This is a genomic window from Pontibacter actiniarum, from assembly GCF_003585765.1.
Lineage (GTDB): Bacteria > Bacteroidota > Bacteroidia > Cytophagales > Hymenobacteraceae > Pontibacter > Pontibacter actiniarum.
In genome coordinates this window covers 517,688-575,358 of the sequence record NZ_CP021235.1, presented here as the reverse complement: position 1 = coordinate 575,358, position 57,671 = coordinate 517,688, and the positions used below count along the sequence as shown (strand labels likewise).

Here is a 57,671-nt window from a genome sequence, read left to right as displayed (position 1 = left end):
TAATCGGTAAACATACCCCCAACCTGGCTAAATGGGCTGCAACGGCGCAGCAAACAAGTATAAAACCCGTACTTCCGGCTGTTACCTGCACGGCCCAGTCCACGTACCTCACCGGCAAGTGGCCCGAGGAGCACGGCATTGTGGCCAACGGCTGGTACTTTAGAGAGGAGGACGAGATAAAGCTGTGGCGCCAGTCGAACAAGCTGGTGCAGGCGCCGAAGGTGTGGGAACTGGCCAAGGCCGTCGACCCTACTTTTACCGTGGCCAACATGGGCTGGTGGTACAATATGAACACCACCGCCGACTACACCCTGACGCCGCGCCCGCAGTACCTGGCCGACGGCCGGAAGCTCCCTGACTGCTACACCCAACCCGCCGACCTGCGCGATACGCTGCAGGCGCAGCTGGGCACTTTTCCGCTGTTTAACTACTGGGGGCCAAACACCTCCATAAAGTCGAGCAAGTGGATCGCCGACGCGAGTATCATCACAGACAACCTGTACAACCCCACGCTCACGCTGATCTACCTGCCGCACCTGGACTACAACCTGCAGCGCCTCGGCCCGTCTGACCCGCGCATAGCCAAGGACCTGCAGGAGATAGACACCGTAGCCGGCGAGCTGATTTCGTTTTACGAAGCCCGGGGCGCTCAGGTAATGGTGCTGTCGGAGTACGGTATTTCGGATGTGAACCAGCCGGTGCACCTGAACCGTGTGCTGCGCGAGAAAGGCTACCTGAACGTGCGGGTGGAGCGGGGCACCGAGCTGCTGGACATGGCCATGAGCGAAGCCTTCGCCGTGGCCGACCACCAGGTGGCCCATGTTTATGTAAAAGACAAAGCTAAAACGGCAGAGGTGAAACAGCTGCTACAGCAGACAGCGGGTGTGGAAGAGGTGCTGGAGGGCAAGGAGCGGTACAAGTACCGGCTGGCGCACGAACGCTGCGGCGAGCTGGTGGTGGTCGCTAAGCCCCATGCCTGGTTTACCTACTACTTCTGGCTGGACGATAAAAAGGCCCCGGACTACGCCCGCATGGTAGACATTCATAAAAAGCCCGGCTTCGACCCGGTGGAAATGTTTATCGACCCGAAGATAAAATTCCCGATGCCGCTGGTCGCCGGAAAGCTGCTGCGCAAAAAACTGGGCTTCCGCACCGTGCTGGATATTATTCCGCTGGATGCCACCCTGGTAAAGGGCTCCCACGGCCGCGTTCCCGAAGATAAGAACGAATGGCCGCTTCTGCTGACCAAGTATAGGCCCGAGCTGCCGCAGGAGGTGCAGGCAGTGGATGTGTTTGATATTATGCTACAGCACCTGCAGGTACCCAGGCAAGAACCCGAGTTTCTTGCAGAAGTATAACCTTTAAAAGCCACCGGCCCGCTGCACCCTGTTGTAACGGGCCGGTGGCTTTTTTAACCCTAAGCTCCCACAGCGGTATGCTGGCTCCGGGGTGCCAGCATGCTAGGCTCCCCCACCCTTACGATACTGCTCATCCGCATGCTGAGCCCGGAGGAGCCGCGTTGGATGGCCACTTTCGAAACCCTGGAAAAGAGCCTCCTTGCCGATTGGCACATGTACCGGTACGGCACAGACCACGGCGCCACCAAATGGCTTTTGGAGTGTGAGGCGACAGCCAGCCTTACTAAACATAAAACTTCAACTACATCAATATGACTTACAAAGCATCAGACAGGTTGGCAGGAAAAGTGGCCGTGGTCACAGGGGCCAGCTCCGGGATAGGCCAGGGCATTGCCATTGCCATGGGGCAGGCAGGCGCAAAGGTTGTGATCAACTACCACTCCGACGCGGCGGGTGCCCGGCAAACACAGCAACAGATTGAAAAGGCAGGCGGCGAGGCTATCATACGGCAGGCCGATGTGGCCAAACCGGAAGAGGCACAGGAACTGATAGAAGCAGCAAAAGAACAATTTGGCGCAGTAGACATCCTGGTTAATAACGCGGGCGTGCAGCAGGACCAGGCTTTTCTGGAGATGACGCTGGAGGAGTGGAAGAAGGTGATCGACACCAACCTGACCGGGCACTTCCTTTGCGCACAGGCCGCCGCCCGGGAGTTTGCGAAGCGCCAGGTGAAGCAGGAGGAAAAAACCTGCGCCGGCAATATTATTTTCATCAGCTCCGTGCACGACATCATCCCCTGGGCCGGTCGCGCGAACTACACCGCCGCCAAGGGAGGCCTGCAAATGCTCATGAAAACACTGGCGCAGGAGCTGGCCAAGTATAAAATCCGGGTCAACGCGATCTCTCCGGGCGCTATCAAAACCGATATCAACCGCAAAGAGTGGGAAAGTGAGGAAGGCAGGAAAAAGATGCTCGCCCAGATCCCCTACGGCCGCATCGGCGAACCCGAGGACATTGCCAAAGTAGCCCTATGGCTGGCTACCGACGAGGCCGACTACATAACGGGCTCTACCATCTACGTGGACGGGGGCATGACGCTTTTCCCCTCTTTCAGCGAGTAAGGCAGCTTTTACAGGCACAAAGTATAAACTGTGGGCATGGATTCGTAAATTTGGGTTTAAGCCGTTGGCAGCACCACACAGGAAGCACCGCTTACGGCCTCAGCAAACTACACGCGTTCACCATGCCACAGCTTAACTTTAACTGGGTTATACTTTTACCTTTTTTCGCCGGGGCAGCCGTTGCCACCCAAACCGCCATCAACGGGCAGTTAAGGGCTTCGGTCGGCAGCCCCCTTGTAGCAGCCTTTATCTCCTTTAGCATAGGTACCCTTCTGCTGGCGTCCCTTATCCTGATCACCAGGCAAGAGATGCCCTCCCTTAGCCAGGTGTCAGGCGTTGAATGGTACAAGTTCTTGGGAGGCGTGCTCGGTGCCTTCTTTATCATGTCGGTGATTGTTTCGGTGCAGCGCCTGAGCATTGCCAACCTGCTGGCCCTGGTCATTGCCGGCCAGCTCATTATTGCCCTGGTGTATGACCACTTCGGCCTGCTGGGCCTCAAGCAAAGCCCTATTACGCTCACGCGCCTGGCGGGCGCCGTGGCCTTGATTATCGGTGCCTACCTGATCAATAAAAAATAAGCCTGCCCATGCGCAACGGCACAGGCAGGCTCCTCAGGTAATTACAGTTCTTCTATACTTCTGTTTTAATGCTGTTGATAGTACTGCCTGTCGTTGGGCCGTACCAGTATCCAGAGCAGTAAGCCGACCGGCCATGCCAGGAAAGCAACCACCAGGGCGACAAGCCAGCCCGGCTTACCGCGGCGCTCGGCGTCTTTGTACGCCCAAAAGATACTCCACAGGTATACAATAAAGATGATCAGGCTTAGTATGATTCCGAAAATGCCAAATCCTAAAATAAATTCTCCCATAGCTTGATGTCGTTAAGTTCGGTTCAGTCTTTATACTTTGCTTTCCCTTTTATTTAACGAGACCACCCTTTTAAGGTTGATTATCAAAGCATAACACCAAACCGCGTCCACACTTAAGCCGTTTTACCCGGCCTTCCCGTTCGGCAGCTGCGGCGGGTTTATTTGTAGCCCCTGCTGCCTTTGATCATATCCAGCACCAAACCAGACCAGGTGAATCCCTGGGCACCGTGGCCCTGGCCGGTAAAGGGATCATAGTACTCCCGGAAGCCGCTTTGCGAGATCAGCTTTCTAACGCTTGCCAGCAGCTTGTCGGCCTCCTCCGGGTAGCCCTTGTGCAACAGGTAGCGGTGCATAAACCAGTTAAAGACCACCCACGTCGGGCCGCGCCAGATGTAGACGGACTCGCCCGGGTAAAACGCAGGCTCCCTTACGGAGAGCGACGGAATGGGGTAAGGCACGCTGAAGCCGTCTTTGTGCAGCAGGTGGCGCTGCAGCACGGCCTCGCTGATGCGCCTGGGAATGTTGGGCAGCACCACCGGGAAGAAGATAGTAGCCGTGGCAGTGCGCAGCTGCTCCATCCGCTGCCCCGCCAGGTCATAGAAAGCGGCGTCGGCTTCGTTGTACATGTACTTGAGAATGCTCTCGCAGCACTGGTCCGACCGCTTTTTATACTTGCCCGCCTCCGGGTCGCCCACTGCTTCGCACAGTTCTGCCAGCGCCTGCAGGTTCTGGGCATAGATGGTGTTGAAAGCTACGTCCTTCACGATAAAGTTATCCTGCTCGTAGAGGCGCTCCAGATTATAGCCCCGCCGGAAGTTGCCCATCTCCAGCCACATCACCTTCAGGAAAAGCCGCCAGTCGCCCCTGCCCTTCCGAAAGCCCAGCACCGGGTCAAAGCTTGCCTTCCAGTCCATGCCGGATTCGTAGGGCGAGATAATAGACAGCAGCCCCTCCCCCTCAAAGTCGCGGTTGCGGTGGAGCCAGTCGTAGTACGCCTTCAGCTTCGGGAGCACTTCCCGCACGTAGGCGGTGTCGTGGGAGCAGCGGTAGATGCGCTGCACCGCCTCAGCCACCAGCGGCGGCTGCACCAGGGCAGTCATGTGAGGCTGTGTGAGCCGGAGCAGGGATTTTGGCCTCAGCTGGAACACATCCGTAGCCCGTGCCGGGAACGGCCGCTTCCAGTAAATAATATGCCCCACAAACCCGTCAGGCTCCTGCAGCAGAAACAGGCTCCGGATGTGCTTCTTCGCCATGTCGTGGTCGCCCAGGGCCGTAAGTATAAATACATGGAAGCAGGTGTCCCAGAAGTACTGGAAGGGGTATGTGCCGGGCGAAGGCTTCGTGTAGTGAAAGGTGTAGCCCCCGTTGTGCCCCTGTATCATGTTCTCGTACAGCACCTGGCGCACCTGCTGCTCCATCTGCTCATCCGTCAGCAGCCCCTCTCCCACTTTCAATTTACTTGATGTACTCATCCCAGCCTGCATAGCGTTGCGTTTTTGGTCCAAGCGGGAAAGCCAGGGCGGCCACGGCCAGGCCTAGCACCACACCGGTGATGTGCAGAGCCGTGGGGCCGCCGAGGAACCAGGGAGCCACCGCCACTGCCAGCCCCAGCAAAACATTCAGGTAACGCCCGATGCGCATGGGCTCTCCCATGCAAATCACCGACACCACCACCATCAGCGAGCCCGACAGGTGAAACACATCGGCTACCGTGTCTTTGATCGGCACGCCAAACACGCCCGGCGCGAACACCAGCGCAATGCCCAGCAGCGTGGACACCACCAGCGTCCACGGGAAGCTCATGCCCCATATGGAGGCCGCGAACACTTTACCCGGTTGCTCGGGCAGGCGCATCACCTCTGTGGCGTGCTCCTCTTTTTCGCCACCCTCTATGGTGCCGCCCTTCCAGAAAAGCTTCCAGAAGCCTTCGCCTTTGTTCATCTTCTTTTTCATGAACTGTACCATGGCAATTACCTCGTCCACCTCCAGCGGGATCATTGGCAGCATGATAGCGGCAGCCAACAGGCAGAAGGTGCACCATGCCCCCACCACCACCGGTTGCGAGATCACCAGGAAGATGTGCACCAGCCCCAGCGGGATCACCACGATACCGAACACGGCCACCATCCAGGGCATGGTGCGCCAGCGGGCGGGGCTGCCCATCCAACCCATCAGGAACTCAATGGTGTAGGCAATAGCGCCCAGGCCTGCGTCCGAAACCGGCAGCGAGTGCGACATGCTGGAGTTCAGCACCTGCTCACTCTGGCTCCCGAAAAAAGGGTCCCACACCGAGTCAATGTAACCGAGCTGAAAGGCGGCCAGGTAGCGCGACACCACCCAGCCCACGAAGCCAAGCACGATCATAATCCAGCGCTGTGGCCAACTGGAGGGGTTGTAGGACCACCCCGGCGGCACTTTCGGCCCCATTTCCATGTACATGATCATGTTCGGCATGCCCGGAATCAGAATGGTCAGGCCAATTATCAGGGCTCCCACCATGGTATCGTTGAGGTAGGCGACAGCCGTAGGGGCCCAGAAGAGCAGCGGCGCCATGGTAAGCCAGATGCCGACAAAGCAACAGATCCAGAGGCTGACGGGCCGGTTCGGCGTCAGGCCGCGCCAGCCAAAGAAGATCAGCAACGCACCGCTGATGATGTCGCTCCACTTCATGAACGAGATGCGCTGCTGCATCGTGAGCCATACTTCCCGCCCGCCCGAAGGCTGCACCGTGCCAATGCTGTAGTCAAAGCTCAGCGGGGAAATCAGGACCCAGGCGCCTAAAAGCATGATCAGCCAATACACCCAGAGCGTTTGCTGGTGGTGCATGTGCAGCATTTTTTTGCGCATCTCCGGGTCCATTTTCATGTCTTTATGGTCCCCGTTGTCGTTATGGCCCTGCATTTTCTGGTGGTGCTTCCGCATTTGTTTCTCAGCCATAGGCCGGGTAACCCCGCGCATACCCATCCCCCCTTGCTCCTGCCCGTCCTCGCTTTGCATGTTTTGTTTGTCTTTTCCCATAGTTATTTTGCTCGGGTTTTGATTTCGTATTTACACACGTTAAAAGTATACGCACCTGCTCCTGTTGAGATGAACTTGTGCTTAAAAGGTTAAGCAATACTGATTAAACATCAACATCCCAGCCGCTTGCGCGTATCTCTTCAAGATGTATTGCATGATATTTCAACATTAGGAGGAGCAGATACTATGTCTATTAAAAATATAATCAACAAGGTTAAAGACGAGGTTACCAAAGAGGTAAAGGTGTTGCAGGGAGAGGAAACGAAAGACAAGCTTCATACCCACGAGCACGAGTACCCCACCGAGGCGGCCGCTGTGAAAGAGTTTGAAGAAGCGAAGCGGAAGCTGTTCGACGTAAACCTATGGTCACACCTGGAAGGCATCAACTCCACGTTTGAGCTTTACGACCCCTACGGGCACAAGACAGACACCACCCATCCGGAGGTGGGCTATTTTATCAAGATCACGCTACCCGGAGGGCTGGAGAACTGGGTAAAGATCACAGCTATACACGTGGAGGATGCGCTGGCAGAGTTCACCGTACACCCTAGCGAAAAGCCGGAGGAGCGCAACAAGGGAGAAAAGGTTATCGAGCACTTCTTTATTAAAGAGGCTAGCAGCACGTTTCGGGTAGAGCGACGGGGCACAAAGCTGATTGGCTACGAGATCGGCCTGAACGAAGGGATCAACAACCAGGGCGAAGAGGCCGGCGACCGTGCCCTGCTAAACACCCTGACGGCAGAAGGCGGTTGGGCCGGAGTACAGGCCCTGCAGTGGAACAAGCTGGTGTACTACTTTGTACACCCCGAAGAGGCCCGCTCCCTGGACACGAAGTAGCAAAACATACTCTTCATTATTTGTCAGCCGCTGCACGCAGGAAACCACCGCGTGCAGCGGCTGCTTTTTTCTGCGACAGCTAGTGCTGTAGAACAGGCCCTCCCCTTTGGCAGCAGCGGCACCGCCCGGTTTTCCTTTATGGCAGAGGCTGGCGTAGCCTTAAAAATCGACGGGCAGCACGCTAATGGCACCCTCCAGCAGGCATGAAGCCAGGAGCCGGAGCAGCCGTAGAGTCGCAGAGGCAGTGGCTTGCTCCCTTTCTTTTACCCATTCGCAAAACCAGTCGCTACAAACCAGCTTTCCGGGGATGCCGTAAAGACGAGCAAGCCAACTATACCATGAAAGACTACCACTCTATTGAAGATTACGGCCTGATCGGCAACCTGCATACCACGGCGCTTGTCTCCAAAACCGGCTCCATCGACTACCTGCCCTTTACCCGCTGCGACTCCCCCACCGTTTTTGCGGCCATCCTCGACAATGAAAACGGAGGATACTGGCGCATTTCTCCGGAAAACGGCGATGTCCGCTATAAGCAGCAATACCTGCCGGACACAGGCATTTTGCTGACCCGCTTTCTGGCGAAGGATGGGATTGCTGAACTCACTGACTTCATGCCGGTGCGCAAGAGCAAGGAAAGAGGCGCCCTGGTGCGGGAGCTGAAGGTGATCAAAGGCAAGCTCCGCATCAGGATGGACTGCAGGCCCCGCATGAACTATGCCCGGTCTGGCCATACGGTCGAGTGGCAGGATGACGTGGCCATCATCAGCAGCAACGGCGACGACGGTACTTGCTTCCGTTTTATGAGCAGCGTTGCCGTGGAGGAGCAGGACGGCAACCTCAGCGGCTGCTGGGAGCTGAAACAGGGCGACAGGATTTCCTTCGTCATCGAATCCATGCACAACGCCACGGCTTTCGAGCAAAAGGACCTGGACTACTTTACCCAGATCGCCTTTCATGATACGGTTAACTTTTGGCAGACCTGGGTGGAGGAGAGCAATTACGAGGGCAGGTGGCACGAAATGGTGCTGCGCTCCGCCATCACGCTAAAGATGCTCACCTCCTATGAGTTTGGGTCTACCATCGCGGCGGCTACGTTCAGCCTGCCCGAGGCGATAGGCAGCATCCGCAACTGGGACTACCGCTATACCTGGATCCGGGATGCGGCGTTTACCATGTCCTCCTTCCTCCGCCTGGGCTTCCTGAGCGAGGCCGGACAGTTCATCGACTGGCTGATGCGGCGCTGCGAAGAGATACAGGAGGCTTCCGACCTGCAGCTCATGTACGCCGTCGACGGCACTTCCAACCTCACCGAGCAGGTGCTGGATAACCTCAAAGGCTACAAAGGCTCTTCTCCCGTCCGTATCGGGAACAAGGCTTTCAGGCAGTTCCAGCTGGATATTTATGGCGAACTGATTCAAACCATCTACCTCTACGACCGGCACGGCGGACCGGTAACCTTTGAGTCCTGGAAACACGTGCAGAAATTTGTGGACTTTGTGGCCAGCAACTGGCAACGGAAAGACCACGGCATCTGGGAGGTGCGCGGCAACAAGGAAGAGTTCATCCACTCCAAGATCATGTGCTGGGTAGCGTTGGACAGAGGCATTAAGCTGGCGCAGGAGCGCTCCTTTCCGGGCCCGCTGGACGCGTGGCGCGAAGTAAGGGACCGCATCTACCTAGACGTGTATGAGAACTTCTGGAACGAGGAGAAGCAGGCCTTTGTACAATACCGCGGGGCAAACGTGCTGGACGCCTCCGTGCTGATCATGCCGCTGGTGGGCATGTTTAGCCCGGCGGAGCCGCGCTGGCAGTCTACTTTAAAGGCTATCGAAGAAAACCTTACCACCGGCTCACTGGTTTACCGCTACAACCTCAGCAGCAACGTCGATAACCTGCCCGGCGACGAAGGCACCTTCTGCCTTTGCTCTTTCTGGTATATCGAGAGCCTGGCCGTTGCCGGCGACCTGCAGAAGGCCCGGCTATACTTTGAGAAGATGCTGGGCTACTCCAACCACCTGGGCCTCTACTCGGAGCAGGTGGGGTTGCAGGGGCAGCTTCTGGGTAACTTCCCCCAGGCGTTTACCCACCTTGCCCTCATCAGCGCGGCGCTGGAGCTAAACCTAAGCCTGAGTGACCTGCAGTCACGCCAGCCCCGGCGGCCTGCTTAAGCAGGCTTCTGCCTCCGTGGGCGCGCCTGTTTTACGGCTGCCAGCAGGGCTCACCGGGGCTGCTCTCCCGGCTGCCCGGACCCGGCTAATTTTCTCAACAAATTAACAAAGCGATTTATCCACAGAAAAGGCGCACAAGCTGAACCACTTAGGTATTTATCCACGGAATCCACCCATATTTTTGATTTTTTATTCCTAAATCTTCAAATTACCTTCGTAACCCAAAACACGAGTACCATGACGCAGAACGGACAAAACACAGCTCTCCGCAACGACTGGAGTCTGGAGGAAATAGAGGCGATTTACAACAAGCCTGTACTGGAACTGATCGTAGAGGCAGCCAATGTACACAAGCAGTACCAGGCAACCGGCGAAGTGCAGGTATGTACGCTGCTTTCAGTTAAAACAGGAGGCTGCTCTGAAGACTGTGCTTATTGCCCACAAGCTGCCCGCTATCATACGGGCGTGGATGTGCATAAACTAATGAGCCAGGAGCAGGTGATGACGGCTGCACAGCGTGCCAAAGAAGGCGGTTCTACCCGTTTCTGCATGGGCGCAGCCTGGCGCGAAGTTCGCGATAACCGCGACTTCGACAAAGTGCTGGACATGGTGAAAGGTGTAAACGACCTGGGCCTGGAGGTGTGCTGTACGTTGGGTATGGTAAACGAGTACCAGGCTGAGAAGCTGAAAGAGGCCGGTCTGTACGCCTACAACCACAACCTGGACACCTCAGAGGACAACTACGCCAGCATTATTACCACCCGCACCTACGATGATCGCCTTAACACGATCGACAACGTGCGCAAGGCTGGTATTTCTGTTTGCTCCGGCGGTATTATTGGCCTGGGAGAGACAGACCAAGACCGTATTGGCATGCTGCATACGCTATCTACCATGGAGCAGCACCCGGAATCAGTGCCGGTAAACGCCCTGGTACCGGTTAAAGGCACTCCCCTGGAGAACCAGCCGCTGGTATCGGTGTGGGAAATGGTGCGCATGATTGCCACGGCCCGTATCCTGATGCCAAAGTCAATGGTGCGCCTGTCTGCCGGCCGTGAGCGCATGAGCGTAACCGAGCAGGCGCTTTGCTTCCTGGCGGGCGCGAACTCCATCTTCACCGGTGAGAAGCTATTGACGACCCCTAACCCGGATTTCGACGCGGACAAAGCCATGTTCGACCTGCTGGGCCTGAACCCTAGAAAGTCTTTCAAAGAAGAAGCCCAACCGGTGGTTGGCTAGATAGTAGACGCTAGACGTTAGATGCCAGACTTTTATACTTGTACATCTGTGAAGAAGTCTATCACCTAACGTCTTATGTCTAACATCCTAGAAAAGTTGCAGCAGAAGCTGGCGGAGCGTGCGGCACAGGGAAACCTGCGCCAGCTCAAAACCACTTCCGGCCTTACGGATTTCTGCTCTAACGATTACCTCGGCCTTGCTCGCTCTGAAGAATTGCGGGCACTTATCCACAAGGAGGAGGACAAGTATAAACATCTGCCATTGGGGGCTACCGGCTCCCGACTGTTATCAGGCAACCACCCTCTGTTTGAGGAGCTGGAAGGGCTGATTGCGCGCTACCACCATGCGGAGGCGGCGCTGCTGTTTAACTCCGGCTACACGGCCAATGTGGGCCTGCTGTCGGCACTGCCCCAGCGTGGCGATACCGTGTTTTATGACGAAGCCAGCCACGCCTCCATGAAAGACGGCTTGCGCCTGAGCTTTGCCAAAAGCTATGCCTTCCGCCACAACAGTGTGGAGGACCTGCGGCAAAAGCTGAAGCACGCCACGGGCCAGGTATATGTACTGGCAGAGTCGGTGTACTCGATGGACGGAGACCAGGCCCCCTTGCGGGAGCTGGCACAGGTTTGTAACGCGCAACAGGCGGCGCTGATTGTGGATGAGGCACATGCCGTGGGCCTCTACGGAGAGAACGGGGAAGGCCTTGTTTCGGCTTTGGGGCTGGAGCAGGAGGTGTTTGCACGGGTGCTGACCTACGGCAAAGCCATGGGCAGCCATGGAGCCGCAGTGGTGGGCCCGCAGCTGCTCCGCGACTTCCTCATCAACTACAGCCGCGCCTTTATCTATACAACTGGGTTGCCAACGCACGCGCTGGTGGCCCTGAAGTGCGCCTATACCTTACTCCCCGGGCTAACAGCGGCGCGGGAGCGGGCAAAGGAGCGGGCGCACCTATTGTACCGAAAACTGAACAAGCTGAGCGGTATTCGCTGCTCACCGGAAAACAGCGTGATACTGTCTGTTTTTCTGCAACAGCCTCAGCGGCTCAAGGAGCTGGCGGCTGCGCTGCAACAAGAAGGTTTTGACGTGCGCCCCGTGCTTAGCCCCACCGTGCCCCAGGGCACCGAACGGCTGCGCGTGATCGTGCATGCATTTAATACAGAAGAAGAAATTGAGGGCCTCGTGCAGGCCATAGCCAAAGGTACATGAAGCAATATTTTGTAACAGGAATCGGAACGGACGTTGGCAAAACAGTTGCCGCTGCCATACTTACCGAAGCCCTGCAGGCCGACTACTGGAAGCCTGTGCAAGCAGGCGGCCTGGACTTCACCGACACAGACACTGTAAAGAGTCTGGTTTCCAACGAGCGTTCGATCTTTCACCCGGAGGCGTACAGCCTCAAGATGGCAGCCTCCCCGCACAAGGCCGCCGCTGCAGAGGGTGTAGAGATCGACGTGAAAGGCATGCGCCTGCCCGCCACTCAAAACAACCTGGTTGTGGAAGGGGCCGGCGGCCTGATGGTGCCATTAAACAAGCGCTACCTGGTGCTGGACCTGGTACAGCAACTGGGCCTGGAGGTGGTGCTGGTTTCGCGCAACTACCTCGGGAGCATTAACCACACCCTGCTCACAGCGGAGGTGCTGCGCTACCGCAAAATACCGGTGGCCGGCATCATTTTTAACGGAGAGGAGAACGCCACTTCAGAGGATTTCATCGTGAAGTACACTGGGCTGCGTCGCCTGCCCTCTATCCGCCAGGAGGCTGATTTCTGCAAAGACACAGTGGCAGCGTATGCCGAGCAGTTTAAACCATACTTGTAAGACACAAGACGTTAGACGCAAGACACAAGAAAATTTATGTAGTTAATGTCTTAGCGAGAGTAAGGCAACTGTAACAACAATGCCTTTACCATACTTCTTTCTATTTTTAGTCTTGTGTCTTCTGTCCTCTGTCTAAAATCTAATAAAAGAAATGAATTTAGCCGAACGCGACCATAACGTTATCTGGCATCCCTATACACAAATGAAAACCGCCGCGCTTCCTGTTCCGATTGTCCGGGGCGAGGGAGCGCTTCTGTTTTCAGAGGATGGCACCTCCTACGTTGATGCCGTGGCTTCGTGGTGGGTAAACCTGCATGGCCACGCGCACCCCTACATTGCCCAGAAAGTGACAGAGCAGCTAAACACGCTGGAGCACGTTATCTTCGCCGGGTTTACGCACCCTGCCGCCGTCACCTTTGCCGAGCGCCTTTTGCAGATACTGCCACAGGGCCAGAGCCGCATCTTCTACTCCGACAACGGCTCTACAGCGGTGGAAGTGGCGCTGAAAATGGCCATCCAGTACTGGAACAACTTTGGCACCCCTAAGAAGAAGATCATTGCCTTCCGCGACAGCTACCACGGCGATACCTTCGGGGCCATGTCGGTGAGCGCGCGCAGCGCCTTTACTGTTCCTTTCTGGTCGTACTTGTTTGAGGTGCAGTTTATCGATGTGCCTACCCCGGGCAACGAAGAGGAAAGTGTAAAGCAGCTGGAAACTTGCGCGCTGGCAGGCGATGTGGCCGCTTTTATCTACGAGCCGCTGGTTTTGGGCACTGCCGGAATGGTGATGTACACGCCTGAGGTGCTGGACAGGCTCATTGAGATTTGCCGGCAGCACGACATCCTGACCATTGCCGATGAGGTGATGACGGGCTTTGGCCGCACCGGCCGCACCTTCGCCACGGATTACCTGCAGCAGAAACCGGACATGGTCTGTCTGTCGAAAGGCCTGACAGGTGGCACCATGGCCCTGGGGGCAACGTCCTGCAGTGAAAAAGTCTACGAGGCTTTCCTGCACGATGATAAAGGCAAAACCCTTTTCCACGGCCACAGCTACACCGCTAACCCCGTTGCCTGTGCCGCCGGCCTGGCAAGCATGGACCTGCTGCTGCAGGAGGAGACGCAGGAAAGTATAAACCGCATCGTGCAGCGCCACGCCGCCTTCGCTGCAAGTATAAAAAACCTGCCGCAAGTGCTGGAAGTACGGCAACAGGGCACTATCCTGGCTGTAGAGTTCGAAGACGGCGCCACCTCCTACTTCAGTGATTTGCGCGACACCCTGTATAGCTTTGGGCTGGAGAAAGGGGTTATCCTTCGCCCGCTCGGCAACATTATCTATGTTATTCCACCCTACTGCATCACCGATCAGCAACTCGACCAGGTATACCAGGCCATTGTCGGCATGCAGGAGATTGTAACGGGCAAAAGGCACCACCCGCGCCCGGACCTGGACATGCTCCATGACTAAACTTTAGGGAGCTGCACCCGGTGTAGCCTATAACATGGAGGTGTGCTGGCGGTGGTTCCGGCAACAAAAACCGCCGCCAGCGCACTTCTTTTCTATTTATGCTATACCTTTGCAGCCGGTATGAGAGAGGAGCAGAAACATATCGTTATCCGTGGCTGTGGGGTAATTTCACCGCTGGGCTATGATGCGGCAACTACGGCGGCAGCTTACAGAAAAGGTGCCCCCGCCTTCAGCACGGTGCAACACCAGGGCCAGCCTACCCCCGTTGCCGCCTTGCCTCCGGAGGCCGAAGCACAGCTAGAGCTGCTGCTTGAGGCCAACCCTACCTACAAACAGCTTGACCGCTCCGTTTTAATGGCTGTGTATGCGGCCCGGCATGCGACGGAGCAGGCCGGGTGGCTCCACGAAAAGGGCCCCGCCGATGACGACCTGGCTGTGAACATAGGCTCTTCCAGAGGTGCAACCGGTCTTTTTGAAACGCACTATGAGGCATTCCAGCAGCATAACCTCTCTTCCAGCGCCTCCCCCACCACCACCCTTGGCAACTTATCAAGCTGGGTAGCCCACGCGGTTAATGCTGGCGGCGGTCAGATCAGCCATTCCATTACCTGCAGCACTGCCCTGATGGCTGTCGCTAACGGTGCAGCCTGGCTAAAGGCAGGCATGGCCAAACGCTTTCTGGCGGGTGGCACCGAGGCTCCGCTGACAGACTTCACCATTGCCCAGATGAAAGCGGTGGGGATTTACTCGAGACTTGTCGGCCAGCCTTACCCTTGCCAGCCGTATGCTGTAGAAAAGCAGAACACCTTTACCTTAGGAGAAGGGGCCGCCGTGTTTGCGCTAGAGGTACAGGAGAAACCCTTGGCAGGAACGGCTATTGTGGAAGCTGTCGGGCTGGGCTTTGAGAAACTGGTCAGTAAAACCGGGATCTCAGCCGAAGGAATTAACTTTCAGAAAGCAATGCGACAGGCGCTGGCTCAACTGCCGGAGCCAAACCCCACAGTAGATCTCATCATTACCCACACCCCCGGCACCCGCGCCGGAGACAAGGCAGAGCTGGCCGCCGTACAGGCTGTTTTTGGCGATGCAGCCCCGGCTATCACGACTAATAAGTGGCTGCTCGGGCACACGCTGGGCGCCTCTGGGGCACTCAGCCTGCAGTATGCCCTACATGTGCTGCAGCAACAGCAGTATGCTTCCATCCCCTACCCGAACCTGCTTACCCAGGCTCAACCCAAACCGATACAGCGGGTGATGGTAAATGCGGCAGGCTTCGGCGGAAACGCCGCCAGTGTCGTGGTGCGCCTGGCACAGTAGCGGCTTTATTCTTTTTTCAACTCCTTTTCAGGCGCAAGACCCGCTCCTGCCGATCAGCTTTACCCGCAGCGCTTCCGGTGAAGCGCTTGCCCCTATTGTGCCTTTCTTCTAAAGCGGAAATCGCCTCCGTTAAAGCGGCAGCAGGCGCAGCCCCTGCCTTTTCCACCGCATGGCAGTCGCCACGGATACAGTGGCCAAACGCGCCTCCCTTACACTGGCGTACTGTTGCCCGTGAAGCGCTTGCCTACACGGCAGGAACATGGCTGTTACCACATTCAAATGGGCACTTCACTGCTGTAAACTACTTCCCGCCTTTACTTCAGCTTAAATTAACACAATATCAGTAACTCATACATTTATAAATCAGTACAATACGGTTAAATGAATATATTCTAAAGTACTATACATGTAATACACACCATAACCCCCATCACGCTAGTATTTAAAATAACGCACCATCCCTATGCAAGCACAGCCAATAAACGCTATGAATATAATCCAATTACATCATATCTGAGTAAATAAACCCAATACAATAGCACCGGGTTGCTACCATTTTTAACAGGGCAATTGCGACAGTGCTACTTCCTTTTAACTGCACAAAATAATACCTTATGAAAACAAACTTGTACCTCAGAATAGCCTTTCTACTTTCGTTCTTTCTTAGTGCTACCCTGCCTGCCTTTGCGCAGACGCCGGGCTTTATTTACAAGTCAGCCACCGGTGGCGGCTCCAGTGTTCTGGACCCTAACGGAGACGGTTATGTATCCGTTAGCCCAAGAGGCTTTTCCGGAGCGTCAGACGAAGGCGCCAACTACAGTGAGATTCCCTTCCGCTCTTTTCCGGCACTTACAACAGAACCGCTGGGAGACCTGAACACTGGCTCCTCAGGGGGGCACACGGATCTGGCAGCACCTGCCACGCCGCTTACCGCACCCTCAACAGGTTCGCCGATAGCTGCTTATTTCAACGGCACCCACCTCCTGTTCCGGGTAAGGCTCGGGAGCTCCTCCACTGCCTCTAAAGGATACAGCGTGCTGATTGACAGTGACCAGACCTTTACCGGCACAGGCTCAAACCCGGGCTTTGAGTATGAGGTATTGCTTGCCTCCAATTTCGCTGTTCAGGTAATCAAACACTCCTCATCCGGAAGCGAAGTAGTATTTAGCGGCTCAGTGGACCAATATGCCCAGAAAGCAGTGGCTGCGTCTACCTCAGGGGGCAGCCCCGACTACTTCTATGATTTTTATGTGCCGCTAACAGCTTTTAAGGGAGGTATTTCGGCAACTACGCCCCTGCGCATGAGCGGTATTACCATCACCAGTGCACAAAGCGGCCTTACAGGCACGGTATCGGATGTGGGTGGGGTTAACTTCCAGGCCTACAACTATGACGCCCCCTCTGCCTGGCGCGCCTTGATCGGTACTTTTCCGGCCACGACCTTAAACACCTTACAGGCATCCGGCTTTCCGCAGCTAACCGCCGCTGCGCCAACAGTAACGCCTCCCATACTTGCCAACAGCACCTCAATCTCAGGCACTTCCACGGAGGCTGTCGGTTCGGTTGTGACCGTCTACAGAAACGGAACCGCTGTATGTGGCACCTCAGGCCAACCGAGCTGCCCTACGGTGGCGGCAAACGGCACCTGGACTTTGACCGGTATCTCTAGCACACTGCTAGCAGCGGGAGATGTCATCACCGCGACAATGTCTCCTACAGGCAAAACGGTCTCTCCCGCATCAGCACCTGTCACAGTTAGTGCAGGCATCTGCTTGGCTACGCCAGCGCCGAAACTTACAGGCATAACCGGCACAACAGGCAACAGGTCCCTCGTTTTCACCCCGAGCAGCAGTGGGTATCAGGTGATAACGGTTTACAATTTAACTGATAACACCTCGGCTACAACGGCCCCTCTAAACCTTACCGCGGGCACGTCTTACCCTAGTGCGTCTACAGGTGCACCGGCTGCGCTTCAGGTCGCGCAGGGCAAAAGCTATGTTATCACCTCTACCCCCACCACCCAGGCAGGAACAGCCACAGGTTGCCAGTCCCTCCGCTCAAACCAGCTATGCTTTTCATCCGGAGGAAACTCCTCTACCAACCCGCACACGGTAACCGTTACAGGTGTAACGTACAACAGTGTGCTAAACAGCACGAACACATCGGCCACTACCGAGGTGCCAACTAACATAACCTCTCTTACTGTTGACATAAACTTCAACGGGGCAACCCAAGCGGGCAACTTGGTTCTATACAGGAACGGGACGGCTACAACTGTATCAGCGCCTTATACGGTAGGCACCACCACTCAAACTCTCAATGTAACGGGTGTTTCACTGGCTGTTGGCGATGTTCTGTCTGTCAGAACCGTTCAAACCGCTGGTTGCAGTGGTGCCTCAACTACTTCCAACTTCCTGGCGGTACAGCCAACAACAGCGGCGCCTACTATAAGTGAACCGAAATGCGGCTTGGTCACTACCTTAACCGGCACTTCTGCAGAGCCGGCAGGCACAGTGCTGCAGTTCTACACAGGCGGCACGGCAGGGGAGCGAAACGGCACGCTTGTCACGCAGAGCGGCACAAGCACCCCGATCACAGCCACGGTAACCAGCACAGGGGCCTGGGCTGTTGATTTATCTTCTGTGGCCGGAGGCGGTATCACCGCAGGAACCGCCATCACGGCAAGGGCAAAGGCTCCGGGAAAAGTACGCAGTGTTAACTCTAACGCTGTGCGCGCTACGGCCGGACCAACAGAACCACTCGTTATCAACACTCCGATTACAGAAGGCGCCACAAGTATAGCAGGCACAGGCCCTGCCAGTGCGGCAGGCGCCAAGGTTATACTTTATATTGAGGGTACTCCTTTTGCTACACCTGTGCTGGTCTCCAGCGACGGAACCTGGGCAGTAAGCGGTGTAGCCCCACAGGAAGTTTTTGCAGGCGCTTCGGTTACAGCAACCTACACCCCAACAGACGGGTGCGAAAGTGCAAAAGCAGCGCCAGTAGTGGTAGCCTGTAGCCCACCCTCCTCAGCGCCAACTGTTTCGCCGGCTGCTGCTACTATATGTAGCGGTGACAGCGCCACTGTAACGGTAAACAACTCGCAGCCGGGTGTTAGCTACAGGCTTGTAACCCAGGCAGGCACAGCCCCTAACTACACCTACACCGAAACAGGTAGCTCTGTTTTAGGTACAGGCGGAGCGCTAACCTTAACCTCCGGGGCCCTTACAAGTGCGACCACCCTGCGTGTAAGGGCACGCAAGGTAGGAGGCACGGCCTGCGATGTGGTACTGCCCGGATCAGTAGTGGTAACGATTAACCCGCTCCCAAGCAACAACTATCAGCTCACGATCAGCAGCAATGCTGGCTGTGCAGGTACCTCTCCGGTGATAACTGTGGCGAATGCACAACCGGGATACAGGTATGAGCTGATTAACGACGCGACGAAAGAACCGGTTATTACTGCGACAGACAGTGATAACCCTGCAAGCCCAGGCACGGCTGGCAACCTAACTTTTACGGTTGCCTCAGTCAGTGCGACCACCACCTATGGCTTGCGCATCACAGACACGAGCCAGCCAAGCAGTTGCTCAGCAGAAAACATCCAGAAGGTGACCTACACTGTAAACGGACCTCTAGCAAACCAGGCTGTAACGATTAGCCGCTCAGAAATCTGTTCCGGCGGATCGGCCGTTATCACTGTACAGACAAACAACGACGGCGCTACTTACCAGCTGTTCGAAGGCTCTACAAACGAACAGGTACCCGGAACTCCTAACTTCACGGGAAACGGTACAGAGATGTCCGTAACAGTATCGCCTACAGCAACCACAACCTACTACTTTAAGGTTACAGAAGCGAACGGCTGTAGTGTTAACCTTATAGACAGGGAAACACTGATTGTGAGCAGCGGGGATGTCGCTGTATCGGCAGGAGAGTCGCGCACCGTGTGCGGCAGTACCGTGACACTACAAGGCACAAACCCGGCCCCGGGAAGCGGCCGCTGGACCCTTGACTACAGCCCGGGCAACAACACCGATGCCCAAATAGTTAGTCCGGAAAACTACGTAACAGAAGTTACTGGGCTCACCTCTGGCATATATGTGTTCAGGTGGACAATTGACACAAGCTGTGGCGGCTCAACGGGTACGGCAGACGCGACCGTGCAAATCACAGTGAACTGCCCGGCAGTTTATAACATTGCACCGCCGAAGTACATCGACGAGTACGCTGTCAACGATACAATGGCCACTGCAACTGACCCTGATGAGGGCATAGGTGACGCAACATATGTAGCGGGTAGTGGATTCTTCCCGAATGAGGCGCTGGAAATCGCCACAAACGGCACCATCAAAGTAGTCAACCCCGCTTTCCTGGAGACAGGCACCTACAGCTTTAGTGTCAGCACGATAGATGGCAGGGGAATCGAAACCATTACACCAATCCTCCTGCGCATCTACGGAGAGGAGCCTGTGATTGTCCCTCTTCCGGTTGAGCTGGTGTACTTTACAGCGGCAGTTCAGCAGGGGCAGGTAAGCCTGCAGTGGTTAACCGCTTCCGAAGAAAACAACAAAGAGTTTATAGTGGAGCGAAGCGAGGACGGCAAACAGTTCGCGGCAATCGGAAAGGTAGCCGGGGCCGGCACCACGACACAGCCACAGCGCTACGCTTTCGTAGACACAGCGCCACTTTCCTCCACCGTGTACTACCGCCTGAAGCAGGTGGACTACAATGGGGAGTTTGCTTACAGCAACGTGGTGGCCGTTAACACCCGCGGGCTGGTGACCGAGGAAGAGCAACTGGAGGCCTGGCCGAACCCGTTCAGGCAGCAGCTTAACCTCACAGTGGCCGCCCCAACCGCCGGCGAGGCAAGCGTTACCCTCACCGATATGCAGGGCCAGCAAGTATACCAGGGCACCGTGCAGCTACAGCCGGGCGCAAACACGCTTACCTTGCCAATCAGAGGGTTGCACAGCGGCATGTACATCCTGCGCCTGCAGGGCAACGGCATCAGCGGCAGCACGAAGGTGGTTAAAAAGTAACCGCGCATAACAACACCTGAAGCCTCACAAAAAGGCCGGCAAAAGTAGCCGGCCTTTTTGTTTTTGTGCCCATCCTCCTGTACCTTAACGAGCTAAAAGCGCTGATTTTTTGCTACTTTTGTAGCTTAACACTATTCATTTCATAGTAATTAAATGAAAATACTCAAGTTCGGCGGTACCTCTGTGGGGTCTGCTGAGAGAATGAAGGCGGTTGCCTCGCTCATCCAGAACGATGAGCCTAAGATTGTAGTGCTGTCGGCCATGTCGGGCACTACAAACGGATTGGTACAGATTGCGGAGACACTGTACCAGAACAAACACGACGAAGCAAAGGCGCTGATTAAGGCGTTGCACGATAAGTATAAACAGGTGGCAGAGGAACTCTACACCTCCGGCGAAAAGAAAAAACAGGCCAACGAGCTGCTCAAGCAGCATTTCGACTACCTCACCGCCTTTACCCTGGACCTCTTCACCATACATGAGGAGCGCGCGGTACTGGCACAGGGAGAGCTGCTGAGCACGGCGCTTTTCCAGTTTTACCTCGAAGAGCAAGGGGTGAACTCCGTTCTGCTGCCGGCCCTCAACTTCATGAAGATCGATGAGAACGAGGAGCCCGATAACGACTATATTGCCAAGCAACTGCAGAAAGAGCTGCAGAAGCATGAGGGTGTGGAGCTGTTTGTGACGCAGGGGTACATCTGCCGCAACGCCTTCGGGGAGATTGACAACCTGAAGCGCGGCGGCTCCGACTACTCTGCCTCCCTTATCGGGGCAGCTGTGGAAGCGGAAGAAATCCAGATCTGGACCGACATCGACGGCATGCACAACAACGATCCGCGCATTGTAAAGAACACATACCCGATCGCGGAGCTTTCCTTCGACGAGGCAGCAGAGTTAGCCTACTTCGGAGCCAAGATCCTGCACCCGAGCAGCGTGCTGCCAGCCAAGCAGAAGAACATTCCCGTGAAGCTGCTCAACACGATGGAGCCGGAGGCAAGGGGCACCACCATCAGCTCCGAGGCAGAGGGAGGAAAGATAAAGGCAGTAGCAGCCAAGGACGGCATTACGGCGATCAAGATAAAATCCGGGCGCATGCTGCTGGCCTACGGCTTCCTGCGCAGCGTGTTTGAGGTGTTCGAAAGGTATAAAACGCCGATCGACATGATCACGACCTCCGAGGTGGCTGTGTCCTTAACAATTGACAACGATAAGTTCCTGAGCGAGATTGTAAAGGAGCTGAAGGAGTTTGGCCAGGTAGAGGTAGACCAGGAGCAGACCATTATCTGTGTGGTAGGCGACTTTATAGCCGAGCGCAGCGGCTCCGGTCTGGCTATCTTCGAATCATTGAAACACATTGCCCTCCGCATGATCTCCTACGGCGGAAGCAAAAACAACATCAGCCTCCTAATTAACACCACGGATAAGGTGGAGGCTTTAACTAAACTGAACGATGGAATCTTTGACAGAAACGGCGCCCATGCTTAAGCTTAACCCGGAGCAGCTGCAGCAACACGCTACTCCGTTTTATGCATACGACCTGAACCTGCTGCGCCAAACGCTGCAATCCGCCCGGCAGGAAGCCCAGAAGTATAATTTCCATGTGCATTACGCCCTTAAAGCCAATGCCAACGCACCTGTTTTAGCCGAAATGCGCCAACACGGCTTTGGGGCCGACTGCGTTAGCGGCAACGAGGTAAAGGCGGCCATCGAGAACGGCTTCGCGCCGAAAGAGGTGGTGTTCGCCGGTGTGGGGAAGTCAGATGAAGAGATAAACTTTGCCCTGGAGCAGGAGATCTTCTGCTTCAACTGCGAGTCTAAGCACGAGCTGGAGGTACTGAACGAGCTGGCGGAGAAGAAAGGCAAAACGGCGCGTGTCGCGCTGCGCATCAACCCGAACGTAAACGCCAACACGCATAAGTACATTACCACCGGCCTGGAGGAAAACAAGTTCGGGATTAACTCCTGGGAGCTGGACAGCGTGCTGGAGCTGTTACAGCAGCTAAAGCACGTGGAGTTGATCGGCATTCACTTCCACATCGGTTCCCAGATTACGGACCTGACGGTGTTTAAGAACCTTTGTACCCGCGTAAATGAGTTTCAGGAGTGGTTCCTGGCGCACAACATTCGCCTGGAGCATGTGAACGTGGGCGGTGGCCTGGGTGTGGATTACTACAACCCGGAGCAGCACCCTATCCCTGACTTTGCGGCGTACTTTGCCCTCTTCAACCAGTTTCTGGAGCTGAGGCCGGGGCAGCAGGTGCATTTTGAGCTGGGCCGCTCGCTGGTTGCCCAGTGCGGCACGCTGGTCTCGCGGGTGCTTTACATCAAAAACGGCATCTCCACCAACTTTGCCATCCTGGATGCCGGCATGACGGAGCTGATACGCCCGGCGCTGTACCAATCGTACCACAAGATAGAGAACCTGACGAGCAAAAAGGCAGAAGTTCGCTACGATGTGGTGGGCCCGATCTGCGAGTCGAGCGACTGCTTTGGCAAGGCGGTGATGCTGCCCGAGACCAACCGCGGCGATTTGATCGCCATTCGGTCGGCAGGCGCCTACGGCGAGGTAATGGCCTCTGCCTACAACCTGCGCGACAAGGCAAAAGCCATCTACCTGTAGCACAAGAGAAATATAACAAAATAAAGGCCGCCCCTGTACAGGAGCGGCCTTTCTTTTTGTGGCTACGATAGGTTATCGGATAAGACCGGGCCTGTTCTTTCGCTCAGACACCGGCTTTACCACCGGCACCTCCAGCGAAACCAGGAAATCCGGTTCGGCGTGAGCAATTCCCGCCTGGCTTTTCAGGTAGTTCGCCAGTTGCAGTGCGTTTCCGTCTGAGTTCTTGTCTACGCGCAGCAGGTACGTCTGCCCGCTCAGCGGCATCATCACCTCTGCTTTGTATGCCGTGGCCAGTGCCTCCAGTGCCGTTGCCTGGCCTTCCACCACCGTTACAATAGCCTCATTGCTGATGCCGAGCAACCCGTCTCCACTCAGGAAGTAGGGCGCCACATAGGCTATGTTAGGATCTTTGGCCAATGCCTCCATCGCCAGCTCCACCTGCTGGCAGTTTAGCCCGTCCACCAGCTCAATGTTGTGTAACAGTGCCGAGTTAGTGCTGATGTGGCCATTTACGCCTGCCACAAAATTATACTGCTCCACCACACGTGCCTCTTCATCCGCGCTTAAGCCGTTGGAAAAAGCTACCAGCACCTGCTTGGTAAACACATTGCCCAGGCTTTTCTGCTCGTTGTTGTAGAAGTAGGTATAGTTGGTACAGGCTCCACCGCCAATTTCGGACCGCAGCAACTTAGGTCCTGCTTTCACATTTTTTATAGGAGAGGCTTCGTCTTGTCTGCAGGAGGAAAGGGCAAAGACCATCAGCAAAAAGGTGAGTAAGGGTATAGATATTTTCTTCATCTCGGTACAAATTAAATCGCCAATTACTTGATTATTTGTACGGTAAGATTTGGATAATAGCTGCGGTTTTAGTAAATAAAAATAAATATAGTACAAGTACTATACACAAATAAGACTATGTATTTATTTAGTTAAGGCACACCAACTTAAAGTATGGGTTTCGTTTTCCGGGTTTAAGCCACTTCTTCCAGCACCTGGCACGACGCGTTTACCACCTGTTCTGCCGTAACATGTGCAGGCAACTGCGCAATAAAAGCGGTGGTTTGCTTCAGAGACGGCAGGTACAGCAGCAGGTCTTTGCGGCGCATGGTGCCTACCAGTTGGCCCACGTTGGCATCTACCCCAAACGAGGTCAGCTCCCGCCACGGCAGTTGGGGCAGCAGCTCCGGCATAGCCGTGCGCAGGTATACCTTCAGTTCGTCCTCTTCCTCCAACGGCACCTGCTTCAGCCGCTCCTCGCAGTCGTAGGTGAACTTCGGGTAGTTGTACTTGTAACCCGCCAGCGCCGCCGACACGTCCGCCCAAACGGCCGACCCGGTCGGGTGGCTGCCCGCTCCGCGGCCTTTCAGAAACTGATCTCCGGCGTATTTGGCCTGCAGGTGCACCCCGTTAAACTCCGCCTCCACATAGTACAGGTCAGAGTCCGGGAACACGAGCGTCGGCAGCACCTGCAGCGCCAGCTTGTTGTTTTTGTTAACCTTGGCAGAGGCCACCAGCCTGAACCGCCCGCCCAGCGCCTGCGCCAGGTTGATATCGCGCTTCGTGATGTGCTGTATACCTGCGCGCAGCACCTGCTCCGGCTTAATAACAGCCCCGAAAGCATGGGCGGCCACCAGGCTGATTTTGTGCAGGGCGTCGTAGCCGCCCACGTCCAGCGTTGGGTCGGCCTCCGCGAAGCCGAGTGCCTGCGCCTGCGCCAGCGCCTCGTCGTAAGACAGGCCTTCGGCATCCAGCTTGGTCAGAATGTAGTTTGAAGAACCGTTCAGAATGCCGCTTACCTCCTGCAAAGGTTCGGTGCCGTAGTAGGCCTCCAGCGTACGAAGAATTGGGATGCTGCCGCAAACAGCCGCCTCATACAGTAAGGTGCCCCCAAACTCCTGCTGCAGTGCCACCAATTCCGGCAGGTTCTCGGAGATCATCTTCTTGTTGGCAGACACAATGGTTTTACCCGCCTCCAATGCCTGGCGCACAATCTGCAGCGCCTCTTTCGGGTCGCTGATCAGCTCGGCAAAAAGGCTTATGCTTTCGTCCTGCAGCAGCTCCTGCGGGTCATAGGTAAAGGTGTCGTTTGGCAGCGTGCGCAGCTTTTCTCTGTCGCGCACGCAGATCCTGGCCACCTCCAGGTGCGGGTTATCCTGTAGCACATCGTGCAGCCCCTGGCCCACACAGCCGAAGCCAAATATACCGATGCGTTTAGCGCTCTTGCTTTTCATAGTTCAGTTCTTGTTTTACTTGTTCCTGTTGATAAAAATCTTGAATGGCATCCGTCAGCTGTTCCACCTCCACCAGAAAGCCGTCGTGGCCGTAGTTTGAGCGAAGGAGGCAGAAAGACGAGCCCGGCACCTGCTCATGCAGGAAACGCTGCTCCTCCACCGGAAAGAGCAGATCCGTGTCTACCCCCACAAACAGGCAGCGCGCCCTTAGCTGCGCCAGTGCCTTCTCCACTCCTCCCCTGTCGCGGCCCACATTGTGTGCATCCATGGCCTTAGAAAGCAACCAGTAGGTATAGGCGTTAAACCTGTTTGCCAGCTTCTCTCCCTGGTACACCTGGTAGCTGGCGGCCCTGAAGCTATCGGTGATGCTGTGCCCCGGCTCCTGCTGCGACAGGTGGTACGTATTGTAGTGCCTGTAGGAGAGCATAGCGATCGCGCGGGCCGTTTTCAGCCCTTCCTTACCGGCCTCCCGCGTGCTGTTGCCCCACGACGGGTCTTGCCGGATAGCCATGCGTTGGCTCTCGTTAAAGGCCACACCCCACGGAGAGTGCCGCGCGTTGCTGGCCACATGCACCAGGCGCTCAAACACATTTGGCTTTAGCAGGGCCCACTCCAACGCCTGCTGCCCGCCCAGGGAGCCCCCCAGCAAGGTATGCACCCGCTCCAGCTCCAGTTCCTGCCGCAGCAGGTCAAAGGCACGCACCACATCCCGGTTCGTAAACTGCGGGAAGGTATGGAAGTATGGCTGCAGTGTAATGGGGTTTACAGAAAGCGGCCCCGTAGAGCCGTAGCAGCCGCCCAGCGTGTTGGCGCACACCACAAACCACTCCCGCGGGTCGTAGAGCCTCCCCTCACCGAAAAGGTCGCCCCACCAGTCGGTAACATCGGCGCTGCCGGTAAGTGCATGGCACACCCACACAACGTTGCTGCCTTGCGGGTTTAACGTGCCGTACGTGGTATAGGCCAGCTGGAAACCAGGGAGCAAAGCCCCGGACTCCAGCCTGAATTCTTGCTGATGGTGAAAAACGTGGTGTTCTGGCATTTTATACTTAGGCTATGGCGGGCTCAGCCTCTACTTTGGCAAAGGCCTGCTCAAAATCTGCTTTAATGTCGTCGAGGTGCTCTATGCCGGCGGATATCCGCAGCAAGGTCGGGTCTACGCCGGCGCTTCGCTGCTCGGCATCGCTTAACTGTTGGTGCGTGGTGGAGGCTGGGTGGATGATCAACGTTTTGGCATCGCCCACGTTGGCCAGGTGGCTTACCAGTTGCAGGCTGTTGACAAATTTCTCCGCCTGCTGCTTGTCGCCCTTCAGCTTAAAGGAAAGTACGCCGCCAAACCCGCGCTTGAGGTACTTCTGCGCCAGCTCATGATAGGGGCTGCTTTCCAGGCCAGGGTAGTTTACGCTCTCCACCAGCTCCTGCCGCTCCAGCCACTGCGCCAGCGCCAGGGCATTCTGCACCGTCCTGTCCACGCGCAGCGAGAGTGTCTCCAGCCCCTGCAGCAGCAAGAAGGAGTTGAATGGGCTCAGTGCCGGACCGAAATCCCGGAGCCCCTCCACCCGGGCACGTATGGCAAAGGCGATATTCCCGAAAGGGCTGCCCTCCCCGAACACTTCCCAGAAGTTAAGGCCGTGGTAACCCTCGCTTGGCTCCGAGAACTGCTTAAACTTGCCGTTGCCCCAGTTAAAGTTACCGCCGTCCACTAGCACACCGCCGATGCTGGTGCCATGCCCGCCGATCCATTTCGTAGCAGACTCAACCACCACATTGGCCCCGTGCTCCAACGGACGGAACAGGTAGCCGCCGGCCCCGAAGGTATTATCCACCACCAGCGGAATATCATACTTGCGGGCAAGAGCGGCAACAGCCTCAAAGTCAGGAATGTTGAAGCGCGGGTTGCCGATCGTTTCAACATAGATGGCCCTGGTCTTTTCGTCGATTAGCTTCTCGTAGCTCGCCACCTCATCGGTTTCTGCAAAGCGCGTCTCAATGCCCAGGCGCTTAAACGATACCTTAAACTGGTTGTAAGTGCCGCCATAGAGGTAACTGGTGGTGATAAAGTTGTCGCCGGCCTCCAGTATGTTGGTGAGCGCAATAAACTGGGCCGCCTGGCCTGAGGCCACCGCCACCGCCGCCACTCCCCCTTCCAGCGCCGCGATGCGCTTTTCAAACACATCGGTGGTGGGGTTCATGATACGGGTATAGATGTTACCGAACTCCTTCAGGGCAAACAGGTTGGCGCCGTGCTCGGCGTTCTTAAAAGCGTAGGAGGTGGTTTGGTAGATGGGTACGGCGCGCGACTGTGTGGTTGGATCTATCTCCTGGCCGGCGTGCAGCTGTAGTGTCTCGAAGTGCAGTGATTTTGACATGACGTATGGTATAGGTTAGATAAAACGTAGGTGTATGCTGTGTTTAGGGTAGGCGCAAAGGCGCTTACGGAGGGGCGGTGGCTACAGGTAAATCTGCGGCAGGGCCCAGCGTTAAAAAACGGAAAAGCGGAGTGGTTTAGCAGCAACAGTAGCTGCGCATGCTACACAGGGGCGTGCACATGACAGAAGCTTTAGCAGGAGCTAAAAAGCAGTTTTGCGACAGCTCAGGCGCTGCCGATGAAAGTAATAATACGTACTGTGTTGGCTTGATTCCCTTGTTCATGACCGTATCAATTTATATTCGTCCGGCACCCTGCCGAACTCAGGAATTAGCACCTTAACACCGGTGGTTAGGTTGCTAGCGTTTCACAGAGCCTGTCTCTCCACGCTTCTTTATAAATCAATATCCGCTAAGGGCGTATTGACTTGATGTTGCAAGTATACGGGGCGCTTTTTTAAAAAGCCAAATATTTTTTATCTTTTTTGAAAATCCTGTGGTAACCGGGCGCTTTGGTTTGAAGATTCATACTTGGTGCAGTGGCTAGGCGCAGCTGGTAAATCCCGAGGCAGGTTACTCAGCCCAAAACGGCTCCCAAAAGGCGTTGTTTCTAAGGCTTCCGACCTCAAACATAGAGTATTACATATATAAATTTTAAGGCCCCTGATTTTTTTTCTCGAAACTGCTACTAATAGTTTTAGCTAAAAAGTCCTATCTTCGAGGCTTAGGAGCCGGTATTCTGCCGGTTGTGCAGGAGAAGAGAAACGTTGTCGAACCATGTCCCAGATCTATATTCGCCAAACGGTAGTGTACGAGGAGCACCAGGCCCCGCTTTCGCTGTATGAGCTGCACCAGCAGATCCGCGAGGAGCTGGAGGTGGCGTTCCCGGACAGCTATTGGGTGGTGGCAGAGGTGGCGCAGGTAAACGTAGACCGGCGCAAGGGCCACTGCTACCTCACGCTGGTAGACAAAGGCGACGATGCGCGGCAGATGCTGGCACAGGCGCGCGCTACCATCTGGGGCTCGCGCTACCAGATGCTGGGCCGCTATTTCGAAGAGAAAACAGGACAGCCGCTAAAGGCAGGGCTAAAGGTGCTGCTGCAGGCAACGGTGCGTTTCCATGAGCTCTATGGCCTCAGCCTCGACATCACCAACATCGACCCCAACTACACCATTGGGGACCTGGCCCGCCAACGGCAGGAAACCCTAAAGCGCCTGGAGGCGGAGGGCCTGCTGGAGGCAAACAAAGAGCTAAAGCTGCCCCTGGTGCCGCAGAGGCTAGCCGTTATTTCATCGGGCACGGCGGCCGGCTACCAGGACTTCATCCACCAGCTGGCGGGCAACAGCTACGGCTATTACTTCGAAACCACGCTTTTCCCGGCTACGGTGCAGGGCAACGAGGCCCCTGCCTCGGTGGCACAGGCCTTTGCCCGGATTAGCAGCAACAGCGATGCGTTTGATGCCATTGTGCTGATTCGGGGGGGCGGCTCCCAAACGGACCTCAGCTGCTTCGATGACTACAGAATTGCCGCAGCCATCGGGCACTCGCCGCTGCCGGTGCTAACGGGCATCGGCCACGAGCGCGATGAAAGCATTGCCGACCTGGTGGCCAACACCCGCCTCAAGACCCCGACCGCTGTGGCCGGGTTCCTGATCGACAGGTTCAGGGAGGCAGAGGAAAGTGCGGAGGATATGTTCGACAGCATCCGGATGTTTGCCGCACAGCAGCTCAAACTCACCAGTGACAAACTGGAGCGGCTGAGCCTGCGCTTCAACAACATCACCAAACAGCAATTGCAAAACCGGAAAGACAAGCTCGAAAGCCTGTCGCGGGGGCTGCTCCTGAAGCCAAAGTCATACCTGGAGGCGCAACGGCACCTGGTAAGCGACATGGAGAAGGACATCAGCTCCGGCACAAAAGACTTGCTGCACGAGCGGCAACGGTACCTGCAGGAGCTTTCGGTGTGTGTGGAGGGCAAAAGCCAGCGCTACCTGCACATGAAAGAGCACGAGCTGAACCACCTGGTGCACTGCCTGGAGACAGAGGCAAACGATCAGCTTAAAAAAGAGCAGCTGCTGTTTTCGAAGTATAGCGATAAGCTGGAGTACGGCGCCAAAGGCAAGCTTACCAACGAGCACCACCGCCTGAGGCTGCTGGAGATGGGCATTGAGGCAAACAACCCCGAAAAACTGCTCCTGCGCGGCTACACGCTGACGCTCCTAAACGGCAGGATTATTAAAAGTACAAAAGACGTGAAAGACGGCGATGTGGTGGAGACGAAGATGCAGGACGGCACCCTCCACAGCATGGTTGTAAATGTTGATACAGATGAATAAGGAATTAAAGGACATGACCTACCGCGAGGCAACGCAGGAGTTAGAGGAGATCTTACGCGCCATCGAAAATGACGCCGTAGATGTGGATGAACTCACCCAGAAAGTACAGCGCTCGTCGCAGCTCATAAAGCTGTGCAAAGAGAAGCTGCGCAAGGCCGAAAAAGCCATCGACCAGGTGTTTAACGAGGAGAACTGCGAAACGCCTGCACCGGCAAAGCCACAGGAGGGTAAGTCTGCCAGCGGCACTTTGTTTTAACCCTCACCGGCCCCGGCTTGTAACCGGAGGTGCTGGTCTAGGAGGCACCATGGCCGTTACAGAGGCTCCCTGGCTCTCTTATACTTCCCTAAAGCACTCCGCACCAGAAATTAAAAGCGGCCTTACCCTGATATTATTCTCAGCGTAAGGCCGTTTATAGTTTAATCTACCGGATACACCTACCGGTTCAGTTCCTTTATCTCTTTCCAGCTCCAGTTATACTTTGGCGTAATGCCCTGGTAGGCGTCGCGGTAGTACTTTACCACTTCCTCTTTCAGCTCCCCCACGGGGATAGACGAAGTAAAAATCTCGCGCTCGGTCGGGTTGGCGTAGGTCTCGGAGCGGGTTAGTTTGTCTCCGTCGAGGCGGAGCAACGGCCCGGTTTCGGTCACGGTATCGTACGTCCAGCGGCGGCCGGAAGTCTCGAGTTCGTTCAGGCGGGCAGCCAGCGGAGCCATCGTCAGGCGCGGCAGCGTTGGGCGGGAGGCAATGTCAACCCAGGTCGTGTACTTATATTCCAGCTCATACTTGTTCCCTTCGTAGCAGGTGAGCACCATGTCAAAGCCCTGCGTGCGGGAGTAAAGGGCGTAGTAGTGCAGCGGGTGTGGCGTTTCAATAATGATAAGGCCGATGTCCGGGTGGCGCGAGACCTTGGTCTCCGGCTTGTACATATCGCGGTAACCGAGCAGCACGCCGCCCACTTCGTCTTCCCAAGCACCCTGCTCCCAATCCGGGTTTTGCAGCGCGCGGCCGAACTCCCGCAGGAAGAACCGAAACTTCTGGACACACTGTGCCGCCTCCTTCTCCTCCATTTCATCCGCCTCAAAGGGTCTGTAAAACAGGTCCCGCTCCTTTGCGTTGAGCCAGCAGACGAGCTTTAGCGCCTCCCCGGCCAGCGGGTGGTTCAGGTCCAGCTCCCGGAAGTCGCCGATCAGGGCCATTTGCCGCAGCAGCTCCTCGTGCTCCAGCGCCAGCTCCGGGTTCAGCAAGGCCCACACCCCCACAAAACCGTCTATGTCGAAATGGTTTGCAGTAACATAGGGCAGGTCCAGCGCGGGCAGGTTCTGGCGCAGCGCATTGAGCACAATGGCAGCGCTGGTATCGTCTTTCACGGCCTCGGGTGTGGGAGCGCCTTTCCAGTGAGAAAGCATCACCCCGTTGGCGTGCGCACTGTCAACCACCAGGGCTTTCTTATCCTTAACCTCCGAGAAGGGTATAAACTGTCGTTTCTGCATGGCCTAAAATTGCAGATACATGAGGCAACCTGCAAGTTTTTTTGTAGCAAACTGAGGCTAAGGACGCTACGGATTTGCCCCCACCGCCGCCATTAGATTTTCAGCTATACTTCTTAACTTACCGGCAGAAACAACACCAATACAAGCCATGGCGCTACAGCAAGTATACCGCACCTCCCTCTCCCTCCTCACAGACCTGTACCAACTGACGATGGCCTACGGCTACTGGAAAAACGGTATGGCCGAGCGGGAGGCGGTGTTCCATCTGTACTTCCGGAAGAACCCCTTTGGGGGCGGCTATACTGTAGCAGCCGGTCTGGAGCACGCGGTGCAGTACCTGCAGGCCCTGAAGTTTACGGACGAGGACCTGGCCTACCTGGGCAGCCTGAAGGGTAGCCAGGGCCAGCCGCTTTTTGAGCAGGCGTTCCTCGACTACCTGGGCGCAATGGAGTTTAGCTGCGATATGGATGCCGTGCCCGAGGGCACTGTTGTTTTCCCGAATGAGCCACTGGTGCGCGTAAAAGGCCCCTTGCTGCAGGCACAGCTTGTGGAGACGCCCCTGCTCACCATTATCAACTTTGAAACCCTGATTGCCACCAAGGCCGCCCGTATCAAAGAGGCCGCCAAAGGAGATACTGTCATTGAGTTTGGGATGAGGCGCGCCCAGGGCATCGACGGTTCCCTTTCTGCTGCACGCGCGGCCTACGTCGGGGGGGCTGATGCCACCTCTAACCTGCTGGCGGGGCAGCTCTACAACATCCCTGTTCGCGGCACGCATGCCCACAGCTGGGTGCAGGCCTTCGACTCGGAGGAGGAGGCTTTTGAGGCCTACGGCGAGGCTTTCCTGCAGGATACGGTCCTGCTGGTAGACACCTACGACACGTTGGAGGGCGTGAAGAAAGCCATTGCCGTGGCAAAGAAGCTGCAACCGAAGGGGTTTGTTTTCGGCGGCATCCGCCTTGACTCCGGCGACCTGACCTACCTGAGCCAGCAGGCACGCAAGCTGCTGGACGAGGCGGGCTTTACCGGCACCAGCATTGTTGCCAGCAACGACCTGGACGAGCGCCTGATCACGCACCTGAAACAGGAGGGCGCCAAGATCAACGTGTGGGGCGTGGGCACCAAAATGATCACCGCCTACGACCAGCCGGCTCTCGGCGGCGTGTACAAGCTGGCGGCAGTAAAAGACGGCGAGTGGGAGTATAAGATCAAGCTATCGGAGCAGCTGGCAAAGACCTCCAACCCGGGCATCCTGCAGGTGCGGCGTTACTACGACCAGGAACGCTACCAGGCCGACATGATCTATAACGAGCTGGAGCCACTGCCGGCAAACCCTCAGATCGTTGACCCGCTCGACACGACACGCCGCAAAACCGTGGAGGCAAACGTGCAGCATAAAGACCTGCTGCTACCGGTTTTCAACAAAGGAACCCTTATCTATACTTTGCCAGACCTCCCAAGTATAAAAACATATACCCAGCAGGAGCTAAACCAGCTGCACGAAAGTATACGCCGTTACCTAAACCCGCACAGCTACCCTGCCGGTCTGGAGAGCGGGTTGCACCAGTACAAGCTCGACCTGATTCTGAAACTGCGGGAACCGGAGAAACACTAGAAAAGAGGCAACGGCCAACACCCCCTTACCTGCGCTTCCCTCTCCTGTTGGAGATCCTGTTGATGCGCTTGTTGCGTACCCATTTCAGATACTTTTGCAGCGGCTCAGCCTGCTGCAGGGCAGGGATAGTATTGTACTGCAGGGCCAGCTCCCGGTTGTTAAAGGTAAGGTGCAGCGTGCTGTGGCAGGGCTGGCACAGTTCGGCGGTGGCCCCGTAACGGCCTCCCTCCTCACGGGGCACCAGGTGATGCCGCGTGAGCAACTGCACCTCTCTCCCGCACAGCTCGCATACTAGCTCCTCCTGCTTTTTCTTTACCATTGATAAGATGAATAACTCTTCCTTTATAGTAACAACGGCGCTTGCCCCAGGGTTTAAAACAGCGCCGCCCTTGTTACGGGCCCGCGCTACAATACGCCTGTGGTAAAATCAGAAAAAGCCGCGACTGGTACCGCGGCTTTTTACTTCGAGTGGTTTAAGATGATGCTATTCCCAGTCCGGCATGATGGCGTTGGAAAAGATCTTGGTCCGGTTCTTTCCGTCGGCTGCATCCATCACATAAATGTCATAAGGGCCTAAGCCATCGTTCGGTGTGTTTACAAAGATGATCTTGTCTCCGGTTGGAGAGTAGCGCGGGTACAGGTCGTTGGTGCCAGCAGGTTTATTGGCTGACAGGTCCACCAGCCCGGTGCCGTCTATGTTCTTGCGGAAGATGCGGGAATCCAGCTGGCGGCCCTCTGCGTTCTCATAGCCAGCCACGTCGCGGGTGTAAAGGATGTTTTTTCCATCGATCGAGAACACCGGGCTCTCCACACGCCCCGGCATGTCTTCCACCAGCAGGGTCATGTTGGCGCCGCTGGCATCCATGATATAGATCTCCGATTCATTTATATTTGCCCCTATCGTCTGGGCCACGATTCTGTTGCCCCGGTCGGTCCAGTCGAGCGTTCGGAAGTGGCGGTTGGCCGGGGCGGTGGCGATTAGCGTAAGGGCTGAGCCGTCGCGTTCGATGCGGTAGAGTTTATCGTAGTTCGAATAGATGAGCTGGCCGCCATCCGGAGCCCAGGCAAAGCCTATGCCCTGGTTGTGGTAACCCGCCACAGGCACCGTGGTTATTTGCCGCTTATTGGTTCCGTCGCGGCCCATGAGGTAAATCTGCGGGTCAACCCCAATGTTGGAAGAATAGGCGATTTCGTTTCTGCGCGGCGACATAACCGGCCACCACTCTCGGCTGAAGTTGCTGGTGAGCTGGAACACATTGGCCGCGGTGCCGTCAGAACTGTAAATATCATAGTTCCCGTCTGTATTCCGGGCAAACAGGTAGCGGGCGTCCGGAAAGGCTACCGTACTGAAACTCCACACGGGCCCGTTGGTCACGTTACTGCTTTTATCCTTGGCAATTACCTGCCAAAAGTAGGTGGTGTTATACTTCAGATCGGTCACGACCACGCTGGTATCGGCAATGGCCTCAGCTACCTTTTTTTTTTCGGTAGAGCCCGACTCGTATAAATACACGTCATAGAAGGTTGAATCCCCGTCAGTCGCTACGCTCATCCACCGTAGCGTGTCTGCAATGCTGATGTTGGTGGCCTTTTCGGCGGGGTCGGGGTTGGAGGGCTTGCCCGGGGCCGCCTGGTCTGTGTTGCTGTCGCCCAGAACGAGGGTAGCCTGCGTTTCCTTGCCGTCGATAACCGCTACAGATACAGTTTCAGCTTTAAGGCCCGCCTTTTTCGCCGAGATGGCATAGTTTCCGCCGGGCACATCCCGAAGGATAAACTTTCCTTCGGCATCGGTTACCACGGCCGTTGTGGCAGGACTGGTGGAAATGCTGACACCCGCAATGGGCTGGTTGGTGCTGGCGTGCAGTACCACGCCACTGATAGAGCCTTCGCCTTTGGGTTCAATGGTATCCTCGTTACAGGCAAAGCAGAGTAAGATAAGCGCAATGAAGTAAACAAGCCTTAGGGTGGTAGCTTTTGTGTGCATGTGCGTGGGTTAAGTTTGGCAGTAAAGCAAAAGGCACTTTCAAATATGCAAGTATTTATACTGTACTATATTTAATAAGTTGCAGTTTTAACAGGAAAAATTAAACACAACAAATTAGTTGCGCTGCGGAAGAAGGGTTTTGCTCAACAGGTGCAAATGCGTGGAGTAACGACAGTGTCACAAAACCCCGCCACCCACTCAACTATACTTCTATTTATTATTATTTAAGGATAAAAACAAGCAATCTCTGTTAATTATCACGGCAGTGGTACCCTTACCGGGCTTCGCCCGTTGCAACAGTACCAGATACAGCCATAAGGCTGAACACGTGCTGTGCAGGCAGCTACTGTCTCTGCACGTTTACGGGAACAAAAGTCCGCCCTTGCTCAATGGTGATATGCATGTTATTACCCTCCTGAACCACCTGGTAAGAGCCTGCGCCAGGGGCTGTTTCGATCTGATGAATGGTGTTGTTGTTTCCAAGTTGGATAAGGCTGTAGTCAAGGTTGTTTCCCCTCAGATATTGGTTAATGGCGTTCCCCGACCCATCCTGCACCACCTCCGACGAAATGTTGGAGCCGTTCAGGCTGCCTTCGTAGGAGTTGTTGTTTCCGTACTGGCTGACGGCTGTGCTCAGGCCTGCGCCCTGCTGGCGCACCACTACTTGGTTGAGGTTACCCACCTGCAGCACACTCGCCTGGTTTGCGATTTGGCTCGTCTGCACCTGTTGCACAAATGAGTTGTTGGAGCTGCCCTCCTGGTAAGTCTCGGCAAGATTTCCATCCCCCTGCGTGGCTATTAGCGGCAGTGTGTTTAAACTGCTGTTCATGCGTAACTCCTCCAGGAGCCTTTCTTCGTTCTGGGCTGTTTGTGCCTCTGCCTGGTGCAACCCCAGTACGAGCACGGCAGCCAACGCCACTAATGTTCTTTTCATAGCATCTGAGTTTATTTCTCTTACAGCGTTTTCCCTGTTTATACTTTATGCTCCTAAGTCACAGCCCCCTTTCTGTGGCTAACGGGTGGTTTGCTGCCGACGAATAGGGGAAGCTCCTCCGTGGAACACAAAGGCAGCTATCGTCTTTGTAGTTACGTTATACAAGCAAAACCAGCTACCGCTGCACTATACTTCTTTTCATCGATTTATGCAGTTTTTCTACACGGATTTAGCTGCGGCTACTTTGGCGTACTTCTCAAAAAAAGATAAGCTGCGGCAGGCCATGTCTGCCGCAGCTTATACTTACCCAGCAACTTACTGGTTGATAACAGAAACGTTACCGGTGCCAGACTGCCCCACATTAGCCATGTTTCCTGCGCCACCCATTTGGTTTACAGTAGCCATGTTCATGGTGCCTTCCTGCACTACACTTGCAGTATGCAGCGTGCCCATCTGCATAACAGCAGCCTCGTTAGCCAAGCCTGCCTGGCTAACACCGGCAAGGTTTGCCTCACCTTCCTGAGAAATATAGGCGGTGTTCTCCCCAACTTCGTACTGAATCACAGCAGCCTCATTTCCTGCACCGCTCTGGTACACAGCGGCACTGTTATCCATTCCGCCTTGCTGCTCCACAGCGGCAAGGTTAGCAACACCCATCTGCTCTATCATGGCGCTGTTTCCTGCACCGCCCGTCTGGATTACAAAAGCTTCGTTTGCTTCGCCGTCCTGGTAAACCATGCTAGCGTTGCCGCTGCCTTCAAACTGCACTACATCAGCATAGTTGTCCATGCCGTTCTGCTCTACACTGGCATCATTCCCCACGCCTCCTACTTGTGAGATTTCGGCCCAGTGCATGTCGCCGTCCTGATCAATCACCGCAACGTTGCTCTCCCCGTTATCCTGAAGGATACCTGCATAGTTCAGATCACCGTCCTGGTCGATCACGGCATCGTTGTACATGCCGCCAAACTGGCCAATGTACGCGACATTCAGGTCACCGTCCTGATCAATTTCTGCGTAGTTGTACAGGCCACCGCTCTGTATCAAGTACGCCTCGTTCATGTCGCCGTCCTGATCGATGTCTGCGTCGTTATCTTCGCCTCCCTCCTGTATGATGTCTGCATCGTTCAGCATACCGTCCTGGTCAATGGCACCCTCATTGTCCCATCCCATATCCTGCATGATACCCGCCGTGTTCTCATCTCCGTCCTGATCTATAGAGGCATCATGGCTGAAACCGCCAACCTGGGTAACTTCAGCCCCGTTGCTCAGGCCAACCTGCTCTATATAGGCTTCGTTTTCCAAGCCCTCCTGCTGCATAATCATAGCGCTGTTGCCATCGCCTCTCTGAATAGTGCCCGCCGTGTTCATTGTTCCGAGTATCTGGGTAATACTAGAGCTGTTCATAGTGCCTTCCTGCAACGAAGATGACGTGTTGCCTGCTCCACTCTGCGCAAAGGCTGAACCTGCTGTCAGCATCATAGCCGATACTGCTGCTGCGTAAAAAATCGTTTTTTTCATAACTTGTTGTTTAATGGTATAAAATGATTTACATAAGAATCATACTATAAAAAGAAGACATAGTTACATGTTGTATAAAATAAATTAATTCCTTTCTCCCCCATCCTTAGATTTCCGGTTTCACTAGGAATGCTTAAAGCAAGGGAGCCGCAGGCGCTTTCTTAAGGCTCCGCTCCTTAGGTGCCGTTACCGGCAGGTAAACGCCAGGCACAGCAGGAGGTGAGCGGCAAAAGGCGAAAAGGCGGCAGGAATAACTCCTGCCGCCTTTTCTAGTTTATTTCTCAGAAACTATTGGTTGATAACGCTTGTGTTACCGACCCCTAGTTGCATGATGCCTGCGGCATTACCAGAGCCGCCCATCTGATTGATAGTGGCACTGTTCAGCGCCCCCCCCTGCAGCACTGCGGCGGCATGGGAAGAGCCTTCCTGCATAATAGTGGCAGTGTTGTACAGGCCAGACTGGGCTACCCCGGCAAGGTTGAAGTCACCGTCCTGAGACACATAAGCGCTGTTGTAGGCGCCGCCAAGCTGAAGCACGCCCGCTAGGTTAGCGCTGCCCTCCTGCTCAATCAGGGCGTAGTTATCGTACCCCTCTACTTGTGCAATACCAGCCATGTTAAAGTAGCCGCTTTGCTCGATTTCTGCATCGTTGTAGGCACCGCCATACTGCACAATACCCGCCAGGTTAGCAACACCTTCCTGCTCAAAGTCGGCATCGTTGTCGTAGCCGCCTACCTGCATGGCAGCAGCCGCGTTTCCAACGCCTACCTGATCAACTGCAACGTCGTTCTCTTCGCCACCCTGCTGGTGCACATAAGCGTTGTTCCAGTCGCCGGTTTGGTTAACACGTGCGTCGGTGTCGACGCCGCCCCACTGGTGCACTTCGGCTGCGTTTCCTGAGCCGTCCTGGGTCACATCTGCGTCGTTGTTTCTGCCATCCTGCTGGTCAACCATGGTATAGTTTCTGTATCCTGCCTGAGTCACACGGGCATCGTTGTCATCGCCGCCCCACTGGTACACTTCGGCTGCATTTTCTATACCGCCCTGCCTTACTACGGCGTCATTGTCCTCACCGCCCCACTGATCAACAAAGGCGTAGTTTCCGTCCCCTTCCTGATTAACTAAAGTAGAGTTGCCAAGGCCATCCTCCTGCGTAACAGCGGCAACCTGGCGCACGCCGTGCTGGTTAACCATTGCTTCGTTATTCATACCGTCAAACTGGTCGATGGTAACCTCGTTGTCGCTTCCGCGCTGCTCAATCCAGAGGTTGTTGTTTTCACCGCTCTCCTGTCTTGTTGCCGCAGCGTTGTTCTCGCCAGACTGCAGCACAGAAGCATCGTGGAAGCTACCGCCGGACTGCAGAACAGAGGCATCGTTGTTGGCACCGTACTGAGCTACCGTAAGGTCGTTGTCGTAGCCGCCGTACTGCGCTGAGGTAGCATCGTTGTTGTTGCCTGCCTGGGTAATAGATGCGTTGTTCAGCTCTCCGTTATTCTGCAGAACAGTGGCATCGTGGTCAGTGCCGTTCTGCTGCACAACAACCACGTTGCCCATTCCATTCACCTGGTCAACAGTGGCCATGTTGGTGTTGCCAGCCTGTGCGGTGGTAGCTGTGTTGCCTACCCCTTGTGCAAAGGTTGAGCCTGCTGCGAACATCAAGGCTGCAGTGGCAGCATAGATTACTTTTTTCTTCATGATACTAATGTTTTGAGTAAGGTTTATGATGATTTACACTAGCCTTATACCTTGAAGAATCTATATAGTTGCAATTTAAAGTATATTATTTATTATTTTATTCATATAAAATAATCTTTATCAAAACCCCTGTTTTGTTAGTGCAGCAAACATAGCCCCCATTAACACCAAAGGCCGCTTTGCGCGGCCTTTGGTGTTAATGTTGTCCTATTAAAAAAATTACTTGTACAGCCCTAAGTAGAAGTTAATCCCCAGTTTGCCTGTCCAGTAGTAGTCGTTAAACCTACCTTGCGACACCCCGTCCAGGTCATCGTCCAGCAGGTAAGAGCTCGTGGCGCTCAGGTCAATCCCTATGTTCTTGGTCAGCAGGTACTCCCAACCCAGCCCGGCTTTTACGTAAGGGTTCAGCCCGTTGTCGCCAAAGTCCCGGAAGATATCCCCTACACCGCTACCCACTACCAGGGCACCGCCGCCCACCTGCACATACGGCGAAGACCTTAGCTTGGGGAAGAGCACATAGTTCAGGCCTAAATCGGCATAGTTAATGTCTACCTGGAAGTTCTGCTCCGTGGCCAGCGCCCCCTTACCGATTCTCAGATCAAAATTAACGTAGTTGCGGGTACTTATTTTCAGGCCGGCTTCTCCCATAAACTTGAACTCCGGGTTAGCGTAATCGCCTTGATAATAGTGCGTGCCCGCCGCCGCGCTAATGCCCACCAGGCTGCGTCGCTCGGTCATGAGGTTGCCCTGTATGTCGCTGTTCAGCACGTCCTCCTTCTCCTGCAGGTACGCCTTAACAGCGGGGGCCTCCAGGTCGGCCTTGGTCTGCGGGCGCCAGTAGCCGGCCAGCATCCCTTCGATCACCAGGCTCTGTACGGCCTTGTCGATCGCCTCCTTTACAGCAATCTCGGTAGGTTCGTTGTAGGTAAAGCCTGTTTCGGCCTCTAGCAGGCGCTTGAAGTGCACATACCTGAACACGCCGAAGTCCACTGCCTGCGAGAGGATCGTTTTTGTTGTGTACACGGTCTTCAGCACCTCCCCGGTGCTCGTTGAGATGGCGCGTAGGTACACGGTTACCCTGTCCTCCCGGTACTGTCCGGAGCCGCCCGCGCCAAAGTAGCGAAGCCCCGCCCCGCCCGTCATCACGTTGGCGTCGTAGGAGATGATGCCCCCCTCCAGAATGATTCCGGCGAAGAGCAAGCCCGGCAGGTTGGGCTCTTTCTTACCCGTGATCGCCTCAGACTCTGCACGCGTGGAGCGGATTATCTTGCGCTCGTTTAACAGGTTACCCAGGTTCTCGCGCTCAATAGGCGTGAACCACCCGGACTCCTCAAGCGAGTTGATCAGGATGGTGGTGGCCCCCTGCGTGACCGCCGTAGACCAGTTCGCGCCTAACTCCGAAGGCTTGTACTGCCCCGTCTGGTCTCTGAACTTGTAGACGGCGGCGACCACCTTTTGCTGGGGCTTGGGCAGATCTACCAGGTCCTCGTAGGCTGGCGACGGCACGCCCAGCGCCGCCTGTGAGCTCTGAAAGGGTTGATGGAAGTATGGCGCGCAGCCTGAGGCCAGGCAAAGGAGCACGAACAGCCACACTTGGCCAACGAAAGCTTTTGGTTTGAACAACATAGCAAGGGTGAGTAAGTTGAAAAGGGTTGCAGGTGATGGCAGCGCGGCAAGTCTAATAGTAGGGAACCGTGACGGTCGTTCGGTCGCCGGTGCCAATATCCACAATTTCAATGTTGATGCCACTCGGTCCTTCCGTTACATCTATCTGGTAGTCGCCGAGGGTGTAGCTGCCCGGCGTTACGCCATCCTCCCCAAACTGCGAGGCAACCAGCTTCCGCGACAGCTCATTGAGGATCTGGCGGTTCAGGTTAGATTTAAAGTTTTCGATAGGGTCGTTGCTGTAACCGGCCGCGGTGGTGGCGTTAGGGTCTTTCAGCTTGTCCTGCGACTGGGCCGAACTCTGCAACCAGGAGTAGTTGTAGGGGCTGCCCCCAAAGGCAGGGTTTTTGGCCGTGTACACCAGGTCCTGCGCCTGCGCACCATTGATGCCAAGCAGGCACCAAACAAACAAACAAAACAGGGTGGTAAAGATACATTTCATAGAGCGTGTGGGTTATGTATGGTCTTGCTTCAGAAAACTTCTCTGGCTTTTCGGCCTTCTGCCTCCAGCTGCTGGTTAAGCTGGTCTCGCAGCAGGTGTTCGTACAGTGCGGCGGCAACGTAGGTGGCCACCTCCTCTATCACGTCGTACCTTGGCTGCAGCTGCTGCTCAAACAGGAGCTGGTCATTCAGGGCGACCTGCACCAAGGCGCCGTTGCCGCGGGTAGGCCGCTCTTTAATAAGTATGGTGAAGTTTCTGGCCGTTGGCGGCGCTTCCCACTGCCGGTGGAACACATCGTAAAAGTCGCGCCCAATCTTGGTGATCGTCTCGTCCACAATCAGCCCATCCACTTCCAGGTCAGCAGAACTGCGAACAGGCTGCTCAAACTGATTCAGCTGCTCGTAGGCTTTCTGCGAGGTGCCGGTGTCTTGCCGGACAGTGTCCTGCTTTGCTCCGCCTTCCCCCTGGCTTTCCTGCGCGCTCACCTCTTGCGGCAGCAGCAGCACAGCAAGTATAAGGACCGTTACTCCAAGCATTCGCCACATAGTCTTCTTTATCTGGTGCAGGGTACTCCTCTCCAATAAATATTACAGTTATAGTATATAGGCTTAATTATACTGCCTGTACTGAGAAAAGTTTACTTTAATGTTAAAAAAATAAAAGTAAAACACAATCATCTAGCACTATATAAAGGACAAAAGGCCCGGCTAAAATACAGCTGGGCCTTTTATAGCACCTTTTCAGTAGTAGAATTATCAGAACCGGTTCTCTATCTTGATGGCAGGCGAGAAATAGCCCTTGCTGGCTTTGAGCGCCTGCAGCGCCTGCCGCAGCTCATCGGGCTCGGAGTTTTTGAGCAGGTAGCCACGCACGCCCTCCTCCAGCAGGTTGTCCACCAGCGCCTCATCCCCGTAGGTTGACATGATCAGGATTTTCACGTCCGGATATTTTGACAGCAGGTAGCGCGAAGTGGCGACGCCGTCCATCTCGGGCATCTCCAGGTCCAGCACCACCACATCGGGCAGGTGAGGCTCTATTTTCTCCAGCAGTTCTGCTCCGTTGCAGGCGTCAGCTACGAGTGTGATTTCTTCAAAGGCCTTCAATAGCTCCAGAACCCCCTTCCGGAACAAATTGTGGTCATCGGCTATGGCCAAGGTCAGTGGCTGATACTCCATGGGCACTAACAGGTTTAAATGTGTTGGAATGTTGTGTGTTGTCAGGTTCGGGCGCAGGTATGATGATCTCTGCAGTAGTGCCGGCGCCGGGCTCAGAGCTTATGGTAATGCTCCCATGGAGAAGTGCTGTGCGGCTCTGCAGGCTCATAATGCCCAGCCCTCCCTTGGCTTCCTGCTCCTGCCGCATAGTTGCCAGGTCGAAGCCAACGCCGTTATCGCTGTAAAGCAGCTTTACCTCCTCTGTGGCAAACTCCAGATTTACTGAAACTTGGCTGGCCTGTGCGTGCTTTAGGGTGTTGTTCAGCAGCTCCTGCACCATACGGTACAGCAGGAGCTCGTGTTGCGGAGGCAGGCGTTTATTCTTCTCATTGTAATGCACCACCATCTCTAACTGCCCGCTGCTCGCCAATGAGCGCCGCAGCGCATCCAGCGCAGGGGCCAGCCCCATTTTCTCCAGTACCACCGGCATCAGGTCGTGGGAAATCCGGCGCACGCTCCCCAGTACCTCATCCAGCTGCTGCTTCATGTTGTGCGCCTTTGCCAGAAAGGCCACGTCCTGTATGTTGGCACTGGTGACCAACTGGTGCAGGTTTAGCTTGACCAGGGCCAGCATTGCCCCTACCTCATCGTGCAGGTCGCGGGCTACGCGGCGGCGCTCCTCTTCCTGCGCTTTAAAGGTGGCCTCCAACAGTTGGTGCTGCTTTACCAGTTGCAGTTGGCGCAGGTGCTCCTGGTGCTGCAGCATCCGCCGCTGGTAAAGCACCACAAACACAATGATGCCCACTGCCAGGATGAGCATTACCGGGGTGATCAATATAAGCGGGTCGAGCACTTTCATGTGGCGGCGGTACGCTTCAGGGCCAGCATCAGCACAACTCTGTAAAGTATGTTGAGCACGAGGATCACCGAAATACAGATCCGTGCCGTATCGTAGGAGGCAGCCAGCGCCTTATTAAACATGCTAAAGGCCACTGCTGTACCGGCCTGGTACACAATAATGCCGCAGCTAAGTATAAACATCGGGTCACGGTCCAGGTACGTCTGGCTTAGGTCGTTGGCCACCTGGTAAAAGTAGGCGACGGCCATCGCGATAAGCACCACCCCGTTTAGCATGCGCGGCAGGGAGTTCATCTCCATTACACTTTCGCCCCACAAGACGTACGCACCGCTAAACACCACCACGCCACATGCAGCTACCACCGTCCCGCGCTTTAACAGCGGGTTCGTAAAATGGGAGTAGTACACAGCTGCCACAATAAGGCACTCAGTCGGCGTATAGATATGATCGATCCAAACGTTATTAGTTGTTTTTAGGCTAATCGTTACTTTTGCCGTTACCTCTACAAGCGCAATAAAAACAATGTATAAAAGTAGCAGCCTGTACAGCAGGCTGCTACGCTTGTTTATCAGCAGCACCCCGGTAAGCAGCGGCAGGCAGAAGCTGTAGAAGGAAGCCTGCACCAGCCAGGGGTACACTTGACGGAGAAAAAATTCCATTTACCCGTTTAATTCGCTTTCAACACAGTCGGGAGGGCAGAAGATGGACTTGTCGGCGATGGTCCCTCCGACCATGTCCTCGCCCTCGGCCGTGGCTCCGACCAGGATCAACTGCTTCTGCCCGTTCTCATCCTTGGCATAGTACATCCGGATGCCCATGCACCCCTCCTGGTTCAGGATTTCCTGCAGGATATCACGCCCGAAGAAGTGCGCCTTTATTTTTTTTGTCTCGTCCGGTTCCGAGGACTTATCTCGGTAGTTTTTTGTCCATTTGGCGGCAGTGCCTAGCTCTATAGGCGCGCCCTCTGTTCCATCAAATTTAGGCATAATGCGTTTGTTTAGGTTTGAGTTCTAAATATATACATTTTTAAATACAGTTGTAACAATTGTACTCTTTTACATAAAGCATCCTAATTTTATCCCCTTCTGTGGCCCCTGTCTCGGCGTATCCGCACCGGCTGTCTTTCGGCGGCACCTATCCTTTTTATGCTGGTTACTGATGAAAAACAAGTTAACTTACCGGTGGTAAAGTATAACAGGCCAAAGCCTTCTCCAGCTTCGCCAGCTGCAACTATGCGTGGGCCAGCCACCGTACAACTAGGAGACAACTCAGCACATTATTATGGCAAAGAAATCGTTTCAGGAATTGATCAATAGCCCGGGAATGCCGGTACTCGTCGACTTTTATGCCGACTGGTGCGGCCCTTGCAAGGCAATGAGCCCCGTGGTGCAGCAGGTAGCAGGCCAGTTTAGCGGCAAGTTAAAGGTGATCAAGGTAAACATAGACAGCAACCAGGCGGCAGCTTCACAGTTTAGAGTGCAGGGTGTGCCAACGTTTATCCTCTTCCATAAAGGAAAGCAGGTGTGGCGCCAGTCAGGGGCTATGCCCGCACAGCAACTGACGCAGGCAATACAGCAGTTTGTGTGATAACTTAGCTTTACATAAGCGGATAAAGCCGCTATAGGTTATGCATGTTAATAATGCCTCTTGAAGAACACCTGGTTTGCGGAGACACAAAGCCATACTTTCTGTAGGTACTTTTCTGGGCGTGAGGCCACCCACTCACTCAGTTACGCATCCAGGACCTAGCCCGCTCCCCCGTTTACCCGCTTCAGGCTTAGGGTAAAGGTGGTCTCGCCCGGCTTTGTACGAACACGGATGGAGCCGCCGTGCTGGCGTACAATCTGCTTGGACAGGCTGAGCCCGATACCTGAGCCTTGTTTTTTGGTGGTGTAGAACGGAATAAAGATTTTATCCAGCACATCTTCCGGAATGCCGGAGCCGTTATCCGTTACGTCAATCCGCAGTTTGTCCCGCTCCCCTTCCGGCATAAAGGCCACTACCTCCACGCAAGGGGTGGCGCTCTGCTGGCAGGCTTCCACCCCGTTTTTGATCAGGTTAATCAGCACCTGCTCCAGCTGCTCCGCATCCGCCAGAACTTCGGTTTTCTCATCCGGCAGGTACATTTTCAGGTCCACGCGCTGGTCCTGCAGCTGTGGCTGCAGCAGGGTGTGCACCGTGCGCAGCAGCCCCCGCACCTTTACCGGGCGCAGCTCGGAGGCTGGCAGGCGCATCAGGCGGCGGTAGTTCTTTACAAAGCTCAACATCCCGGCGCTACGCTTTTCAATCGTCCGCAGGCCGGCCTGCATGTCCTCCAGCACTTCCTGGTCTATACTTTCGCCCGCGGCGCGGCGGCCGATCACCTCCTGCTCTAGCAGGGCAGACACGGTGGAGGTGAGCGAGATAACCGGTGTAACGGAGTTCATGATCTCGTGGGTCAGCACCCGGATGACCTTTTGCCACGTTTGCAGCTCCTGCTCCTCCAGCTCTGACTGAATGTTCTGCAGCGTTACGATTTTGAGCACCCGCCCCTGCAACAGCAGTTCTTTGGCGTGCAGGTTCAGCAGCAGCTGTTCCTGATTCCGCTCCAGCGTCACCAGCTTTTTTTCGTCGTGCCCGATGGTGTACAGGGCCTGCACCAGGTCCGGGCTCAGCCGCAGCAGCGCATCAATGGAGCGCAGGTGCGCCGTGTGCAGCAGCTCTTTGGTAACGTGGTTTACCAGCTGCACCTCCCCCTCCTCATCAAAGGTAAGTATACCCACCCCCACCTGCTCCACAATGGCCTGCAGGTAATGGTAATGCGCCTCCTGCTGCGTCTTCACTTTCTGGAAGGCGTCAGAAATATCGTTAAAGCTCTGGTAAAGCTCGCGGTAAGAAGCGTTTGCCCCGCCGGTGGCGAAGCGCTGGGTAAAGTCGGAGTGGCGGATGGACTGCAGAAAGCTGCTGAGGTCGCGGTTGGTGCGCTCCACAAAGTGAACAAGGTCGTACAGCTGGTACAGGGCGAGCAGCGACAGGCACAGCACCGTTACATACCAGTCGGTGCGGTACAGCAGCAACAGCAGTAACAGCACCACCGCCACCAGCAGTAGCAACCGCAGCAGCAGCCTTAGCCTGAAACCGCTATAGCCCATGCTTCTCTATCCTGCGGTAAAGGGCCGTGCGGGTGATGCCTAGCTCTTTTGCCGCGTGCGTGATGTTTCCCGAGTGCTTTACCAGCGCCTTTTGCACCATCATCTTCTCCAGCGCCTCCAGGGTGTAGTCGCTTTCGGTTATACTTTCCAGCCCCTGTTTTTTCTGCTGCCCATTTTCGCTCGGCGCAAAGTAGAAATCGTCGGGGTGCAGTTCGTTGCCGTCGCAAAGTATAACGGCGCGCTCCATGGCATGGTCCAGCTCGCGGATGTTGCCGGGCCAGTGGTACTCATTCAGGCGGCGCATGGTGTCGGCGCCCAGGTGCAGCTGCGGGCGACCGTACTTCTGGCGGTACACTTTCAGGAAATGGTCGGCCAGCAGCTTGATGTCTTCTCGCCGCTCACGCAGGGGCGGCAGGTGAATCTCCACGGTGTTGATGCGGTAGAGCAGGTCCTGGCGAAAAGAGCCTTCGCGCACCATCTCGTAGAGCGGCATGTTGGTGGCGCAAACCAGGCGAATGTCAATAGGCCGGGGCTTGTTGGTGCCCAGCCTGATCACCTGCCTGCTTTGCAGCACCGTGAGCAGCTTTGCCTGCAGCGCGGGCGACAGGTTGCCGATCTCATCCAGAAACAACGTACCGCCGGAGGCTGCCTCCAGCCTGCCGGCGCGCTCCTCTTTGGCATCGGTAAACGCCCCTTTGGCATGGCCGAAAAGCTCGCTCTCGAAAAGGGTTTCGCTAACGGCGCCCAGATCCACCTTCTCAAACACGCTGCCGGCCCGTTTCGACTTCCGGTGCAGGGCGCGCGCGGCAACCTCCTTGCCGGTGCCGTTTTCGCCAAGTATGAGCACGTTGGCATCGGTCGCGGCTACTTTGTCGAGGGTTTGGTACACGCGCTGCATCGCCGGCGACACGCCGATAAAGCCGTCGTAGTGGTAGGCGGTGTTTTCCTGCTCGGTTTTCTCGGCGCTGCGCTTGCTCACGCCACTGCGGTTCTGGCAGGCGGTTTTCAGGATGGCCACCAGCTTGTCGTTTTGCCAGGGCTTCAGCACAAAGTCGGAGGCCCCTTCTTTCAGCGCCTTCACCGCCAGCTCTATGTCGCCGTAGGCCGTCATCAGGATAACGGTTGTCTTCGGGGAGAGCTGCAGGATCTGCTTTAGCCAATGGAACCCCTCCTTGCTGGAGGTTGCGCCGGTGCTGTAGTTCATATCCAGCAGCACCACATCAAAGCCGTACTCTTGCAGCAAACCTGGTATTTTGTACGGGTCAGAGCTTGTCTTAACGGTTTCGAAATGCTGCTTCAGCAGGAGCTTCCCCGCCATCAGGATATCTTCCTCATCATCCACCACCAAGATCTTGCAAGGTACTTTATTCATAGTTTAGCGCATATTTTTGTAAAGCAAGTACAGTAAAAGTACGTTTTTTTCTGATTATGTAGCCATCAGGCCGGCAAGTATCCCGCGGCCGGCACAAAACCCGGTGCCAACCTTCCGGCAGCTGTTCGCTACAGGACAGTCGGGTGTACGGAAGCGGACACTATAGCCATAGCCCCAAAGCTATACTTACTCACATTTCATTGATTATCAATAAGTTACATTTAATGGCACGTTAATTGGCAATGTGCTTTCTGAAACTATGAAAAAAGCTATACTTCCAAAGACCTCTACAAACTATGGATCGCGTTATTGAAAAGAAGAAAGCCACTCCCAAAAAAATCGCGCTTATCGCAGCCGGAGCGCTGGCGCTCGTGCTGGTGCTGTACAACCTGCTGTTTGCCGAGCACAGCTCAAAGCTGAACGTGGACAGCGAGCGCATCACGACCGGCCAGGTAAGCGAGGGCATGTTCCAGGAATTTATTGCCATTGATGGCTCCGTGGACCCGCTTAAAAGCTTCTACCTGGATATTACCGAGGGAGGCCGCGTGGAGAAGATCTACACCGACGACGGCCGCACCGTGCAGAAGGGCGACACGATCCTGAAGCTCTCCAACACCACGCTGCAGATCGACTTCATGACACGCGAAACGCAGCTGTACGACCTGATGAACGAGCGCCAGAACTCCGAGATTACGATGAAGCAGGACCTGATCCGCAAGGAAAATGAACTGGCCGAGATAGAGTATAACCTGGCCCTGGCCAAGCGCAAGTATGAGCGCAACAAAATGCTGATCGAGGAAAAGGTAATTTCGCGCGAGGAATACGAGGCCGCCAGAGACGAGTATGAGTACCTGAACAAGCGCAAAACCCTGGCAGAGCGGTCTGTAAAGCAGGACGCCAAGCTGATGGAGGATCGCCTGAAGCAGCTAGACGAGTCTATCCGCCGCATGGAGGCCAACATTGGCATGGCCCGCAACACGCTGAACAACCTCTATGTAACGGCCCCTTTCACCGGCCAGCTCTCCACGTTGAAAGCGGAGGTGGGCGAGTCAAAAGCTCCGGGCGAGAACATTGGCCAGATAGACGACCTGAACGGCTACAAAGTGAAAGCCAACATCGACGAGCACTACATCTCCAGGGTGTACCCTGGCCTGCACGGCAGCTTCGACTTTAACGGTAAAACCTACAAGATAACCGTGGCCAAGGTGTTCCCGGAGGTGCAGAACAACACCTTTCAGGTAGACATGGAGTTTGCAGAGGGCGCGCCGGAAGGCATCCGCCGGGGGCAGACACTGCAGGTAAAACTGAACCTGAACGACGGCGGCAAGGCCGTGCTGATCCCACGCGGCGGCTTTTACCAAAGCACTGGCGGCAACTGGGTGTTTGTAGTGCAGGAGGGCGCAAACTATGCAGAAAAGCGCAGGATCAAACTGGGCCGCCAGAACCCGAACTACTACGAAGTGCTGGAGGGGCTGCAGCCAGGCGAGAAAGTAGTGCTCTCTTCCTACGACAGCTACGGCGACATCGACAGGCTGGAGCTGAAGTAAGCTTTCGGCGAATCAACAGCAACACCACCATTAGTACAAAATAAAACTAGCTAACCACATTAATTATAACAGCAAAACTATGAATAAGGAAGAACTAATAATCGACACCAGAGGCCTGCAGAAAAAGTATATCACGGACACGGTGGAGACCACTGCCCTGGCCGGCGTGGACCTCAAGATAAAGCGTGGCGAGTTTGTGGCGATCATGGGGCCCTCAGGGTGCGGGAAGTCTACCTTGCTCAACATCCTGGGCATGCTCGACAGCCCTTCTTCCGGCAGTTTCCTGTTCCTGGGCCAGGAGGTGGCGAACGTGTCGGAGCGCCAGCGGGCCAAACTGCGCAAGCAGAACCTGGGCTTCGTGTTCCAGAGCTTTAACCTGATCGATGAGCTAACGGTGGAGGAAAACATCGGCCTGCCGCTTGCTTACCTGGGCTACTCCAAGTCCGAGACAGAGAAGCGCACCCTGCAGGCGATGGAGCGCATGGGCATCGCCCACCGCCGCAACCACTTTCCGCAGCAGCTGTCGGGCGGCCAGCAGCAGCGCGCCGCCATCGCCAGGGCCGTGGTGTCGGAGCCGGCGCTTATACTTGCCGACGAACCGACCGGTAACCTGGACTCGGTGCATGGCCGGGAGGTGATGCAGCTGCTTTCGGAGCTGAACGAGGCCGGCACAACCGTTGTGATGGTAACCCACTCCCCGACCGACGCCGAGTACGCGCACCGCGTGGTGAACCTGTTTGACGGGCAGATCGTGACCGAGAACCTCAACGTGAAGCGCCATGCTGCAGAACTACTTTAAGATAGCCGTCCGCAACCTCTTCCGGAACAAAGTATACTCTGCCATCAACATTGTCGGCCTGGCCATAGGGGTGGCTTCCTGTGTACTGATATACCTGTATGTGCAGGATGAGCTGAGCTACGAAAAGCACTTTAGCAAAGCGGACCGCATCGTGCGCCTCGTCGGCGACATTAAATCAGACTCGGGGCACGAGCAGTTTGCCCTTTCCCCGGCAGCGCTCGCCCCGGCCCTTACCAAGGACTTTCCGGACGTTGAGCACATCACGCAGCTTGCCAGAGCCGGGAAACAAACGGTGTGGTACCGGGAGAAGAGCTTTAACGAAGACGATCTGCTCTATGCCGACAGCGCCTTCTTTCAGGTTTTCGACTACCCCCTGCTGGCCGGCAGCACGGCTACGGCCTTAAGCGGGCCAAATAAGGTGGTTTTGAGCGAGGAGATGGCCAAGCGGTACTTTAGCTCCCCGGACGAGGCCGTGGGAGAAGTGCTCACCTTCAGCAACGAGCCTTACCAGGTAACCGGCGTGTTCCGCGACCCCGGCCACTCCCACATCACCGCAAACGCTTTTATCTCCAGAAGCACGCTGGACGCCAGGCTGAGTGAAGACCTGCGCACCAACCAGTGGCTGGCAATGAACCGCTACACGTACGTGCTGCTGCGCGGGCCGGAGGAGTTCGCGCAGTTCCAGGATAAGATGGATGCCTTCTCGGAGCGGCACGTCACGCCCTGGATCAAGGAGAACGACCTTTCCGGCACCATGCGCTTTGTGGTGCAGCCGCTCAAGGATATCCACTTCGACACCGTCTACGTGAGCAGTATCACCCCGGCGGGCAACATCTCCTACGTGTACATTTTTGCGGCGGTGGCTGTTTTCCTGCTGCTGATCGCCTGTATTAACTACATGAACCTGGCCACTGCCCGCTCAGCCAAGCGGGCCAAGGAAGTGGGCCTGCGCAAAGTGGTAGGGGCTTACCGTAGCCAGATCGTATTTCAGTTTCTGGGGGAGTCGCTCCTGATCACCCTGATAGCGGTGGTGCTGGCACTGGCGCTGGTGCAGGTCATGCTCCCTACCTTTAACTCACTGACGGATAAAAGCTTTGGCTCCGACTTCTTTATGCAGTGGGAGTTCCTGGCGATCATGCTGGCGATTGTAACCTTTGTGGGCGTTGTGGCCGGCAGCTACCCGGCCTTCTTCCTCTCGCACTTTAAGCCCGCCGATGTTCTGAAGTCAGACAAGGCACCTAAAGGAGGAAGCGCCACGCTCCGCAGGGCCCTGGTGGTGCTACAGTTCTCCATCTCCCTCATCATGATCATCGGCACCATTGTGGTGATGAGCCAGATGCACTTCCTGAAAAACAAGGACCTCGGCTTTACCAAGGACCAGGTTATGGTTATCGATATACCGGCAGGCGACTCCACGCTGGTGAAAGGCCTGCCGCGCATCAAGCGGGAGCTGCTCAGCAACCCGAACGTGGAGCTCGTGTCCAACACCAACGACATCCCGGCAGAGCGTGTATCCAAACTGCTTACGCTGGTAGAAAAAGACGGGCAGCTGGTGGAAAGGACCATGAACGTGATGTTCGCAGACTATGACTTTATCGACCTGATGGGGGTGGAGATGAGCCGTGGCCGCAACTACTCCCCTGTCCTGAAGACCGACGAGAAAGAAGGCATCATCCTAAACGAGGCCGCAGTGAAGATGATGGGCTGGCAGGAGCCACTCGGCAAGCGCTTTCAGATCTTCGACATGGATGCCAAGGTGATCGGCGTCACAAAAGACTTCCACATCACCTCGCTTCACACCAACGTGGAGCCGCTGGCGCTGGTGCTTGCCCCGGAATCCGACGGTTACCTGATGGCCCGCATCAAGGGGCAGGATTTGGCCTCTACGGTTGGCTTTATCGAGAGTGCCTGGCAACTGTACGACCCCAAGCACCCCATGGACTACTTCTTTATGGATGAACACTTTGACCAGCAGTACCGCGCCGAAGAAAAGATGCTGACGGTGTTCGGCTACTTCGCCGGCCTGACCATACTTATCGCCTGCCTCGGCCTGTTTGGCCTGGCCTCTTTCACGGCTGAGCAGCGCACCAAGGAAATCGGCATCCGAAAGGTGCTGGGCTCCTCCACCAGCAGTATCGTCATACTTCTGTCCCGCGACTTTGCCCTGCTGGTCGTTGTGGCCATTTTGCTGGCAAGCCCCGTGGCCTGGTACGGCATGCACCACTGGCTCCAGGATTTCGCCTACAGGATAGACCTGAGCTGGTGGATCTTTGCGGCCGCTGGGTTTACCGCCATGCTGATAGCCCTGCTTACCGTTAGCTTCCAGGCATTCAAGGCCGCCATGCTAGACCCCGTTAATGCCATCCGGACACAGTAACGGCCGTAACAACTGCCGCTTTATTCAATCTCTAAAAACAGAACGATGAGAAAACTATCCCTGCTCCTTTGCCTCTTCCTGATAACCCATGCGCTGGTGGCACAGCAAAAATACGAACAGAGCATTTCTGCCTCCGGCGTAAAGAAAGGCAGTGTGCGGCTGGAGATTCCGGCCGGCACGTTGCACCTGAACGCCTCCGGCAGTGCCCTGCTCAGCACCCAGGTGCTGTACGGCCGCCCCAGCTGGAGACCGGGCATGACGCTTAAAAAGCAGAACGGAGCCGCAGACATAAGACTGAGCCAGGAAAACCTGGAGGATGGCGAAGAGAACAGTGAGAATAAATGGGTGGTGAACCTCAGCAAGTCCACCCCGCTTGCACTGTACCTGCAAATGGGCGCAGGCGAGTCCACCATAGACCTCAGCAACAGCCAGGTGCAGCAACTCGAGGTAGAGGCCGGTGCTGCAGCCCTTGACATCAAGCTGAGTAAGAGCGAGCTCAGAAAGGCAGACATCAAAGCGGGCGTCGGGCAGCTGACCCTCGACCTGCGCGGCGACTGGGACCACGACCTGACCCTGGACGTGGCCGGCGGCATCGGTGAAATAAACCTGAAGCTGCCCAAAGGCACCGGTGTGCGGCTGGAGACCAACGGCCTCGGCAGCCAGCACCTGGACGGGCTCACCCGCGAAGGCAACTACTACAGAAACGCCGCGCTTGGCAAGGCCAGGCACACCATCACGATCAAGGCCTCGGGCGGCCTTGGCAGCGTGGTGGTGATGAATGAGAAATAGCCGCCGCGGCCCCTCCGTTGCAGGAGGCCGCATTGACTACAGGTTTAGCTTGTTTGTTGTTTGTTTAAGGCAGGTTTTCCGGTAAGCGCGCAGCAAACTGCCGCTGCCGGAACAACCTAAACAGCACCAGAACAGGCAAGCTTTTACGCCCCGGCGGCTTCTGTTTCACGCACACCACTTTTCGCAGTACTCTGGTCTACAAAAAGCGCCGGTTGGTATAAAAGCCCAATCCTTTCTACTCTAATGGAGTAAATTGGTAAAACGATAAATGAGAATATGCTAAAGAGAACACTTACCGCGCTTACCTTTTGCCTTAGCCTGGGCGTAGCCACCGTAACCAACGCAGTGGCGCAGACGGGAGCAGGCCAGAAGTATGATGTCACCATCAACCTGAAGAACGTGCAGGATGACAAGGTACAGGTAACCGTACAGGCACCGGACATCACGCAGGGCGAGATCATCTACAACATGCCGAAAATAGTGCCCGGCACTTACTCCGTCTCCGACTTCGGCAAGTTTATTTCCGACTTTAGAGCTTACGCTGCAAACGGCGACACGCTGGCAGTGGAGAAGCTGGACACCAACCGCTGGAGGATCTCCAACGCCAACCGACTAGATAAAATCACTTACTGGGTAGACGATACCTTTGACGCAGCCAAGCGCGAGGACGTACTGTTTGAGCCGGGCGGCACAAACATAGAGGCAGGCAAGAACTTCCTGCTCAACACCTTCGGCTTTGTCGGCTACTTTGAAGGGATGAAGCAGGTGCCCTACGAGCTGAACGTGACCAAACCGCAGGGCTTCTACGGCTCCACCCCCCTGAAAGCCGTCTCGTCTTCCGATTCGCTGGATACTTATGAGATTGCCAATTACGTGGAGCTGGCCGACTCGCCGCTCATGTATAACCGCCCCGACACCACGGTGCTGAACCTGGGGGAGACGGACGTACTGGTTTCGGTGTACTCGCCCTCCGGCAACGTGACCTCCGCACCGATTGCCGCCAACGTGAAAAGCATACTGGAGGCCCAGCGCCAGTACCTGGGCGGCACCCTGCCCGTGGATAAATACGCTTTCCTGATCTATGTGCCGGAACGGGTGGGCAAGTCCGGCTCTTTCGGCGCCCTGGAGCACTCTTACTCCTCGGTGTACTTTCTGCCGGAGATGCCGGAGGAGCAGTTCAGCAGCACCATACGCGATGTGGCGGCCCATGAGTTTTTCCACATCGTTACGCCGCTTAGCATCCACTCCGAAGAGATCGGCAACTTCGACTTCATCAACCCGAAAATGTCGAAGCACCTGTGGCTCTACGAAGGCGTGACGGAGTACTTTGCCTCGCATGTGCAGGTGTATGAAGACCTGTATGAGCTGGATGAGTTCCTACAGAAGCTGCGCGAGTACATCCTTACCTCCAAGGCCTATTACAACGACACACTGCCGTTTACCGAGATGAGCGCCGAGGTGCTGGACAAGTATGAGAAAGAGTACGGCAACGTGTACCAGAAAGGCGCCCTGATCGGTATGGCCCTGGATGTGCGCCTGCGCGAGCTGAGCAACGGCTCATATGGCCTGCGCGACCTCATGCTGGACCTGGCCAAGACCTACGGTAAGCAAAACGCCTTTAAAGACGAGGAGCTATTCGACAAGATTGCCGAGCTGACTTACCCGGAAATACGGGAGTTCTTTACCAGGTACGTGGAGGGCTCGGAGCCGCTGCCGCTGGAGGAAACGTTCCGCAAGGTGGGCATTATCTATCAGCCGCAGGCCACGCAGGAGGCAATTTCCTACGGCGGCTTCGCCCCGGGGTTTGACCTGGAGAGCGGCAAAATAAAAGTAGCCGACACCGCCGACATGGATGCCTTCGGCCGCAAAATGGGCTTTCAGTCGGGCGACCTGCTGCTGGCCTTCAACGGCACGGAAATCACGCCCCAGAACATACGCGACCTCATCGGCGATTCGCTGCAAAGTGTAAGGCCGGGCCAGAAGCTGACGTTTACCGTGGGCCGCAAGAACGCCAAGGGCGAAATAAAGGAGAAGAAGCTAAAAGGTAAGGCCACGGCGGTAAAGCGGGAGCAACAGCACCTGCTAAAGCCGGACCCTAACGCTACGGAGCAGCAGCTACAGCTGCGCGATGCCTGGCTTGGCAACTCCTAGGCGGCTGTGCTACAGAGGATCCATTGCCACTAGTATAAAATAGAACTATGAAAAATTTCACATCCGGAGCCCTGCTCAAAAAGCTGGGAGGGCTAGCCTTATGCCTTAGTTTTGCTGTAGCCGCCCACGCACAGGAGCCGCTCACACTGGAGAAAAGCCTGGAGCTGGCCAGCCAGAACAACGTGGCCCTGCGCCAGGCACGCTACAACAGCACCAAGGCCGATATCAACGTGCGCCGTAACAAGTATGGCTACCTGCCCACCATCTCAGCCAGCGTAGATGCTTACCGCGTCAACGGTCTTACGTTTGACAATGTGTCGGGGCAGATCAAGCGCGGCAACACCACCTCCTCCAACCCTTACCTGCAGGGACAGGTCGTGCTGTTCGACGGCTTTGCCAAGCTGTTTGAGCTCAAAAAGGCCCGGCAACAGGCCCAGGCCTCGGCCTTTGCCGAGCAACAGGCCGAGATAGACCTGGAGACAAACGTAACCGGCTACTTTCTGCAAGCCCTGGTAAACCGCGAGAGCATCAGCATAACCCAGGAAAGGATAAAGCTGCTGGAGGGGCAGCTGGACAAAATGGAGAAGCTGGAGCGGGCGGGAGTACGGGCGCTGGATGAGGTGTACCAGATAAAGGCGCAACTCGCTGCCGAGAAAAGCAACCTTATCACGCACGAGAACAACTACCGCCAGGCCAAACTGCAGCTGGTGCAGGAGATGAACGTAGAGGGGAACCCGGAGTATGCGTTGCAGATGCCTGCCACACCGCAGGAAATGGCCATGGAGCTGCCTCAGGAGGAAGAGGTGATGGCGCGCGCGCTGGGTTACTCCCCGCTGGTGAAATCCTACGGCGCTTCGCTGGAGGCGGCCAAAAGCAGCCTGAAGGCAGCCAAGAGCAACTTCTCGCCCACCCTGACGCTGGAGGGAATGATCGGCTCCAACTACTCCACAAACATCCTGACCGACCCGGAGAACGGCAACCTGTCCACGATGCCGTACTTCGACCAGCTAGACCTGAACCAGCGCAAAGTAGTGGGCCTGAGCCTGAGCATCCCGGTCTTCGATGGCCTGAGCAGGCACTTCGACGCGCAGACGGCCCGCCTGGACCTGCGCAACGCTGAACTGGACTACATCTCCAGCCAAAACCAGCTACGCCAGACGGTGCAGCAGGCGTACCAGGACGTGCTGGCCGCGCGCGAAAAGTATAACACCGTGGTGGCGAACCTGGAGTACACGCAGCGTGCTTTCGAATCTGCCAAGCGCCGCTACGAGTTAGGCAGCATCGATTTCTTCTCCTACATGGAATCGCTCAACAACATGAACAAGGCACAGGCCGAGCTGCTGCAGAGCAAGTGTGAGTTCTACTTCAAAAAACGCATTCTGGAGCTCTACCAAGGCTAAAGCGACCTTGCCGGCTCACAAAACACCCGACTACTACCTACCCGCAAAGCCGTTGCCTTGGAGCAGCGGCTTTCGCCTTTTACCAAAAACATTGGCGGCAACAAACTAAATAACGTATCAGGGAGTTTATTCATGGTAGTGGATGAAACACTTCGTTTTGCGTTTCAGTTAGCATAATTTCACTGCGACGCCAATTTAACATCTTGCTGGATGCGCTTTTTCTACCAGTACACCCTTACCCTGTTACTGCTCACACTATTTTCTTTGCCCGTGCTGGCGCAAAGGCAGGTAGTGCAGGGCCACGTGCGCGCTGAAAGCAACGGAGAGGCGCTGATTGGCGCCACGGTCTCGGTGCCGGCCATTCAGGCAGGAACGGTTACCGACGAGCAGGGCTTTTACTCGCTCAGCCTTCCGGAAGGGGAGCACACACTGCAGGCCACCTACGTCGGCTACGATGTTGCCACCCGCACCGTTCGCGTACGCGCAAAGGCCCAGACGGAGAACTTCAGGCTTGCGCATGCCTCCAATGAGCTGACCGTGGTGGAGATACAGGCAAACTCGCTGCAACAGAAACTAAACGATACCCGCATGAGCGTAGAGTCGCTCACCACGCGCGACGCAAAGCTGCTCCCAGCCCTGTTCGGGGAGGTGGACCTGATCAAGACCATGCAGCTGAAGCCGGGCATTCAGTCGGGTGGCGAGGGCACCTCGGGCCTTTACGTGCGCGGCGGCGGCCCGGACCAGAACCTGGTGCTGCTCGACGATGCCGTTATCTACAACGCCTCTCACCTCTTCGGCTTCTTCAGCGTGTTTAACCCGGATGCAGTCAGGCGGGTGGAGCTGTACAAAGGAGGCTTTCCGGCGCAGTTCGGCGGCCGCCTCTCCTCAGTGGTGGATGTAGACCAGAACACCGGCAATAAGGAGCGCGTCAGCG

At 55.7% G+C, this 57,671-nt stretch carries 47 protein-coding genes and 1 riboswitch (3 of these 48 only partly in view); of the genes, 25 read left to right on the top strand and 22 right to left on the bottom strand.

Annotated features, from left to right (window positions below):
- Positions 1–10, top strand: partial view of a metabolite traffic protein EboE gene (eboE, locus tag CA264_RS02485; RefSeq protein ID WP_025604276.1) — the 3' portion only. The gene continues 1,277 nt to the left of window position 1, outside the view; 10 of the gene's 1,287 nt are visible here — the last part of the coding sequence; its start codon lies beyond the left edge, outside the window; it ends in the stop codon at positions 8–10.
- Positions 1–1,358, top strand: partial view of an alkaline phosphatase family protein gene (locus CA264_RS02480; protein WP_025604275.1) — the 3' portion only. The gene continues 46 nt to the left of window position 1, outside the view; the window shows 1,358 of its 1,404 coding nt (coding positions 47–1,404); its start codon lies beyond the left edge, outside the window; its stop codon occupies positions 1,356–1,358. The genes eboE and CA264_RS02480 overlap by 56 nt, the downstream gene beginning before the upstream one ends.
- A gap of 311 nt (positions 1,359–1,669) precedes the next feature.
- Positions 1,670–2,479: a glucose 1-dehydrogenase gene (locus tag CA264_RS02470; RefSeq protein WP_025604273.1), complete on the top strand. Its 810-nt coding sequence runs from the start codon at positions 1,670–1,672 to the stop codon at positions 2,477–2,479.
- Between the two features lie 122 nt (positions 2,480–2,601).
- Complete coding sequence (locus CA264_RS02465) at positions 2,602–3,057, top strand: DMT family transporter (protein WP_025604272.1); 456 nt, start codon at positions 2,602–2,604, stop codon at positions 3,055–3,057.
- A 65-nt stretch (positions 3,058–3,122) separates the two neighbouring features.
- On the opposite strand, the gene CA264_RS02460 is transcribed toward CA264_RS02465, so the two are convergent.
- The 3 genes from CA264_RS02460 to CA264_RS02450 form a co-directional block, all read right to left on the bottom strand.
- Positions 3,123–3,347 (bottom strand): hypothetical protein, encoded by a 225-nt coding sequence (locus CA264_RS02460; RefSeq protein WP_025604271.1) that lies wholly within the window; start codon positions 3,345–3,347, stop codon positions 3,123–3,125.
- Positions 3,348–3,505: 158 nt separating this feature from the next.
- On the bottom strand, positions 3,506–4,819 hold the full coding sequence (locus CA264_RS02455; protein WP_237151164.1) for an amylo-alpha-1,6-glucosidase: 1,314 nt from the start codon (positions 4,817–4,819) through the stop codon (positions 3,506–3,508).
- Positions 4,803–6,365 carry a vitamin K epoxide reductase family protein gene (locus tag CA264_RS02450; RefSeq protein ID WP_025604268.1) on the bottom strand — a complete coding sequence of 521 codons (1,563 nt, stop codon included), beginning with the start codon at positions 6,363–6,365 and terminating at the stop codon, positions 4,803–4,805. Before CA264_RS02450 ends, CA264_RS02455 begins: the two co-directional genes overlap by 17 nt.
- A gap of 186 nt (positions 6,366–6,551) precedes the next feature.
- Between CA264_RS02450 and CA264_RS02445 the strand changes: the two genes are divergently transcribed.
- The 10 genes from CA264_RS02445 (at position 6,552) to lysA (ending at position 22,876) form a co-directional block, all read left to right on the top strand.
- Positions 6,552–7,202 (top strand): hypothetical protein, encoded by a 651-nt coding sequence (locus tag CA264_RS02445; RefSeq protein ID WP_025604267.1) that lies wholly within the window; start codon positions 6,552–6,554, stop codon positions 7,200–7,202.
- A 338-nt stretch (positions 7,203–7,540) separates the two neighbouring features.
- Entirely contained in the window at positions 7,541–9,373 is a 1,833-nt protein-coding gene (locus tag CA264_RS02440; protein ID WP_025604266.1) for a glycoside hydrolase family 15 protein, read from the top strand.
- Between the two features lie 237 nt (positions 9,374–9,610).
- Positions 9,611–10,612, top strand: coding sequence for a biotin synthase BioB (bioB, locus tag CA264_RS02435; protein WP_025604264.1), 1,002 nt, complete (start codon positions 9,611–9,613; stop codon positions 10,610–10,612).
- Between the two features lie 75 nt (positions 10,613–10,687).
- The gene (locus CA264_RS02430; RefSeq protein ID WP_025604262.1) at positions 10,688–11,818 is read left to right on the top strand and encodes an aminotransferase class I/II-fold pyridoxal phosphate-dependent enzyme; all 1,131 of its coding nucleotides are present in this window, start codon (positions 10,688–10,690) and stop codon (positions 11,816–11,818) included.
- A complete protein-coding gene (gene bioD, locus CA264_RS02425) occupies positions 11,815–12,429 on the top strand; it encodes a dethiobiotin synthase (protein ID WP_025604261.1) in 615 nt (204 codons plus the stop codon). The genes CA264_RS02430 and bioD overlap by 4 nt, the downstream gene beginning before the upstream one ends.
- A 151-nt stretch (positions 12,430–12,580) precedes the next feature.
- The gene (gene bioA / locus CA264_RS02420) at positions 12,581–13,897 is read left to right on the top strand and encodes an adenosylmethionine--8-amino-7-oxononanoate transaminase (protein ID WP_025604259.1); all 1,317 of its coding nucleotides are present in this window, start codon (positions 12,581–12,583) and stop codon (positions 13,895–13,897) included.
- 120 nt (positions 13,898–14,017) lie between these two features.
- The gene (locus CA264_RS02415) at positions 14,018–15,214 is read left to right on the top strand and encodes a beta-ketoacyl synthase N-terminal-like domain-containing protein (RefSeq protein ID WP_036775156.1); all 1,197 of its coding nucleotides are present in this window, start codon (positions 14,018–14,020) and stop codon (positions 15,212–15,214) included.
- A gap of 614 nt (positions 15,215–15,828) precedes the next feature.
- On the top strand, positions 15,829–20,256 hold the full coding sequence (locus CA264_RS02410; protein ID WP_025604255.1) for a T9SS type A sorting domain-containing protein: 4,428 nt from the start codon (positions 15,829–15,831) through the stop codon (positions 20,254–20,256).
- A gap of 153 nt (positions 20,257–20,409) precedes the next feature.
- A complete protein-coding gene (locus CA264_RS02405; protein WP_025604253.1) occupies positions 20,410–21,741 on the top strand; it encodes an aspartate kinase in 1,332 nt (443 codons plus the stop codon).
- Positions 21,707–22,876, top strand: coding sequence for a diaminopimelate decarboxylase (lysA, locus tag CA264_RS02400; RefSeq protein ID WP_237151163.1), 1,170 nt, complete (start codon positions 21,707–21,709; stop codon positions 22,874–22,876). The genes CA264_RS02405 and lysA overlap by 35 nt, the downstream gene beginning before the upstream one ends.
- A gap of 72 nt (positions 22,877–22,948) precedes the next feature.
- On the opposite strand, the gene CA264_RS02395 is transcribed toward lysA, so the two are convergent.
- The 4 genes from CA264_RS02395 to CA264_RS02380 all read right to left on the bottom strand — a co-directional run bounded on the left by CA264_RS02395 (position 22,949) and on the right by CA264_RS02380 (position 27,476).
- The gene (locus CA264_RS02395; RefSeq protein ID WP_162912051.1) at positions 22,949–23,674 is read right to left on the bottom strand and encodes a hypothetical protein; all 726 of its coding nucleotides are present in this window, start codon (positions 23,672–23,674) and stop codon (positions 22,949–22,951) included.
- 173 nt (positions 23,675–23,847) lie between these two features.
- Complete coding sequence (locus CA264_RS02390; protein ID WP_025604247.1) at positions 23,848–25,107, bottom strand: homoserine dehydrogenase; 1,260 nt, start codon at positions 25,105–25,107, stop codon at positions 23,848–23,850.
- Positions 25,088–26,149 carry a homoserine O-acetyltransferase family protein gene (locus CA264_RS02385; protein ID WP_025604245.1) on the bottom strand — a complete coding sequence of 354 codons (1,062 nt, stop codon included), beginning with the start codon at positions 26,147–26,149 and terminating at the stop codon, positions 25,088–25,090. Before CA264_RS02385 ends, CA264_RS02390 begins: the two co-directional genes overlap by 20 nt.
- Before the next feature lie 7 nt (positions 26,150–26,156).
- Positions 26,157–27,476: an O-acetylhomoserine aminocarboxypropyltransferase/cysteine synthase family protein gene (locus CA264_RS02380; protein ID WP_025604243.1), complete on the bottom strand. Its 1,320-nt coding sequence runs from the start codon at positions 27,474–27,476 to the stop codon at positions 26,157–26,159.
- A gap of 292 nt (positions 27,477–27,768) precedes the next feature.
- Positions 27,769–27,878: riboswitch (SAM riboswitch) on the bottom strand.
- 373 nt (positions 27,879–28,251) lie between these two features.
- Here CA264_RS02380 and xseA point away from each other — a divergent pair.
- Entirely contained in the window at positions 28,252–29,811 is a 1,560-nt protein-coding gene (gene xseA, locus CA264_RS02375; RefSeq protein WP_025604241.1) for an exodeoxyribonuclease VII large subunit, read from the top strand.
- Positions 29,804–30,067: an exodeoxyribonuclease VII small subunit gene (gene xseB / locus CA264_RS02370; protein WP_025604239.1), complete on the top strand. Its 264-nt coding sequence runs from the start codon at positions 29,804–29,806 to the stop codon at positions 30,065–30,067. Before xseA ends, xseB begins: the two co-directional genes overlap by 8 nt.
- Before the next feature lie 179 nt (positions 30,068–30,246).
- Here the strand turns inward: xseB and CA264_RS02365 are convergent, their stop codons facing one another.
- Positions 30,247–31,302, bottom strand: coding sequence for a DUF6687 family protein (locus tag CA264_RS02365; protein ID WP_025604237.1), 1,056 nt, complete (start codon positions 31,300–31,302; stop codon positions 30,247–30,249).
- 148 nt (positions 31,303–31,450) lie between these two features.
- On the opposite strand from CA264_RS02365, the gene CA264_RS02360 reads away from it, so the two are divergent.
- The gene (locus CA264_RS02360; RefSeq protein WP_025604236.1) at positions 31,451–32,917 is read left to right on the top strand and encodes a nicotinate phosphoribosyltransferase; all 1,467 of its coding nucleotides are present in this window, start codon (positions 31,451–31,453) and stop codon (positions 32,915–32,917) included.
- A gap of 25 nt (positions 32,918–32,942) precedes the next feature.
- Here the strand turns inward: CA264_RS02360 and CA264_RS02355 are convergent, their stop codons facing one another.
- From CA264_RS02355 to CA264_RS02300, 12 genes are all read right to left on the bottom strand, one after another.
- On the bottom strand, positions 32,943–33,236 hold the full coding sequence (locus CA264_RS02355; RefSeq protein ID WP_025604234.1) for an HNH endonuclease: 294 nt from the start codon (positions 33,234–33,236) through the stop codon (positions 32,943–32,945).
- 165 nt (positions 33,237–33,401) lie between these two features.
- Positions 33,402–34,901: a carboxypeptidase-like regulatory domain-containing protein gene (locus CA264_RS02350; RefSeq protein ID WP_025604232.1), complete on the bottom strand. Its 1,500-nt coding sequence runs from the start codon at positions 34,899–34,901 to the stop codon at positions 33,402–33,404.
- A gap of 343 nt (positions 34,902–35,244) precedes the next feature.
- Entirely contained in the window at positions 35,245–35,835 is a 591-nt protein-coding gene (locus CA264_RS02345) for a hypothetical protein (protein WP_157593618.1), read from the bottom strand.
- A 315-nt stretch (positions 35,836–36,150) separates the two neighbouring features.
- Positions 36,151–37,356, bottom strand: a complete 1,206-nt coding sequence (locus CA264_RS02340; RefSeq protein WP_025604228.1) for a hypothetical protein — start codon at positions 37,354–37,356, stop codon at positions 36,151–36,153.
- A 288-nt stretch (positions 37,357–37,644) separates the two neighbouring features.
- Positions 37,645–39,051: a hypothetical protein gene (locus CA264_RS02335; protein ID WP_119570413.1), complete on the bottom strand. Its 1,407-nt coding sequence runs from the start codon at positions 39,049–39,051 to the stop codon at positions 37,645–37,647.
- Positions 39,052–39,270: 219 nt separating this feature from the next.
- Entirely contained in the window at positions 39,271–40,677 is a 1,407-nt protein-coding gene (locus CA264_RS02330) for a CsgG/HfaB family protein (RefSeq protein WP_051364288.1), read from the bottom strand.
- Between the two features lie 52 nt (positions 40,678–40,729).
- The gene (locus CA264_RS02325) at positions 40,730–41,158 is read right to left on the bottom strand and encodes a curli production assembly/transport component CsgF (protein WP_025604222.1); all 429 of its coding nucleotides are present in this window, start codon (positions 41,156–41,158) and stop codon (positions 40,730–40,732) included.
- 29 nt (positions 41,159–41,187) lie between these two features.
- Positions 41,188–41,703 carry a CsgE family curli-type amyloid fiber assembly protein gene (locus tag CA264_RS02320; RefSeq protein ID WP_157593617.1) on the bottom strand — a complete coding sequence of 172 codons (516 nt, stop codon included), beginning with the start codon at positions 41,701–41,703 and terminating at the stop codon, positions 41,188–41,190.
- A gap of 210 nt (positions 41,704–41,913) precedes the next feature.
- The gene (locus tag CA264_RS02315; protein ID WP_025604218.1) at positions 41,914–42,333 is read right to left on the bottom strand and encodes a response regulator; all 420 of its coding nucleotides are present in this window, start codon (positions 42,331–42,333) and stop codon (positions 41,914–41,916) included.
- Positions 42,296–43,171 carry a sensor histidine kinase gene (locus CA264_RS02310; RefSeq protein WP_025604217.1) on the bottom strand — a complete coding sequence of 292 codons (876 nt, stop codon included), beginning with the start codon at positions 43,169–43,171 and terminating at the stop codon, positions 42,296–42,298. The genes CA264_RS02315 and CA264_RS02310 overlap by 38 nt, the downstream gene beginning before the upstream one ends.
- Positions 43,168–43,830: a hypothetical protein gene (locus CA264_RS02305; protein ID WP_025604215.1), complete on the bottom strand. Its 663-nt coding sequence runs from the start codon at positions 43,828–43,830 to the stop codon at positions 43,168–43,170. Before CA264_RS02305 ends, CA264_RS02310 begins: the two co-directional genes overlap by 4 nt.
- The gene (locus CA264_RS02300) at positions 43,831–44,157 is read right to left on the bottom strand and encodes a hypothetical protein (protein WP_025604213.1); all 327 of its coding nucleotides are present in this window, start codon (positions 44,155–44,157) and stop codon (positions 43,831–43,833) included.
- A gap of 295 nt (positions 44,158–44,452) precedes the next feature.
- Here CA264_RS02300 and trxA point away from each other — a divergent pair, with 295 nt between their 5' ends.
- Positions 44,453–44,758 carry a thioredoxin gene (gene trxA, locus CA264_RS02295; protein ID WP_025604211.1) on the top strand — a complete coding sequence of 102 codons (306 nt, stop codon included), beginning with the start codon at positions 44,453–44,455 and terminating at the stop codon, positions 44,756–44,758.
- A gap of 158 nt (positions 44,759–44,916) precedes the next feature.
- On the opposite strand, the gene CA264_RS02290 is transcribed toward trxA, so the two are convergent.
- Positions 44,917–46,302 carry a sensor histidine kinase gene (locus tag CA264_RS02290; protein ID WP_025604209.1) on the bottom strand — a complete coding sequence of 462 codons (1,386 nt, stop codon included), beginning with the start codon at positions 46,300–46,302 and terminating at the stop codon, positions 44,917–44,919.
- Complete coding sequence (locus CA264_RS02285) at positions 46,292–47,674, bottom strand: sigma-54-dependent transcriptional regulator (RefSeq protein ID WP_025604207.1); 1,383 nt, start codon at positions 47,672–47,674, stop codon at positions 46,292–46,294. The genes CA264_RS02290 and CA264_RS02285 overlap by 11 nt, the downstream gene beginning before the upstream one ends.
- Positions 47,675–47,970: 296 nt before the next feature.
- Here CA264_RS02285 and CA264_RS02280 point away from each other — a divergent pair, with 296 nt between their 5' ends.
- From CA264_RS02280 to CA264_RS02245, 7 genes are all read left to right on the top strand, one after another.
- A complete protein-coding gene (locus tag CA264_RS02280; protein WP_025604206.1) occupies positions 47,971–49,221 on the top strand; it encodes an efflux RND transporter periplasmic adaptor subunit in 1,251 nt (416 codons plus the stop codon).
- A gap of 79 nt (positions 49,222–49,300) precedes the next feature.
- The gene (locus tag CA264_RS02275) at positions 49,301–50,020 is read left to right on the top strand and encodes an ABC transporter ATP-binding protein (protein ID WP_036775043.1); all 720 of its coding nucleotides are present in this window, start codon (positions 49,301–49,303) and stop codon (positions 50,018–50,020) included.
- Positions 50,001–52,397: an ABC transporter permease gene (locus tag CA264_RS02270; protein ID WP_025604203.1), complete on the top strand. Its 2,397-nt coding sequence runs from the start codon at positions 50,001–50,003 to the stop codon at positions 52,395–52,397. Before CA264_RS02275 ends, CA264_RS02270 begins: the two co-directional genes overlap by 20 nt.
- Before the next feature lie 45 nt (positions 52,398–52,442).
- Positions 52,443–53,186 (top strand): toast rack family protein, encoded by a 744-nt coding sequence (locus CA264_RS02265; RefSeq protein ID WP_025604201.1) that lies wholly within the window; start codon positions 52,443–52,445, stop codon positions 53,184–53,186.
- Between the two features lie 276 nt (positions 53,187–53,462).
- Positions 53,463–55,337 (top strand): M61 family metallopeptidase, encoded by a 1,875-nt coding sequence (locus tag CA264_RS02255; RefSeq protein WP_025604199.1) that lies wholly within the window; start codon positions 53,463–53,465, stop codon positions 55,335–55,337.
- A 47-nt stretch (positions 55,338–55,384) separates the two neighbouring features.
- On the top strand, positions 55,385–56,737 hold the full coding sequence (locus tag CA264_RS02250) for a TolC family protein (protein WP_025604197.1): 1,353 nt from the start codon (positions 55,385–55,387) through the stop codon (positions 56,735–56,737).
- A gap of 210 nt (positions 56,738–56,947) precedes the next feature.
- A protein-coding gene (locus CA264_RS02245) for a TonB-dependent receptor (RefSeq protein WP_025604195.1) crosses the window boundary here: on the top strand, positions 56,948–57,671 show its 5' end (the start). 1,607 nt of this gene lie beyond the right edge of the window; the window shows 724 of its 2,331 coding nt (coding positions 1–724); its start codon is at positions 56,948–56,950; the stop codon falls past the right edge of the window.

What these genes read in the sequence shown, in the direction of transcription:
- CA264_RS02470 (WP_025604273.1), top strand. Translation starts at nt 1,670, where the DNA reads ATGACTTACAAAGCATCAGACAGGTTGGCAGGAAAAGTGGCCGTGGTC.
- CA264_RS02465 (WP_025604272.1), top strand. Translation starts at nt 2,602, where the DNA reads ATGCCACAGCTTAACTTTAACTGGGTTATACTTTTACCTTTTTTCGCC.
- CA264_RS02460 (WP_025604271.1), bottom strand. Translation starts at nt 3,347, where the DNA reads ATGGGAGAATTTATTTTAGGATTTGGCATTTTCGGAATCATACTAAGC.
- CA264_RS02455 (WP_237151164.1), bottom strand. Translation starts at nt 4,819, where the DNA reads ATGAGTACATCAAGTAAATTGAAAGTGGGAGAGGGGCTGCTGACGGAT.
- CA264_RS02450 (WP_025604268.1), bottom strand. Translation starts at nt 6,365, where the DNA reads ATGGGAAAAGACAAACAAAACATGCAAAGCGAGGACGGGCAGGAGCAA.
- CA264_RS02445 (WP_025604267.1), top strand. Translation starts at nt 6,552, where the DNA reads ATGTCTATTAAAAATATAATCAACAAGGTTAAAGACGAGGTTACCAAA.
- CA264_RS02440 (WP_025604266.1), top strand. Translation starts at nt 7,541, where the DNA reads ATGAAAGACTACCACTCTATTGAAGATTACGGCCTGATCGGCAACCTG.
- bioB (WP_025604264.1), top strand. Translation starts at nt 9,611, where the DNA reads ATGACGCAGAACGGACAAAACACAGCTCTCCGCAACGACTGGAGTCTG.
- CA264_RS02430 (WP_025604262.1), top strand. Translation starts at nt 10,688, where the DNA reads ATGTCTAACATCCTAGAAAAGTTGCAGCAGAAGCTGGCGGAGCGTGCG.
- bioD (WP_025604261.1), top strand. Translation starts at nt 11,815, where the DNA reads ATGAAGCAATATTTTGTAACAGGAATCGGAACGGACGTTGGCAAAACA.
- bioA (WP_025604259.1), top strand. Translation starts at nt 12,581, where the DNA reads ATGAATTTAGCCGAACGCGACCATAACGTTATCTGGCATCCCTATACA.
- CA264_RS02415 (WP_036775156.1), top strand. Translation starts at nt 14,018, where the DNA reads ATGAGAGAGGAGCAGAAACATATCGTTATCCGTGGCTGTGGGGTAATT.
- CA264_RS02410 (WP_025604255.1), top strand. Translation starts at nt 15,829, where the DNA reads ATGAAAACAAACTTGTACCTCAGAATAGCCTTTCTACTTTCGTTCTTT.
- CA264_RS02405 (WP_025604253.1), top strand. Translation starts at nt 20,410, where the DNA reads ATGAAAATACTCAAGTTCGGCGGTACCTCTGTGGGGTCTGCTGAGAGA.
- lysA (WP_237151163.1), top strand. Translation starts at nt 21,707, where the DNA reads ATGGAATCTTTGACAGAAACGGCGCCCATGCTTAAGCTTAACCCGGAG.
- CA264_RS02395 (WP_162912051.1), bottom strand. Translation starts at nt 23,674, where the DNA reads ATGAAGAAAATATCTATACCCTTACTCACCTTTTTGCTGATGGTCTTT.
- CA264_RS02390 (WP_025604247.1), bottom strand. Translation starts at nt 25,107, where the DNA reads ATGAAAAGCAAGAGCGCTAAACGCATCGGTATATTTGGCTTCGGCTGT.
- CA264_RS02385 (WP_025604245.1), bottom strand. Translation starts at nt 26,149, where the DNA reads ATGCCAGAACACCACGTTTTTCACCATCAGCAAGAATTCAGGCTGGAG.
- CA264_RS02380 (WP_025604243.1), bottom strand. Translation starts at nt 27,476, where the DNA reads ATGTCAAAATCACTGCACTTCGAGACACTACAGCTGCACGCCGGCCAG.
- xseA (WP_025604241.1), top strand. Translation starts at nt 28,252, where the DNA reads ATGTCCCAGATCTATATTCGCCAAACGGTAGTGTACGAGGAGCACCAG.
- xseB (WP_025604239.1), top strand. Translation starts at nt 29,804, where the DNA reads ATGAATAAGGAATTAAAGGACATGACCTACCGCGAGGCAACGCAGGAG.
- CA264_RS02365 (WP_025604237.1), bottom strand. Translation starts at nt 31,302, where the DNA reads ATGCAGAAACGACAGTTTATACCCTTCTCGGAGGTTAAGGATAAGAAA.
- CA264_RS02360 (WP_025604236.1), top strand. Translation starts at nt 31,451, where the DNA reads ATGGCGCTACAGCAAGTATACCGCACCTCCCTCTCCCTCCTCACAGAC.
- CA264_RS02355 (WP_025604234.1), bottom strand. Translation starts at nt 33,236, where the DNA reads ATGGTAAAGAAAAAGCAGGAGGAGCTAGTATGCGAGCTGTGCGGGAGA.
- CA264_RS02350 (WP_025604232.1), bottom strand. Translation starts at nt 34,901, where the DNA reads ATGCACACAAAAGCTACCACCCTAAGGCTTGTTTACTTCATTGCGCTT.
- CA264_RS02345 (WP_157593618.1), bottom strand. Translation starts at nt 35,835, where the DNA reads ATGAAAAGAACATTAGTGGCGTTGGCTGCCGTGCTCGTACTGGGGTTG.
- CA264_RS02340 (WP_025604228.1), bottom strand. Translation starts at nt 37,356, where the DNA reads ATGAAAAAAACGATTTTTTACGCAGCAGCAGTATCGGCTATGATGCTG.
- CA264_RS02335 (WP_119570413.1), bottom strand. Translation starts at nt 39,051, where the DNA reads ATGAAGAAAAAAGTAATCTATGCTGCCACTGCAGCCTTGATGTTCGCA.
- CA264_RS02330 (WP_051364288.1), bottom strand. Translation starts at nt 40,677, where the DNA reads ATGTTGTTCAAACCAAAAGCTTTCGTTGGCCAAGTGTGGCTGTTCGTG.
- CA264_RS02325 (WP_025604222.1), bottom strand. Translation starts at nt 41,158, where the DNA reads ATGAAATGTATCTTTACCACCCTGTTTTGTTTGTTTGTTTGGTGCCTG.
- CA264_RS02320 (WP_157593617.1), bottom strand. Translation starts at nt 41,703, where the DNA reads ATGTGGCGAATGCTTGGAGTAACGGTCCTTATACTTGCTGTGCTGCTG.
- CA264_RS02315 (WP_025604218.1), bottom strand. Translation starts at nt 42,333, where the DNA reads ATGGAGTATCAGCCACTGACCTTGGCCATAGCCGATGACCACAATTTG.
- CA264_RS02310 (WP_025604217.1), bottom strand. Translation starts at nt 43,171, where the DNA reads ATGAAAGTGCTCGACCCGCTTATATTGATCACCCCGGTAATGCTCATC.
- CA264_RS02305 (WP_025604215.1), bottom strand. Translation starts at nt 43,830, where the DNA reads ATGGAATTTTTTCTCCGTCAAGTGTACCCCTGGCTGGTGCAGGCTTCC.
- CA264_RS02300 (WP_025604213.1), bottom strand. Translation starts at nt 44,157, where the DNA reads ATGCCTAAATTTGATGGAACAGAGGGCGCGCCTATAGAGCTAGGCACT.
- trxA (WP_025604211.1), top strand. Translation starts at nt 44,453, where the DNA reads ATGGCAAAGAAATCGTTTCAGGAATTGATCAATAGCCCGGGAATGCCG.
- CA264_RS02290 (WP_025604209.1), bottom strand. Translation starts at nt 46,302, where the DNA reads ATGGGCTATAGCGGTTTCAGGCTAAGGCTGCTGCTGCGGTTGCTACTG.
- CA264_RS02285 (WP_025604207.1), bottom strand. Translation starts at nt 47,674, where the DNA reads ATGAATAAAGTACCTTGCAAGATCTTGGTGGTGGATGATGAGGAAGAT.
- CA264_RS02280 (WP_025604206.1), top strand. Translation starts at nt 47,971, where the DNA reads ATGGATCGCGTTATTGAAAAGAAGAAAGCCACTCCCAAAAAAATCGCG.
- CA264_RS02275 (WP_036775043.1), top strand. Translation starts at nt 49,301, where the DNA reads ATGAATAAGGAAGAACTAATAATCGACACCAGAGGCCTGCAGAAAAAG.
- CA264_RS02270 (WP_025604203.1), top strand. Translation starts at nt 50,001, where the DNA reads ATGCTGCAGAACTACTTTAAGATAGCCGTCCGCAACCTCTTCCGGAAC.
- CA264_RS02265 (WP_025604201.1), top strand. Translation starts at nt 52,443, where the DNA reads ATGAGAAAACTATCCCTGCTCCTTTGCCTCTTCCTGATAACCCATGCG.
- CA264_RS02255 (WP_025604199.1), top strand. Translation starts at nt 53,463, where the DNA reads ATGCTAAAGAGAACACTTACCGCGCTTACCTTTTGCCTTAGCCTGGGC.
- CA264_RS02250 (WP_025604197.1), top strand. Translation starts at nt 55,385, where the DNA reads ATGAAAAATTTCACATCCGGAGCCCTGCTCAAAAAGCTGGGAGGGCTA.